Origin of the sequence: Mesorhizobium sp. LSJC285A00, from assembly GCF_000503155.1 — a bacterium.
In the GTDB taxonomy this organism is placed as follows: Bacteria; Pseudomonadota; Alphaproteobacteria; order Rhizobiales; family Rhizobiaceae; genus Mesorhizobium.
This window is the reverse complement of record NZ_AYVK01000034.1, coordinates 1-54,803: the sequence shown is the minus strand read 5'-3', so window position 1 is coordinate 54,803 and position 54,803 is coordinate 1. Positions and strand designations below refer to the sequence as shown.

58 protein-coding genes, 1 tRNA gene and 3 pseudogenes (1 of these 62 running past the window's edge) are annotated in these 54,803 nt (G+C 63.8%); 22 read left to right on the top strand and 40 right to left on the bottom strand.

The window, feature by feature from the left end; all coding sequences use genetic code 11:
- Both X726_RS145145 and X726_RS145150 read right to left on the bottom strand, forming a co-directional pair.
- Positions 1-1,239: the 5' portion of a polyhydroxyalkanoate depolymerase gene (locus tag X726_RS145145; protein ID WP_023672097.1), read on the bottom strand. 39 nt of this gene lie to the left of the window's left edge; 1,239 of the gene's 1,278 nt are visible here — the first part of the coding sequence; the start codon lies at positions 1,237-1,239; its stop codon lies beyond the left edge, outside the window.
- 252 nt (positions 1,240-1,491) lie between these two features.
- Entirely contained in the window at positions 1,492-1,851 is a 360-nt protein-coding gene (locus X726_RS145150) for a septal ring lytic transglycosylase RlpA family protein (protein WP_023672096.1), read from the bottom strand.
- Positions 1,852-2,161: 310 nt separating this feature from the next.
- On the opposite strand from X726_RS145150, the gene X726_RS1000000171255 reads away from it, so the two are divergent.
- Positions 2,162-2,347 carry a hypothetical protein gene (locus X726_RS1000000171255; RefSeq protein ID WP_023672095.1) on the top strand — a complete coding sequence of 62 codons (186 nt, stop codon included), beginning with the start codon at positions 2,162-2,164 and terminating at the stop codon, positions 2,345-2,347.
- Positions 2,348-2,748: 401 nt separating this feature from the next.
- Here X726_RS1000000171255 and X726_RS145160 read toward each other — a convergent pair whose 3' ends face one another.
- The 4 genes from X726_RS145160 to X726_RS145175 form a co-directional block, all read right to left on the bottom strand.
- Positions 2,749-3,552 (bottom strand): ATP-binding cassette domain-containing protein, encoded by an 804-nt coding sequence (locus X726_RS145160; RefSeq protein ID WP_023672094.1) that lies wholly within the window; start codon positions 3,550-3,552, stop codon positions 2,749-2,751.
- A gap of 7 nt (positions 3,553-3,559) precedes the next feature.
- Entirely contained in the window at positions 3,560-4,336 is a 777-nt protein-coding gene (locus X726_RS145165; RefSeq protein WP_023672093.1) for an ABC transporter permease subunit, read from the bottom strand.
- Entirely contained in the window at positions 4,333-5,502 is a 1,170-nt protein-coding gene (gene ssuD, locus X726_RS145170) for an FMNH2-dependent alkanesulfonate monooxygenase (RefSeq protein WP_023672092.1), read from the bottom strand. The genes X726_RS145165 and ssuD overlap by 4 nt, the downstream gene beginning before the upstream one ends.
- 69 nt (positions 5,503-5,571) lie before the next feature.
- Positions 5,572-6,525 (bottom strand): sulfonate ABC transporter substrate-binding protein, encoded by a 954-nt coding sequence (locus tag X726_RS145175; protein ID WP_023672091.1) that lies wholly within the window; start codon positions 6,523-6,525, stop codon positions 5,572-5,574.
- 275 nt (positions 6,526-6,800) lie between these two features.
- On the opposite strand from X726_RS145175, the gene X726_RS145180 reads away from it, so the two are divergent.
- A complete protein-coding gene (locus X726_RS145180; RefSeq protein WP_023672090.1) occupies positions 6,801-7,088 on the top strand; it encodes a GIY-YIG nuclease family protein in 288 nt (95 codons plus the stop codon).
- 136 nt (positions 7,089-7,224) lie between these two features.
- On the opposite strand, the gene X726_RS145185 is transcribed toward X726_RS145180, so the two are convergent.
- From X726_RS145185 to tauA, 4 genes are all read right to left on the bottom strand, one after another.
- Positions 7,225-7,407, bottom strand: a complete 183-nt coding sequence (locus X726_RS145185) for a hypothetical protein (protein ID WP_023672089.1) — start codon at positions 7,405-7,407, stop codon at positions 7,225-7,227.
- Between the two features lie 80 nt (positions 7,408-7,487).
- On the bottom strand, positions 7,488-8,348 hold the full coding sequence (locus X726_RS145190; RefSeq protein ID WP_023672088.1) for an ABC transporter permease subunit: 861 nt from the start codon (positions 8,346-8,348) through the stop codon (positions 7,488-7,490).
- Positions 8,345-9,136 (bottom strand): taurine ABC transporter ATP-binding protein, encoded by a 792-nt coding sequence (locus X726_RS145195; protein ID WP_023672087.1) that lies wholly within the window; start codon positions 9,134-9,136, stop codon positions 8,345-8,347. The genes X726_RS145190 and X726_RS145195 overlap by 4 nt, the downstream gene beginning before the upstream one ends.
- 161 nt (positions 9,137-9,297) lie before the next feature.
- Positions 9,298-10,311, bottom strand: coding sequence for a taurine ABC transporter substrate-binding protein (tauA, locus tag X726_RS145200; RefSeq protein ID WP_023672086.1), 1,014 nt, complete (start codon positions 10,309-10,311; stop codon positions 9,298-9,300).
- A 230-nt stretch (positions 10,312-10,541) separates the two neighbouring features.
- Between tauA and X726_RS1000000170710 the strand changes: the two genes are divergently transcribed.
- The 6 genes from X726_RS1000000170710 (at position 10,542) to X726_RS1000000169580 (ending at position 16,142) form a co-directional block, all read left to right on the top strand.
- Positions 10,542-10,703 (top strand): hypothetical protein, encoded by a 162-nt coding sequence (locus tag X726_RS1000000170710; RefSeq protein ID WP_023681206.1) that lies wholly within the window; start codon positions 10,542-10,544, stop codon positions 10,701-10,703.
- A 415-nt stretch (positions 10,704-11,118) separates the two neighbouring features.
- Positions 11,119-11,595: an Rrf2 family transcriptional regulator gene (locus X726_RS145205; protein ID WP_023672084.1), complete on the top strand. Its 477-nt coding sequence runs from the start codon at positions 11,119-11,121 to the stop codon at positions 11,593-11,595.
- 16 nt (positions 11,596-11,611) lie between these two features.
- Positions 11,612-12,979 (top strand): FAD/NAD(P)-binding protein, encoded by a 1,368-nt coding sequence (locus tag X726_RS145210; protein ID WP_023672083.1) that lies wholly within the window; start codon positions 11,612-11,614, stop codon positions 12,977-12,979.
- 227 nt (positions 12,980-13,206) lie between these two features.
- On the top strand, positions 13,207-14,640 hold the full coding sequence (locus X726_RS145215; protein WP_023672082.1) for a pyridoxal-phosphate dependent enzyme: 1,434 nt from the start codon (positions 13,207-13,209) through the stop codon (positions 14,638-14,640).
- Positions 14,637-15,818, top strand: a complete 1,182-nt coding sequence (locus X726_RS145220) for a PLP-dependent aspartate aminotransferase family protein (protein ID WP_023672081.1) — start codon at positions 14,637-14,639, stop codon at positions 15,816-15,818. The genes X726_RS145215 and X726_RS145220 overlap by 4 nt, the downstream gene beginning before the upstream one ends.
- A gap of 132 nt (positions 15,819-15,950) precedes the next feature.
- The gene (locus X726_RS1000000169580) at positions 15,951-16,142 is read left to right on the top strand and encodes a hypothetical protein (RefSeq protein WP_196814107.1); all 192 of its coding nucleotides are present in this window, start codon (positions 15,951-15,953) and stop codon (positions 16,140-16,142) included.
- A gap of 29 nt (positions 16,143-16,171) precedes the next feature.
- Here the strand turns inward: X726_RS1000000169580 and X726_RS145225 are convergent, their stop codons facing one another.
- The 5 genes from X726_RS145225 to X726_RS145245 all read right to left on the bottom strand — a co-directional run bounded on the left by X726_RS145225 (position 16,172) and on the right by X726_RS145245 (position 23,033).
- Positions 16,172-16,477, bottom strand: a complete 306-nt coding sequence (locus X726_RS145225; protein WP_023672079.1) for a UBP-type zinc finger domain-containing protein — start codon at positions 16,475-16,477, stop codon at positions 16,172-16,174.
- On the bottom strand, positions 16,477-18,144 hold the full coding sequence (locus X726_RS145230; RefSeq protein ID WP_023672078.1) for an FAD-dependent oxidoreductase: 1,668 nt from the start codon (positions 18,142-18,144) through the stop codon (positions 16,477-16,479). The genes X726_RS145225 and X726_RS145230 overlap by 1 nt, the downstream gene beginning before the upstream one ends.
- A 234-nt stretch (positions 18,145-18,378) precedes the next feature.
- On the bottom strand, positions 18,379-21,570 hold the full coding sequence (locus X726_RS1000000171250) for an amino acid permease (RefSeq protein WP_084567135.1): 3,192 nt from the start codon (positions 21,568-21,570) through the stop codon (positions 18,379-18,381).
- A gap of 882 nt (positions 21,571-22,452) precedes the next feature.
- Entirely contained in the window at positions 22,453-22,659 is a 207-nt protein-coding gene (locus tag X726_RS145240) for a hypothetical protein (RefSeq protein WP_023672074.1), read from the bottom strand.
- Between the two features lie 74 nt (positions 22,660-22,733).
- Positions 22,734-23,033, bottom strand: coding sequence for a DUF1236 domain-containing protein (locus X726_RS145245; RefSeq protein WP_023672073.1), 300 nt, complete (start codon positions 23,031-23,033; stop codon positions 22,734-22,736).
- 176 nt (positions 23,034-23,209) lie between these two features.
- On the opposite strand from X726_RS145245, the gene X726_RS1000000169570 reads away from it, so the two are divergent.
- From X726_RS1000000169570 to X726_RS145255, 3 genes are all read left to right on the top strand, one after another.
- A complete protein-coding gene (locus X726_RS1000000169570; protein WP_245272152.1) occupies positions 23,210-23,470 on the top strand; it encodes a hypothetical protein in 261 nt (86 codons plus the stop codon).
- 47 nt (positions 23,471-23,517) lie between these two features.
- Positions 23,518-23,826, top strand: a complete 309-nt coding sequence (locus tag X726_RS145250) for a DUF1236 domain-containing protein (protein WP_023672071.1) — start codon at positions 23,518-23,520, stop codon at positions 23,824-23,826.
- A 330-nt stretch (positions 23,827-24,156) separates the two neighbouring features.
- Entirely contained in the window at positions 24,157-24,501 is a 345-nt protein-coding gene (locus X726_RS145255) for a low affinity iron permease family protein (RefSeq protein WP_023672069.1), read from the top strand.
- Between the two features lie 101 nt (positions 24,502-24,602).
- Here the strand turns inward: X726_RS145255 and X726_RS145260 are convergent.
- From X726_RS145260 to X726_RS145290, 9 genes are all read right to left on the bottom strand, one after another.
- Positions 24,603-24,687, bottom strand: a tRNA-Leu gene (locus X726_RS145260).
- 299 nt (positions 24,688-24,986) lie between these two features.
- Entirely contained in the window at positions 24,987-25,607 is a 621-nt protein-coding gene (locus X726_RS145265; protein WP_023672068.1) for a 2,3-bisphosphoglycerate-dependent phosphoglycerate mutase, read from the bottom strand.
- Between the two features lie 27 nt (positions 25,608-25,634).
- Positions 25,635-26,456 carry a 4-hydroxy-tetrahydrodipicolinate reductase gene (gene dapB / locus X726_RS145270; protein WP_023672119.1) on the bottom strand — a complete coding sequence of 274 codons (822 nt, stop codon included), beginning with the start codon at positions 26,454-26,456 and terminating at the stop codon, positions 25,635-25,637.
- A gap of 30 nt (positions 26,457-26,486) precedes the next feature.
- Entirely contained in the window at positions 26,487-28,307 is a 1,821-nt protein-coding gene (locus tag X726_RS0136035) for an ABC transporter ATP-binding protein (RefSeq protein ID WP_050588571.1), read from the bottom strand.
- 280 nt (positions 28,308-28,587) lie between these two features.
- Positions 28,588-29,607, bottom strand: coding sequence for a glucokinase (locus X726_RS145275; RefSeq protein ID WP_023672067.1), 1,020 nt, complete (start codon positions 29,605-29,607; stop codon positions 28,588-28,590).
- Between the two features lie 152 nt (positions 29,608-29,759).
- Positions 29,760-30,854, bottom strand: a complete 1,095-nt coding sequence (gene mepA, locus X726_RS145280; protein WP_023672066.1) for a penicillin-insensitive murein endopeptidase — start codon at positions 30,852-30,854, stop codon at positions 29,760-29,762.
- Positions 30,855-30,888: 34 nt separating this feature from the next.
- The gene (locus tag X726_RS0136030; RefSeq protein ID WP_023672065.1) at positions 30,889-31,989 is read right to left on the bottom strand and encodes an SDR family oxidoreductase; all 1,101 of its coding nucleotides are present in this window, start codon (positions 31,987-31,989) and stop codon (positions 30,889-30,891) included.
- The gene (gene queG / locus X726_RS145285) at positions 31,986-33,140 is read right to left on the bottom strand and encodes a tRNA epoxyqueuosine(34) reductase QueG (RefSeq protein WP_023672064.1); all 1,155 of its coding nucleotides are present in this window, start codon (positions 33,138-33,140) and stop codon (positions 31,986-31,988) included. Before queG ends, X726_RS0136030 begins: the two co-directional genes overlap by 4 nt.
- The gene (locus X726_RS145290) at positions 33,121-33,813 is read right to left on the bottom strand and encodes a glutathione S-transferase family protein (protein WP_023672063.1); all 693 of its coding nucleotides are present in this window, start codon (positions 33,811-33,813) and stop codon (positions 33,121-33,123) included. The genes queG and X726_RS145290 overlap by 20 nt, the downstream gene beginning before the upstream one ends.
- Before the next feature lie 171 nt (positions 33,814-33,984).
- Between X726_RS145290 and X726_RS145295 the strand changes: the two genes are divergently transcribed.
- The gene (locus X726_RS145295; protein ID WP_023672062.1) at positions 33,985-34,791 is read left to right on the top strand and encodes an undecaprenyl-diphosphate phosphatase; all 807 of its coding nucleotides are present in this window, start codon (positions 33,985-33,987) and stop codon (positions 34,789-34,791) included.
- A 175-nt stretch (positions 34,792-34,966) separates the two neighbouring features.
- On the opposite strand, the gene X726_RS145300 is transcribed toward X726_RS145295, so the two are convergent.
- On the bottom strand, positions 34,967-35,344 hold the full coding sequence (locus X726_RS145300; protein ID WP_023672061.1) for a YraN family protein: 378 nt from the start codon (positions 35,342-35,344) through the stop codon (positions 34,967-34,969).
- Entirely contained in the window at positions 35,337-36,245 is a 909-nt protein-coding gene (rsmI, locus tag X726_RS145305) for a 16S rRNA (cytidine(1402)-2'-O)-methyltransferase (protein WP_023672060.1), read from the bottom strand. Before rsmI ends, X726_RS145300 begins: the two co-directional genes overlap by 8 nt.
- 172 nt (positions 36,246-36,417) lie before the next feature.
- On the opposite strand from rsmI, the gene X726_RS145310 reads away from it, so the two are divergent.
- Both X726_RS145310 and X726_RS145315 read left to right on the top strand, forming a co-directional pair.
- Positions 36,418-36,603: a hypothetical protein gene (locus X726_RS145310; RefSeq protein WP_023672059.1), complete on the top strand. Its 186-nt coding sequence runs from the start codon at positions 36,418-36,420 to the stop codon at positions 36,601-36,603.
- A gap of 7 nt (positions 36,604-36,610) precedes the next feature.
- Positions 36,611-36,799 (top strand): hypothetical protein, encoded by a 189-nt coding sequence (locus X726_RS145315; protein ID WP_023672058.1) that lies wholly within the window; start codon positions 36,611-36,613, stop codon positions 36,797-36,799.
- A gap of 113 nt (positions 36,800-36,912) precedes the next feature.
- On the opposite strand, the pseudogene X726_RS01000000167345 reads toward X726_RS145315, so the two are convergent.
- From X726_RS01000000167345 to rph, 6 genes and pseudogenes are all read right to left on the bottom strand, one after another.
- Positions 36,913-37,223, bottom strand: a pseudogene (locus X726_RS01000000167345) (low molecular weight protein tyrosine phosphatase family protein).
- 15 nt (positions 37,224-37,238) lie between these two features.
- Positions 37,239-37,610, bottom strand: coding sequence for a hypothetical protein (locus X726_RS145320; RefSeq protein ID WP_023672057.1), 372 nt, complete (start codon positions 37,608-37,610; stop codon positions 37,239-37,241).
- A gap of 68 nt (positions 37,611-37,678) precedes the next feature.
- Complete coding sequence (hemW, locus tag X726_RS145325) at positions 37,679-38,836, bottom strand: radical SAM family heme chaperone HemW (protein ID WP_023672056.1); 1,158 nt, start codon at positions 38,834-38,836, stop codon at positions 37,679-37,681.
- Positions 38,836-39,483: an RdgB/HAM1 family non-canonical purine NTP pyrophosphatase gene (gene rdgB / locus X726_RS145330; protein ID WP_023672055.1), complete on the bottom strand. Its 648-nt coding sequence runs from the start codon at positions 39,481-39,483 to the stop codon at positions 38,836-38,838. The genes hemW and rdgB overlap by 1 nt, the downstream gene beginning before the upstream one ends.
- The gene (locus X726_RS145335) at positions 39,483-39,893 is read right to left on the bottom strand and encodes a VOC family protein (RefSeq protein ID WP_023672054.1); all 411 of its coding nucleotides are present in this window, start codon (positions 39,891-39,893) and stop codon (positions 39,483-39,485) included. The genes rdgB and X726_RS145335 overlap by 1 nt, the downstream gene beginning before the upstream one ends.
- Before the next feature lie 190 nt (positions 39,894-40,083).
- Entirely contained in the window at positions 40,084-40,800 is a 717-nt protein-coding gene (gene rph / locus X726_RS145340) for a ribonuclease PH (RefSeq protein WP_023672052.1), read from the bottom strand.
- 155 nt (positions 40,801-40,955) lie between these two features.
- On the opposite strand from rph, the gene hrcA reads away from it, so the two are divergent.
- From hrcA to X726_RS145355, 3 genes are all read left to right on the top strand, one after another.
- Entirely contained in the window at positions 40,956-42,041 is a 1,086-nt protein-coding gene (hrcA, locus tag X726_RS145345; protein ID WP_023672051.1) for a heat-inducible transcriptional repressor HrcA, read from the top strand.
- A gap of 36 nt (positions 42,042-42,077) precedes the next feature.
- A complete protein-coding gene (locus X726_RS145350) occupies positions 42,078-42,278 on the top strand; it encodes a hypothetical protein (protein WP_023672050.1) in 201 nt (66 codons plus the stop codon).
- 109 nt (positions 42,279-42,387) lie between these two features.
- On the top strand, positions 42,388-43,737 hold the full coding sequence (locus tag X726_RS145355) for a sorbosone dehydrogenase family protein (RefSeq protein ID WP_023672049.1): 1,350 nt from the start codon (positions 42,388-42,390) through the stop codon (positions 43,735-43,737).
- 65 nt (positions 43,738-43,802) lie between these two features.
- Here X726_RS145355 and X726_RS145360 read toward each other — a convergent pair whose 3' ends face one another.
- Both X726_RS145360 and X726_RS145365 read right to left on the bottom strand, forming a co-directional pair.
- Positions 43,803-44,060, bottom strand: coding sequence for a hypothetical protein (locus tag X726_RS145360; RefSeq protein WP_023672048.1), 258 nt, complete (start codon positions 44,058-44,060; stop codon positions 43,803-43,805).
- Positions 44,057-44,656 (bottom strand): hypothetical protein, encoded by a 600-nt coding sequence (locus tag X726_RS145365; protein WP_023672047.1) that lies wholly within the window; start codon positions 44,654-44,656, stop codon positions 44,057-44,059. The genes X726_RS145360 and X726_RS145365 overlap by 4 nt, the downstream gene beginning before the upstream one ends.
- 178 nt (positions 44,657-44,834) lie before the next feature.
- Between X726_RS145365 and X726_RS145370 the strand changes: the two genes are divergently transcribed.
- The 3 genes from X726_RS145370 to X726_RS145380 all read left to right on the top strand — a co-directional run bounded on the left by X726_RS145370 (position 44,835) and on the right by X726_RS145380 (position 47,433).
- On the top strand, positions 44,835-45,452 hold the full coding sequence (locus tag X726_RS145370; RefSeq protein ID WP_023672046.1) for a LysE family translocator: 618 nt from the start codon (positions 44,835-44,837) through the stop codon (positions 45,450-45,452).
- Between the two features lie 179 nt (positions 45,453-45,631).
- Positions 45,632-46,606 carry a cysteine synthase A gene (gene cysK / locus X726_RS145375; RefSeq protein ID WP_023672045.1) on the top strand — a complete coding sequence of 325 codons (975 nt, stop codon included), beginning with the start codon at positions 45,632-45,634 and terminating at the stop codon, positions 46,604-46,606.
- Between the two features lie 200 nt (positions 46,607-46,806).
- On the top strand, positions 46,807-47,433 hold the full coding sequence (locus X726_RS145380) for a glutathione S-transferase family protein (RefSeq protein ID WP_023672044.1): 627 nt from the start codon (positions 46,807-46,809) through the stop codon (positions 47,431-47,433).
- Between the two features lie 9 nt (positions 47,434-47,442).
- Here X726_RS145380 and X726_RS145385 read toward each other — a convergent pair whose 3' ends face one another.
- The 5 genes and pseudogenes from X726_RS145385 to X726_RS1000000169560 form a co-directional block, all read right to left on the bottom strand.
- A complete protein-coding gene (locus tag X726_RS145385) occupies positions 47,443-48,651 on the bottom strand; it encodes a DUF6596 domain-containing protein (protein ID WP_023672043.1) in 1,209 nt (402 codons plus the stop codon).
- Between the two features lie 7 nt (positions 48,652-48,658).
- Positions 48,659-49,027: a YciI family protein gene (locus X726_RS145390; protein ID WP_023672042.1), complete on the bottom strand. Its 369-nt coding sequence runs from the start codon at positions 49,025-49,027 to the stop codon at positions 48,659-48,661.
- 211 nt (positions 49,028-49,238) lie between these two features.
- Positions 49,239-49,931, bottom strand: a complete 693-nt coding sequence (locus X726_RS1000000171245) for a hypothetical protein (protein ID WP_198037375.1) — start codon at positions 49,929-49,931, stop codon at positions 49,239-49,241.
- Between the two features lie 71 nt (positions 49,932-50,002).
- A pseudogene (locus tag X726_RS01000000167335) lies at positions 50,003-50,331 on the bottom strand (DUF393 domain-containing protein).
- 269 nt (positions 50,332-50,600) lie between these two features.
- Positions 50,601-50,750, bottom strand: a complete 150-nt coding sequence (locus X726_RS1000000169560) for a hypothetical protein (protein ID WP_196813601.1) — start codon at positions 50,748-50,750, stop codon at positions 50,601-50,603.
- A gap of 345 nt (positions 50,751-51,095) precedes the next feature.
- On the opposite strand from X726_RS1000000169560, the gene X726_RS145395 reads away from it, so the two are divergent.
- Together X726_RS145395 and ligD are read left to right on the top strand one after the other, a co-directional pair.
- The gene (locus X726_RS145395; RefSeq protein ID WP_023672038.1) at positions 51,096-51,962 is read left to right on the top strand and encodes a Ku protein; all 867 of its coding nucleotides are present in this window, start codon (positions 51,096-51,098) and stop codon (positions 51,960-51,962) included.
- A gap of 11 nt (positions 51,963-51,973) precedes the next feature.
- A complete protein-coding gene (ligD, locus tag X726_RS145400; protein WP_023672037.1) occupies positions 51,974-54,484 on the top strand; it encodes a DNA ligase D in 2,511 nt (836 codons plus the stop codon).
- A gap of 111 nt (positions 54,485-54,595) precedes the next feature.
- Here ligD and X726_RS0136010 read toward each other — a convergent pair.
- Positions 54,596-54,803 (bottom strand): annotated as a pseudogene (locus tag X726_RS0136010) (transcriptional regulator); the annotation flags it as partial.

Sequence of the window (54,803 nt, the reverse complement as noted above, 5' to 3'; positions counted from 1 at the left end):
AACCCGGTTCTGGCGGCCGTAGCTGGTGATGAAATCGACGATGCGCGGCACGATTTCCGAGCGGAATCGCGACCCGTTGAAGACGCCGTAGTGGCCGACGGCCGGCTGCATGTAATGCGCATGCCGGTCAGCCGGGATGTTGGGGCAGAGATCGTGGGCGGCCTGGGTCTGGCCGAGACCGGAAATGTCGTCGTTCTCGCCTTCGACCGTGAACAGCGCGACATTGCGGATCGCCTTGGTGTCGACCACCTCGCCGCGATGCGTCATCTCGCCCTTGGGCAGCGCATGGCGCACGAACACCGTGTCGACGGTCTGCAGATAGAATTCCGCCGTCAGGTCCATCACCGCCAGATATTCGTCGTAGAAATCGCGGTGCTTCTCGGCATTGTCGCCGTCATGCTTGACCAGATGCATGAAGAAGTCCTTGTGGGCGGTGATGTGGCGGTCGAGGTTCATGCTCATGAAGCCCGACAGCTGCAGGAAGCCCGGATAGACTTCGCGGCCGAAGCCCGGCACCGGCCAGGGCGCGTGCATGATGACGTTGTCGCGGAACCAGTCGATGCCCTTTTCCTTGGCCAGCAGATTGACCGCGGTCGGATTGCGGCGGGTGTCGATCGGCCCGCCCATCAAGGTCATGGTCGAGGGCACGAAGGGATCGCCGCGCTTTTCCATCAGCGCCACCGCCGCCAGCACCGGCACCGAAGGCTGGCACACCGCCATCACATGGGTGTCCGGCCCCAGCGCATGCAGCATGTCGATGATGTAGTCGATATAATCGTCGAGGTCGAAATGGCCGTCGGTCACCGGCACCATGCGGGCATCGACCCAGTCGGTGATGTGCACGTCGGCATAGGGCAGCATCGCCTCGACCGTGCCGCGCAGCAGCGTCGCATAATGGCCCGACATCGGCGCCACAATGAGAAGCTTGGGGTCGGCCTTGCGCCCGGCGGGCACCGACCGCTCGAAGCGGGTGAGATTGCAGAACGGCCGCGACCACACGGTTTTTTCGCTGACCTCGACGCTCTTCCAGTCGACCACGGTCTTGCTCAGGCCGAAATGCGGCTTGCTGTAGCGGCGCGTTGTGCGCTCGAACAGTTCGGCCGTGGCGGCGACCGAGCGGCCCCACGGCGTATGCGAAAACGGATTGAGCGGGTTGGTGTAGAACAGCCGCACTGCATCGGCATAAAGCCGCGCGGGCTGCAGGGCGGCATGGTTCATTTCGTAGAGCTGGTAGAACATCAGGTACTCCGCAGCTGCCGTGACCGAAGGGACGACGGACAGCGCCGAGCCTTGAATGTCTCGCGCGGAGGTTAACAAGATATTGCTGCGATGCAATACGTCACGTGGCGTGACATATGCCAATCTTTCGTCCAAGGCCTTGAGAAACCGCGTTGGGCGGGTGCAGCCGGCTCAATGTGCACTGCAAAATGCAAGGCTGTTGGACAACGGGGCAGGATGTGTCCGGCCCGATCGGGCCGGACTTGGACAGATCTAGACGCGCGCCATGCACACCGAGGTATGGCCGGAGCCGATGAAGCCGAGTTGGCCGGCGGCGCCCTTGGACAGATCGAGCACGCGCCCTTTGATGAACGGGCCGCGGTCGTTGATGCGCACGATGACGCTGCGGCCATTATTCTGGTTGGTCACTTTCAACTTGGTGCCGAAAGGCAGGCTGCGGTGCGCGGCGGTCAGCGCCGACGGGTTCATGCGTTCGCCATTGGCGGTCCTGGAATGCAGTGCGTACCAGGAGGCGCGGCCGCACTGGCCAGCGGCGGAGGAGGCGGATGCACCGACCATTAGGCCAGCCGCGATCGTTACCGCGACAAGCGCGGTCTGGTTTGTTTTCTTCATGTTGGGGGGATTGGCTCCGTTTTCGACAGACCCCAGCCGTTAAGTGTCGAATAAGGCAGGAAATGCGGCAAGCATCGGGCAGTTCCGTGGCACCGGCACACGTTTGGAGTCGCTGGGAAACAGTTTGTCAGGCATCTTTCGTGTGGCGCGGCCGTATCGCCGGCGATATTGCGAGCTGTTTCACAGATTCCGTGAGCAAGGCAGGACGTTATATTACAAGTAGAAGAGAGCGCGATTGGGCGCCGTCCTTTCGCTCTGTCATCACGGTCATGGCGCAGTTGACCATCGACTTTGAAAAGGGATTCCAACGATGAGACTGCTCAAATATCTGCTGGCTCTGATCGTACTGGCCATCGGCGCGCTGTGGTCGCTGCAAGGCATTGGCGTGGTCGGCGGCAGCTTCATGACCGGCCAGTCGCAATGGCTCTATATCGGCATCGTGACCATGCTGGTCGGTTTCGCCGGGCTGGTATGGGCGAGCCGTTCGCCGGGGTGAGTTGCGACGAAAGTCGACCGCCACAGATCGACCCCCACTCCGTCGAGCTTCGCTCGACACCTCTCCCCCGATCGACGGGGGAGAGGAAAGNTGATTGGTGTGCCAGGTCGACCCCCACTCCGTCGAGCTTCGCTCGACACCTCTCCCCCGATCGACGGGGGAGAGGAAAGGCGCGAGCCTTGCAGGGGCGCGAACTTATGCGGCCTGGCTCCCTTCCCCTCCCTCCGGAGGGGGGAGAGGTGGCGCCGCGAAGCGGTGACGGAGTGGGGGAAGGCGCTGGTCAAACCCGCAGTCGCAAACAGGGCCAACCCGGCGAGCAAGAAAACAGCCACCCCATATTGCCGGTCCATTCTGTTACCTATCTATCCGGTTCGGATAGAATGCCCTGCCCGCGATAGGCTCTACCCGAACAGCTGATCCAGAATCCTGCCCTCCAGCCTGGCAAGCTCGACCGAACCACGCCGGCGCGGCCGCGCCACCGACACGTCGAGATCGAGCGCGATGCGGCCCTCGTCGATCACCACCACCCGGTCGGCGAGCGCAACCGCCTCGGCGACGTCATGCGTCACCAGCACGGCGGTGAATTTTTGCTCCAGCCAGATACGTTCCAGAAGCTGCTGCATTTCGATGCGGGTCAGCGCATCGAGCGCGCCGAGCGGCTCGTCGAGCGCCAGGATCCGAGGCTGTCCGATCAGTGCACGCGCCAGCGCCACGCGCTGCTTCTGGCCGCCCGACAGCACCGAGGGCCATTCGTCGGCGCGGTCGGCGAGGCCGACTTCACCCAGGATGGCGAGCGCGCGCCGCCTGGCTTCCGCACCGGTGGCAAGCCCGGTCAGCCCGACCTCGACGTTTTTCACCACGCTGGCCCAGGGCAACAGCCGCGGCTCCTGGAACATGAAGCGGCTCTCTTCGCCAGCGCCGGCCTTGGCTTCCGGCCCGAATGTCAGCGATCCTGCCGTCGGCCGGTCGAGCCCGGCCAGCAGCCGCAAAAGCGTGCTCTTGCCGCAGCCGCTCTTGCCGATGACGGCAACGAACTGCCCGACCGGCACGTCGAGATCGATGCAGTCGAGCACGACCTTGTCGCCAAAGCGCTTTTCCATGCCCTTGAAGGCAAAGGCGCGCTGCCTTTCGACGGCCTCCTCCGGCCGTGACGGTTCCGGCGCGGCGACGAAGGAACGGATGGCGGTCAGGCTGGCGGTTGGCATCGAACCCTCAGGCGTTCTGGAAGGCGGGATGCCAGCCGAGCGACAGCCGCTCGAGCAGGCGGGCGAAGCTGTCGGCAAGCTTGCCGAGCAGCGCATAGATCAGGATCGACAGCACGACCACATCGATCAGCAGGAATTCGCGTGCCTGCATGGCCATGTAGCCGAGGCCGGAACTGGCCGAGATGGTTTCGGCAACGATCAGCGTCAGCCACATGATGCCCAGCGCATAGCGCAGGCCGACGAAGATCGCCGGCAGCGCGCCGGGCAGGATCACCTGAAAAAACAACGCGCGGCGGTCCATGCCGTAGACCCGGCCCATCTCGACCAGCTGCGGGTCGACGCTCTGGATGCCGAGCAGCGTGTTGACGTAGATCGGGAAGAACACGCCGAGCGCCACCAGGAACAGTTTTGCTTCCTCGTCGATGCCGAACCACAGGATGACCAGCGGGATCAGCGCCAGATGCGGGATGTTGCGGATCATCTGCAGCGTCGTGTCGGTCAGGCCGCGGCTGAGCGCCGACAGCCCGTTGGCAAGGCCGAGTGCAAAGCCGATCGAGCCGCCGATGGCAAAGCCGGCCAGCGCACGCAGCGTGCTGACGCCGATGTTTTCGATCAGCTCGCCCGACAGCGTCAGCCGCCAGAAGGCCTCGGCCACCGCGCTCGGCGCCGGCAGCACATTGGCCGGCATCACACCGGCGCGGCTGGCGGCTTCCCAGCCAATTATGACCAGCGCCGGCAGCAGCCAGCCGATGCCGTTCTGTTTGACGCGCCGGGCAAAACTCACGACGAGGCCTGCAGGCGGTTGGCGCCGTGGAAGCCGACGGCGAATTCATTGGCGATGTTCTCATGCGCCCGTGCCCGCCTGGTGCCCAGGCCGAGACGCGGGAACAGAAGCTCGGCGACACGGTAGGCTTCCTCGAGATGCGGGTACCCAGAGCCGATGATGGTGTCGATGCCGATCGCCTGATACTCGCGGATGCGCTCGACGATCTGCTCCGGCGAGCCGACCAGCGCGGTGCCGGCGCCGCCGCGCACCAGGCCGACGCCGGCCCACAGATTGGGTGACACCACCAGCCGGTCGCGGCGGCCGCCATGCAGTTCGGCCATGCGCCGCTGTCCCACAGAGTCCATCTCCTTGGTGAAGCGGGCCTGGGCATTTTCGATCTGGGCATCGGTGACGTGGCTGATCAGCCGGTCGGCGGCGCGCCAGGCCTCTTCCTCGGTCTCGCGCACGATGAAATGCAGCCTGATGCCGAAACGCAGTTTGCGGCCGCGCCGTTCAGCCTTGTTGCGCGCCGCGCTGAGTTTTTCCGCCACCTGCGCCGGCGGCTCGCCCCAGGTCAGGTACATGTCGACGAGATCGGCGGCGAGCTCCTGGCCGGCATCGGACGAGCCGCCGAAATAGAGCGGCGGCCGCTCCTGTTGCGGCAGAAGATCAAGACGGCCATTGTCGACGCGGTAATATTTGCCGTTGAAGTTGACGCTCTCGCCCGACACCAGCGCGCGCCAGATGGTCAGAAACTCTTGCGCCTGCGCATAGCGCTCGTCATGCGGCAGGAACACGCCATCGCCGGCAAGCTCGGTCGGGTTGCCGCCGACCACGACATTGAGCAGCAGGCGGCCATTGCTCAGCCGGTCGAGCGCCGCCGTCTGGCGCGCCGCGAAGGTGGGCAACGTCACGCCGGGCCGTAGCGCCACCAGGAATTTGAGCTTTTCCGTCAGCGCTGCAAGGCCGGAGGCGGTGATCCACGAATCCTCGCAATTCTGCCCGGTCGGCAAAAGCACGCCGGGAAAGCCGAGCCGGTCGACGGCCTGTGCGATCTCCTTGAAGTAAGCGAACTCCGGCGGCCGCTGCTGCTGTTCGGAGCCGAGATAGGAGCCGTCGCCATGCGTCGGGATGAACCAGAAGAAATCGAGCGGGCCGGCTTGCGGGCTTGATGAAGCGGTCATGGCGAAATCCCTGAGGCTTGAAACGGCAAAGGCGCCGGGCGTTTTCCGCCCGGCGCCACACAAGAAAGTTCAATTGCCCGGTGCGGTCCACACGGCGTCGGAGATGCGCACCGCGTTCGGGATCAGCTTGAGCTTGTAGAAGCGATCGGCTGTCGCCTGCTGGCCGGCGATGATCTCGTCGGTGATCGGGAAGATGCCGAATTTGGTGCGGTTGGCCGCGATCGTCTGTGCATCGAGCGGCACGCCGGTCACCTCATGCAGCGCCGCGGCAACCTTGTCGCGGTTCGCGTCCGCCCATTTCGCCGCCACGCCGAGCGCCGCTATCGTCGTGGTGATCGTCTCCGGATGCGCCTTGGCGAAATCCTTGTTGGCGAGGAAATAGGTGTTCACCTTGAGCACCTCGCTGGAGCGCGCCAGCACGCGCGGCTGGTAGCGTGTCTCGGCGATGGCGTAGAACGGATCCCAGACCGCCCAGGCATCGATCTGGTCGCTGGCGAAAGCCGCCGCGGCATCGGCCGGGCTGAGATAGACCGGGGTGATCTGGTCGAAGGGGATGTTTGCTTTTTCGAGTGCCGCGACCAGCAGATTGTGCGCGCTGGTGCCTTTGCCGACGCCGATGCGCTTTCCCTTGAGGCCGGCGAGCGACTGGATCGGCGATGCCGGCTTGACGAAGATCGCTTCGCCGTCGCCATTGGCCGGCAGTGCCGCCGCATAGACGATGTTGGCGCCGGCCGACTGGCCGAAGATTGGCGGTGCGTCGCCGGTCCAGCCGACATCGATGGCGCCGACATTGAGCGCCTCGACCAACGGCGGGCCGGCGGTGAATTCGACCCATTTCACCGCGACACCCTTGTCGCTCAGCGCCTTCTCGATCACCTGCTGCTGCCGGGCGATGACCGGCAGGCCGGTCTTCTGATAGCCGATGTTGAGCTGCTTCAACTCTTGCGCCGAGGCACTGAGCGAGGCAGCAATGCCCGCCGCCAAAAGGCCAAGGCCGAAAACGCGTCTGGTCAGGCTGAACATGATCCCTCTTCCTTCGCTGCGAACCGGCGCCGGGAAGGGCTCCCTGCCGTGGATGAGAGACAAGGCTAGGTAGGCTTAGTAGAGAAACGATTTTGCGAGTTGGCTGCTTGACGTGGAAATATTTTCTTCAGAACCCAGCACTCGTCATCCTAGGGCGAAGCAAGGAGCGAAGCGACGCGGCGCAGACCCTAGGATCCATGCCGTGACGTTTGCCGTAGAGTGGAACGGATCAGAATGTCGCTTGTGCGCGAACCGAGGCTCGATACCCTGAAACCATGACCGGCGACGTCTACATGACTGCAAGCCAAAAACGCGGCACGATCTACATCGGCGTCACCAACGATCTCTCCCGCCGCATGCCTGAACACAAATCCGGCCAGGGCGCAGGCTTCACCAGCCGCTATGGTGTTCAACGGCTGGTCTGGTATGAGGAATTCTTCGACATCACCGATGCCATTCAACGCGAGAAGTCGCTGAAGCGATGGCCGAGACAGTGGAAGATCGAACTGATAGAGAAGGCCAATCCGGAGTGGTTTGAGCTGTTTCGCGGAACCGGGTGGTAGGCGCCCGGTTTGTTGCTCCCCTGGAGCGTAGCATCAGCGTCTCGGCATGGATCCTAGGGTCTGCGCCGCGTCGCTTCGCTCCTTGCTTCGCCCTAGGATGACGAAATCGCGAAGGCTGGCGCTAATCTCCATCACCTCACTGCGACCAATACTGCCAGGCCCAGTAAAATCCCTCGTCGCGCGGCGGCAGGCGGTCGCGTTCGGCGTCGAGTTGCACGGGGGCCGGCGATTTCGGCTGCGGCTGCGACGACGAGTTCTCCCGCCAGGCGAGCAGCCAGTTGCCGAGATGGGCGAACAGCACCGCGGTGGACTGGGTCATGACATCACTCCTTCTGTTCCGGGGTCGGCGGTCGCCGTGCTGCGAAGGGAAGCAGCCGGTCAAACCGGCAGAACTTGTTGTCATTCCTTTCCCGCCCACGGAACCAGCTGACGCTCGATTCGGCGGATGATGAATTCCAGCACGAAGGCTATTGTCGCGATCACCACTATTCCCATCACCACGACATCGGTGACCAGGAACTGGGCGGCCGACTGGATCATGAAGCCGAGGCCGCGCGTTGCCGCCACCAGCTCGGCTGCAACCAGCGTCGACCAGCCGGCGCCGAGCGCGATGCGCAGGCCGGTGAGGATCGACGGCAGCGCGCTGGGCAGGATGACATGGCGCACCACTTGGCGCTGCGTCGCACCAAGCGAACGCGCCGCATCGATGCGCTCCTTTGAGACACCGCGCACGCCCGAGGCCGTCGACAGCGCCACCGGCGCCAGCATGGCAATGGCGATCACCAGGATCTTTGACGGCTCGCCGATGCCGAACCAGATGATGACCAGCGGCAGATAGGCGAGCGGCGGGATCGGCCGCAAAAATTCGAGCAAGGGATCGAAGATGCCGCGCCCGACCGTCGAAATGCCGATAGCCAGCCCAACCGGAACGCCGATGACGATGGCCGCGAGCAGCGCCGCGAACACGCGGCCGAGGCTGGCGACGATATGCTGCAGCAAAGTCGCGTCGACGAAGCCGTCCTTGATCACCACGATGAACTTGGTCCACACGGCGGCGGGCGACGGCAGGAACACCGGCGACACCAGTTGCAGGCGCGCAGACAGCGCCCATGCCGCCAGCACGACCAGGATGGTGACGGCGCTGATCGCCCGCGAGGAAACCCCGCGCCGCTTCCGCACCGGCCGCGACCACGGCACCGAAATGGCATCGGCCTCGCCGGTCCCGGTGGCCGGCCGCTCGCTGTAGGAGGTGACGCTCATGCCACCTCTCCTTCGAAGATCGCATCGGTCAGCTCGCCGCGCGCCGCGGCAAAGGCCGGATCGGCCTTGATGGTGCGGATCGGCTCGCCTGCGGCATAGCGCCGGCTGAAACCGGTCTCGAATGTCCGCACCACGCGGCCCGGTCCGGGCGCCAAAACGACGATGCTTGTGGCCAGCACCAGCGCCTCCTCGATGCCATGCGTGACCATCAGCACGCCGACCCGGCTTGCGGTCCACAGGTCGAGCAGCGTCGTCTGCATGCGCTCGCGCGTCAGCGCATCGAGTGCGCCGAGCGGTTCGTCGAGCAGCAGGAATTCCGGCTCGGCCGCGAGCGCTCGGGCGAGGCCGACGCGCTGGCGCATGCCGCCGGACAATTCCCAGATGCGTTTGTCGCCGACGCCGTCAAGCTTGACCAGCGCCAGCAACTGGTCGGCGCGGCGCGCCCGCTCGGCTTGCGGCACGCCGCGCAGCCTGAGCGCAAAGCCGACGTTTTCACGAGCCGTCAGCCAGGGAAACAGCGCATCGTTCTGGAACACGACCGCCCGGTCGGAGCCTGGGCCGGTGATCGGTCTGCCGCCGATCGTGGCGACCCCGCGCGCGGGTTCGACCAGGCCGGCGGCGACATTGAGCAGCGAGGTCTTGCCGCAGCCGGAGCGGCCGACCAGCACGACGAAATCGCCCTTGGCGACATCGATGGAAACTCGGTCGACCGCCGGCGCTGCTTGGCCGTCATAGTGAACCGAGGCCTTGTCGAGTACGAGATGCGGGTCGAGTACGAGATGCGGCATGAAAAGGGGCTCCGGAAGAAAATCAGCCTGCCCCGGCCCTCGTTAAGCGGATCCGGGACAGGCAGCACGCGGCGTCAGGGAAGAGGAAACCGCGCGTGTTCAGAGCAATTCCAGGAAAAGTGTGAAGCGGTTTTCCGTCCGGAATTGCGTAAAACTGAAGATCAGTTCGAGGCCAGAGCCTCGGTCACGTATTTCGACGACACGTATTTCGAATAGTCGGGCAGCACGGCGTCGATCTTGCCCTGCTCCTTGAGGAAGGCCGAAGCTGCCTCCATCGCCTTGACCGTGCCGCCGCCGAGGAATTTGTCGGAAGCCTGCTCCTCCAATGTCGGGAAGACGTAACCCTTGAGGAGCTGCGGCACCTCTTCCAGTTTGGCGCCGGTGATCTTGGCGATCTTGGCCGCTTCCGGCGACGAAACCGACCATGCCTCGGGCTTGGCCAGGAACTGGGCATAGGATTCGCCGGTCACCTTGACGAAATCGCGCACGGCGTCCGGGTTCTTTTCGGCGAAGTCGGTGCGCACGATCCAGGCGTCGAAGGTCGGCGCGCCCCAGGCGGCAACCTGCGAGGAATCCAGCACCACCTTGCCTGTCGTCTTGATCTGGCCGAGCGCCGGATCCCAGACATAGGCCGCGTCTATGTCGCCGCGGGCGAAGGCGGCGGCTATTTCCGGTGGCCTGAGATTAAGGATTTCGACCGACTTCGGGTCGACGTTTTCGTGCTTCAGCGCGGCAAGCAGGCTGTAATGCGTGGTCGACACGAACGGCACCGCCACCTTCTTGCCGGCGAGGTCGGCGATCTTCTCGATGCCGGATCCATTGCGGGCGACCAGCGCCTCGGACTGGCCGATCAGGCCGACGACAAAGATGGTCTGGATCGGCAGTTCGCGGCTGGCGGCCGCGGCCAGCGGACTCGAGCCGACATAGCCGATATCGACCGAACCGGATGCGACGGCGGCGATGACATCGGCACCGGAATCGAACTTACGCCAGTCGATCGTTGCCTTGGTCGCCTTTTCATAGGCGCCGTCGGCCTGTGCTACTTTCGAAGGTTCGACCACCGTTTGGTAGCCAATGGTGATGTTGAGGTCCTGCGCCTGGGCCGGGCCGAGGAAGGCCGCACCCGCCAAAGCTGCCGACGACAGGAGGACAATGCGTCGCGAAATGCTGGACATGAAAGGCTCCATGAAAAATGAGAAAAACCGGATGCCTGTTCATAGTCAGCTAATTCTATCATTCTTGTAGAGTTAAATCGTTCCAAGGAAAAAGCACTTGTTAGAAAAAACCAACGGCTGATGCGGGCGCGGTGACCGGCCCGTGTCGGACCGTGCACAAACGCAAACGGCGCCCCAAAGGTGCTGAAGAGTTGGTGGTCCTGCCAACCCTCCTACGGAAGAGGCCTGATTTGGTGCTCGGCGCGCCGCTTGCGGCCTGCCGCAGGATCGATGTCGAGCCGTTGAGCCTCACCGACTTCCGCAGCGACGGCCACCGCTGGATGCTGCGGTCAAGCGGCGTGCCGGTGGCCGCCAAGGCCGCCCGGCCTCAGAGCGGCAAGGCGGCGTCCTGATATCGGGCGCAGGGCGGCGCCCGAGTTGTCGGGAGTCATGTTTCGCCGATCCGCGGGCTGCGACCCAAAATTCCCGGCAAAGCCCCAAATGGCGCAAATCCATGCTGTAAAAGACGGTTGATTTGAAAACACGTTCCGCGTGTTCGAGGGTAAGTATAGTAATCTTATCGACATTGGGAGCAGGAGCCGCCGTTCATCGCCGCAATCGCTCGCGGCTGGCTGTGACCGTAACGGCACAAAGCCTTGCTAAAGTGGCCCCTGCGGCGTGAAAACGAAGCAAAATCAAGGTTTCTCGGCTTGTATATCATGTCAGTAGAATTTATGTGTCGAAGCAGCTTGCACGCGGCGGGGAGGCACGTCAGGCGTTTCGCAACCGATGGTTTGGGCCATCGCCTGACAGAGAAACATTCGGTCTATGCTCACCAAAAAAGGCAAGTACGGCCTCAAGGCGCTGGTCCATCTGGCGCATCTGCCGGTGGGACAGCTCGCCTTCGTCGGCGACATCGCCAGCGGCAACAACATCCCGAAGAAATTCCTCGACGCCATTCTGGGCGAATTGCGCAATGCCGGTTTCGTCCAGAGCCGCAAGGGCAAGGATGGCGGCTATCGCTTGGCGCGCCCGGCCGACGAGATCAAGGTCGGCCATGTCGTGCGCGTCCTCGACGGACCGCTGGCGCCCATCCCCTGCGCCAGCCGCACCCAGTATCAGCGCTGTGAAGACTGCAATGAGGCGACATGCCAAGTCCGACATCTGATGCTCGAGGTCCGGCAGGCGATCGCCGAGGTGCTCGACCAGCGCACGCTGGCCGAGATGCGCGACATCGTCCTCGACGACCTTCCGGTCGCGAGGGACATCGACGAGCTTGCGCCGGCGCAAAAGGTCCCCGCCTGATCCTGAGCGTGCTCGCATGAGCGTCGCGCGCGCCAATTCGATCATCCGCAGCTCGATCATCATCGTCGGCGGCGGCGCCAGCGGCGTCGTGCTTGCCGCGCATCTGCTGAAGTCGCCCAACCCGGACCTTCGCGTCACGCTGATCGAAAAGCGTCCGCATTTCGGCCAGGGCATCGCCTATTCGACGCTCTTATCGGCGCACGTGCTGAATGTCAGCGCCGCGGGGATGAGCGCCTATGCCGACGATCCCCTGAATTTCTGGCGCTGGTTGCAGGGGCGCGGCCTGATAAGCCAGGAACAGACGCCGCAGACACCCTTCTATGCACCGCGCAGCGTCTATGCCCGCTACCTCAAGGAAGTGCTCGACGAACTCGAAGCGCGCGAAAAGGAAACCGGCCGTCTCAGGCTGATTCGCGAGGAAAGCCTGTCGATCTCGCCGACATCGTCCGGTGTCGAAGTGGTGCTGGCCAACGGCACCAGCGTCGTCGCGCATCTGGCGGTGCTTGCCACCGGCCACGACGAGCAGCCCGGCGCCGGCCAAGGTCATGCCATCCGCATGGGCACCGAGGCCGACACAGCGCTCGATCCTGAAGCCCGCGTGCTGGTGCTGGGCACCGGGCTCAGCATGGTCGATGCCTTCCTGTCGCTCGAGCAGCGCGGCCATCGCGGCGAGATCGTCGCCGTGTCGCGGCGCGGCCTGCTGCCGTCGCCGCACCGCAAGGGCAACCCGATCAAGCTCGACGTCGCCGACATTCCGCTCGGCACGCAGCTCTCCTATTTCGTCGGCTGGTTCCGCGACCTGATCCGAGAAAACCAGAAGGCCGGCATCGACTGGCGCGACGTCGTCGATGGGCTGCGACCCTTCAACCAGAAGATCTGGCAGAACTGGCCGTCCTCGGCCAAGCGCCGCTTCGTCGAGCACACCAAGGCCTGGTGGGACATCCATCGCCATCGGCTGGCGCCCGAGGTGCATGCCCGCGTCACCGAGGCGGTGCGCACCGGCCGCATCCGCCCGGTCGCCGGCCGTGTCGTCGGCATCGAGGCCGGCGATGGATTCACCGTCGGCATCCAGTCCCGCCACACAAAGGCGCTGGAAACGCTGCAGGTCGCCCGCATCTATGATTGCACCGGCATCGCCCGCGACATCTCGACGACGTCGAACAGCGTCGTGCGCTCGCTGGTCGACCGCGGCCTGGCGCGGCCCGACCCGCTGCGGCTTGGTCTCGATGTCACAGCCAAATGCGAAATCATCGCCGGCGACGGCACCGCATCGGCCAAGATCCTCGCCGTCGGGCCGCTGACCCGCGGCACCTTCTTCGAGATCGACGCCATCCCCGACATCCGCGTGCAATGCGCTAGGCTGAGCAAGCAGCTGCTGGGGTAAAGCTGTTGACGTCGGCGGGATAGCACGCCCCTCAGAGGGGGGTGGGAAGGATCGCTACGGAGGGTGTTGGGCTTGAGTCCAAAGCCGGCCTAAAACTGGAATTCCATTCCCCCTCTCGCCGGTTGATTGGCACGATCTACCTTCTTTCCGACTGCAAACGGCCGGAAAAGAAGCTACGCTGCCGCTCTGCCCCCGAGGCGGTCGCTTGTTCAAGGGAGCACATCGATATGAGCGAGCACGGAAAAGCTGCGCCAGGCAGTTCGGACGGCGCGTTATCCCGCCTGCGTCCGCCCTACGCCTCGGTGCTCGACCTCATCGGCCAGACGCCGGTGGTCGAACTGACCAAATTCGACACCGGCAAGTGCCGGCTGTTCATCAAGCTCGAAAGCCAGAATCCAGGCGGCTCGATCAAGGACCGCATTGCGCTGTCTATGATTTCCGCGGCCGAGAAGGAAGGCAAGCTCAAGCGCGGCGGCACCATCGTCGAGGCGACCGCCGGGAATACCGGCCTCGGCCTCGCCCAGGTCGGCATCCCCAAGGGCTACCGCATCATCCTCGTCGTGCCCGACAAGATGTCGCGCGAAAAGATCCAGCATCTGCGCGCGCTCGGCGCCGAAGTGCGCATGACGCGCTCCGATGTCGGCAAGGGCCATGCCGAATATTACCAGGACATGGCCGAGAAGATCGCATCGGAAACGCCCGGCGCCTTCTACGCCAACCAGTTCGCCAACCCGGCCAACCCCGAGGCGCATGAGACCACCACCGGACCGGAAATCCTTGCCCAGCTCGATGGCGACCTCGACGCCGTGGTCGTCGGCGTCGGCTCCGGCGGTACGCTGACCGGGCTTGGCCGCTACTTCGCCAGAACATCGCCGAAGACCGAAATGGTGCTGGCCGATCCCGTCGGATCGGTGCTGGCGCCGCTGATCAAGACCGGCAAGATGGAAGAGGCCGGCAGCTGGACCGTCGAAGGCATCGGCGAGGATTTTGTGCCGCCCAATGCCGATCTGTCGCTGGTCAGGAAAGCCTATTCCATCCCAGACAAGCAGAGCATGCTGGCCGTGCGGGACCTGCTTTCGAAGGAAGGCATTCTCGCCGGCTCGTCTTCCGGCACGCTGCTGTCGGCCGCGCTTCGCTATTGCCGCGAGCAGACGACAGCAAAACGCGTCGTCACCTTCGTCTGCGACAGCGGCAACAAATACCTGTCCAAGGTGTTCGACGATTTCTGGCTGGCCGAGCAGGGGCTGGCCGAACAGGAACAGCATGGCGATCTGCGCGACCTTGTCGTGCGCTCGCACCGCACCGGCGACACCGTCTATGTCGGCCCCGACGAAAGCCTGCTCAACGCCTATGGCCGCATGCGCCGCTCCGATGTCTCGCAGCTGCCGGTGCTGGACAACGGCAAGCTGGTCGGCATTATCGATGAGGGCGATATATTGGCCAAGGTCGACGGCCCCTATGACGGCCGCTGGGACCGCTTCAACGCTCCGGTGTGCACCGCCATGACCTCCAATCTGCACACGCTGCAGGCCAGCCAGACGCTGGATGCGCTGCTGCCGGTGTTCGACCGCAACGAGGTCGCCATCATCTTCGATGGCGACGAGTTCGTCGGCCTGATAACCCGTATCGACCTGATCAACCATTTGAGGCGCGCACGATGACTGCTGAAACACCCCCATCGGGCAAGAACCGCCTGGCTTTTTCCACGCGCACCATCCATGGCGGCCAGAGCCATGACCCGCTGACCGGCGCGGTGATGGTGCCGATCTACGCGACCTCGACCTATGGCCAGCAGTCGCCCGGCGTGCACAAGGGGTTTGAGTACGCCCGCAGCCAGAACCCGACCCGCTTCGCCTTCGAGCGCGCGGTGGCCGATCTCGAAAGCGGCTCGGCCGCCTTTGCATTCGCTTCCGGCCTGGCGGCGATCTCGACCGTGCTCGAGCTGCTCGACAGCGGCGCCCATATCGTTGCAACCGACGACATCTATGGCGGCTCGTTCCGGCTGATGGAGCGGGTGCGCAAGCGCTCGGCCAATCTGCAGGTGAGTTTTGTGGACTTCACTGATCTGGCGGCGGTGGAAGCAGCGATCCGTCCGGAGACAAAACTGCTCTGGGTTGAAACCCCGACCAATCCGCTCCTGCGCATCGTCGACCTCGAAGGGGTTGCGGCACTCGCCAGGCGCAAAGGGGTTTTGACGGTCGCCGACAACACGTTCTGCAGCCCCTACATCCAGCGGCCGCTTGAACTCGGCATCGACATCGTCGTCCACTCGACGACGAAATATCTCAACGGCCATTCCGACATGGTCGGCGGCGTCGCCATCGTCGGCGACAACAAGGATTTGGCGGCCCAGCTGAAATTCCTGCAGAACGCCATCGGCGCCATCTCCGGTCCCTTCGACAGTTTTCTCGCGCTGCGCGGCATCAAGACGCTGGCACTCAGGATGGAGCGCCATTCCACCAACGGCCTGAAGATCGCGCAGTGGCTGGAAGCGCGAAAAGATGTACGCCGCGTCGTCTATCCCGGCCTCGCGAGCCACCCGCAGCACGCCATCGCCGTCCAGCAGATGCACGCTTTCGGTGGGATGATCTCGGTCGACCTCGACCGCGACCTCGCCGGCACCAAGCGCTTCCTCGAACGCACGCAGTTGTTCACCCTGGCCGAAAGCCTCGGCGGCGTCGAGAGTCTGATCGAGCACCCGGCGCTGATGACGCATGGGTCGATCCCGGCGGAAAAGCGCGCCGCGATCGGCATTTCGGATTCGCTGGTGCGGTTGTCGGCGGGGATCGAGGATGGCGATGATTTGATCGCGGACCTGGAGCAGGCGTTGAGGGGGTAGGCGTACCGGATGCGTACCGATGACAATGAGGGGCGGCGCTGACCGTCGAGATTAAATCCCAATCCGCCGCGCGTTAACACATTCAGCAGCTTTTGCTTAACTCTTCGCCGCTATGTCCCGCCCCGGGGAGGCATGGCGAGAGTGAGTGTGATGGACAACAACCCGGAAAAGCGCAGCGAATGGCGCGCCATTTTTTATGTGCAGGCCCGCGTGGCCATCCTGTTTGTCCCGGTCGTCGCCAGCCTTCTGATCATTGCCGCTCTTGCCGGCAACGACCACAATCCCAATGCCATAGACCGCACGGTTACTGGCTCGGTGAAATAGGCGCAGCGGTCGGCCGACAGTCGGCCGCCTCAGAAAAACTTCGGGATCGGGCCGTTCTGAGGCGTCACGTCGCCTTCCAGGTCGATGAACGCCTCGTCGACAAAGCACCAGGCCCAGCCTTCCGGCGGGTCGTAGCCTTCGATGATCGGGTGCTTTGTGGCGTGGAAATGCTTGGTGGCGTGGCGGTTGGGCGAGTCGTCGCAGCAGCCGACATGGCCGCAGGTGCGGCACAGCCTGAGATGCACCCACATGGAGCCGCTCTTCAGGCACTCCTCGCAGCCGAGCGCGCTCGGCGTCACCGTCTTGATGTCGCGCGTGTGTTTGCATTCATCCATTATGCTCTCCTGGCCAGTTCGGGCGCTGCTGCGTTGGGTCGCGCGAGATAGGCGTGCAAGGCAGCCACCACCTGGGCGCCTTCGCCGACGGCGGCGGCGACCCGCTTGACCGAGCCGGAGCGCACGTCGCCGATGGCGAACACGCCGCTGCGGCTGGTCTCCATCTGGCCCGCCCCTATGTCGGCGCCGGTGCGCACGAAGCCCCTGGCGTCGAGCGCGATATCGCACCCAGCCAGCCAATCGGTGTTGGGGTCGGCGCCGATGAACAGGAAGAGATGCTGGATCGGGCGCGTCTCGACGCCGCCGGGGTTGCGCCAGCGCAACTGGGTGAGATTGCCGCCTTCGCCTTCCAGCGCCTCGATCTCTGTCTCGCCAAGCACCTCGATGTTGGGTTGCGCCTCGATACGCTCGACCAGATAGCGCGACATGGTTTCCCTGAGGCCGCCGCGGCGCGCCAGCATCGTCACCTTGCGGACCTGGCTGGCGAGATAGACCGCCGCCTGCCCCGCCGAATTGCCGGCGCCGACCAGCGCCACTTCTTGCCCTGTGCATAGCCGCGCCTCGATCGGCGAGGCCCAGTAATGCACCGACGTGCCCTCGAACTCGGCCAGCTTGGCGACGTCGAGGCGGCGGTAGCGCGCGCCGCTGGCGATCACCACCGTGCGTGCGCGCAGGCTTTCACCGTCGCCGACGGTAAGCGTGTAGCCCTCGCCTGCTGCACCGAGCAGCTTGGCCTCGTCGGGGATGACTATTTCGACGCCGAATTTCTGCGCCTGGTTGTAGGCGCGCGCCATCAGCGCCATGCCGGAAATGCCGGTGGGGAAACCCAGATAGTTCTCTATGCGCGCGGAGGCGCCGGCCTGGCCGCCGAAGGCGCGGCAATCGAGCACGATGGTCGACAGCCCTTCGGATGCCGCATAGACCGCGGCCGCCAGCCCCGCCGGTCCGGCGCCGACAATGGCGACGTCATAGACCATGTCGGGATCGATCGGCCGCAGCAGGCCGATGCAGCGGGCAAGTTCGGTTTCGCCGGGATTGTGCATCAGCTTGCCGTTGGGGCAGAGCACGATCGGCAGATGGTGCGGGTCAACATGAAAATGCTCAATCAGCGTCTTGGCGCACGGGTCGCTGTCGGAATCGAGCGCGCGGTGCGGCTGGCCGCTGCGGCGCAGAAATCCCTGCAGCCGCAGCGTGTCGCCATTGCCGGCCGGGCCGATGACGACCGGCCCGCTCGAGCCGCTTTCCAGAAGCCCGACGCGGCGCAGGATCAGCGCCCGCATGATCCGCTCGCCAAGGCTTGCCTCCTGCACCATCAGGTCGCGCAGCCGCTGCGAGGGGATGACGAAGGCCTCGACCGGCTCGGCCGCCTCCGCATTGACCAGCGACGGCCGGCTGGAAAGCTGCGCCAGCTCGCCGATGAAATTGCCGGGACCATGAGTGACGATGGTCTCGCGCCGGCCGGGCCTGACATCCTGGGTGATATCGACCGTGCCCGACAGGATGACGATCAGCCCCGGCGCCACGGTGCCGGCGGTGACGATATGCTCGCCGGCGGCATAGGAACTCGCCTCGCCGAACCGGCGCGTGCGCTCGATATCGGCGTCGCCCAGGATAGGAAACATCTGGTCGCGGCGGGTGACGGTGATCGGCTGGGTGGGTGGGGCCATAGATAGAACGTAGCGCCGAGACGGCCGGGTTTGAAGTGGTTTGTTGGAGGACTGGCCGGAAGGGGAGGTGGCTCCCGCGCCATCTGGTTCGGATGCTTCGCATGGCCCCGCGCTGCAAGGCAAACAGCGCGCCGACCAGTGCGACCTTTGTAAGGGCGAGCCCGAGCAGTACCGTCGGCAGTCCTCGCTCACCGGTGTGTTGCAGGAGCAGCGCGCCGACGAACGGCGCCGCGGCTATCGCGTTACGCCAAGCGCCTGGGGTGCGGTGGTATCCTCGGGCTCCCCGAAGGCAGATCCCGGCGAAAGCCCATTCGTCACATCTTTGTAGAGCGCTATCGGATGCGGGCGCCCCACCAGATATCCTTGGATTTCGGGACATCCTTCCCTCATCAGGAAGGCACGCTCGTCCTCTGTTTCGACACCCTCCGCGATGACAGGCAAGGCCAGCGCATTCCCCAGGCTGAGTATCGTGCGCACGATGGCGGCCGATTGGACATTCGAACCGACACCCGAAACAAAACTGCGATCGATCTTGATCTTGTCGAATGGAAACGCCTGCAGCGAGGACAGCGAGGCATACCCGGTGCCAAAATCATCCATCGAGACCCTGACGCCCAACGCCTTCAACCTCCGCAAAACCGACAAGGCGGTTGCCCGGTCGCGGATGAGAACCCCTTCCGTGATTTCCAGTTCCAGCCGCCCCGGAGCAAGGCCGGTCTCGTAGAGGATAGAATGAACGAGGCCTACCAGGTCCCCGAAACGGAACTGCACGGGAGAGAGGTTGACGGCGATCTGCAGCGGTGAGGGCCAGGAGGCCGCGTCTCTGCACGCCTGCCTGAGCGTCCATTCACCTATCTCAACGATCGTGCCATCCTGTTCGGCAAGCGAGACAAACGCGTTTGGGGAGATGAGCCCATGTTTTGGATGGTGCCATCGGGCGAGTGCCTCGAAACCGAAGATTTCGCCGTCTATCCTGGCTTGCGGCTGGTAATGAAGCACAAGTTCGCCATGGCCGACCGCAGAGCGCAAATCTCGCTGCAAGGCGTAGCGCTCTCTTAGCCGCTTATCCATCTCAGGATCGAAGAATTGCACCATTCGACGGCCGTCCGCCTTGGCCCGGTAGAGCGCTGCGTCGGCATTTGCCATCAGCGCCGCTGCATTCTCTCCGTCTTTCGGATAGATCGCCGCCCCGATGCTCACCCCGATCGAAATGTGCTGGCCCCGGATCTCGAATTTGCCTGCCGCCGATTCGAACAGACGGTCCGCAACGTCCTTGGCACTCGCGGACCGGTCATCCATGGCCAGGACAACCGTGAATTCGTCGCCGCCCATGCGCGCGATAAAGGCCTCAGGCGCCGCAGTTTGGAGACGCCGGGAGATGGTGCAAAGCAGATCGTCGCCGGCGGCGTGCCCGAAAACGTCGTTCGCCTCTTTAAAATGGTCAAGGTCGATGCTGAAGACGGCAAAGCTGGCGTGCGTTGCTTTTGCACGCTCGAGCGTCGTGGCCAGGTGTGCTGCAAGCGCGGCTCGGTTCGCCAGGCCGGTAAGCGGATCGTGGTGCGCGAGATGCGCGATTTCCTCGTGCCGTGCCATCAGTTCGCTGCGCGCTACGTTCATGTTCTCGCGCGCGTCGTCCAGGCCGTGGGCGGCTTCCCTCACCTTGTCCTGGAGCAGGTTGAAGCTTTCGGCCATCTCTCCAAGTTCGTCACGAGAGTTTACCGTAACCGGCATGATATTCACGGAGGCATGCGCCGCAGCGAGGTCTCCCCGCCCCAGGGCGACCATGGCGAGAGAGAAATCCTTCAGCGTTCCGGATGTCAGACGCTTTGCCGCGTTGCTCACCTCGGTCGCCGAATGGGTGATCATTCCCGGCAAGATCAGGCCAACGCTGATGGTCAGCAGCGCGACAACGACAAAAATGTCCTCCAGCGCGGCGACCAATGAAGTGTCGCCTTGGGGAACGCTGCCGATCGCCAGGAAATAGCCGGCACCGTCAAGCACGAGCACAAAAAGCATGGCTCCGGTAAGCTTCAGGTGAAGCGTATGTGGCAGCAAGGGTAGACCGAGTGCGTATCGATCCTCCATCGTGCGCCAGGCGTAGAGCGCAGCACCCGAATATGCCAAAGCCAGACCGAACAGGACGGTAGGAAGGCCAAATTGCTGAAATCCCAGTATGGCGGTCAACAGCCATATTGCAGCCGCGCCTACGCCAAGGATGATCGTTCCCCTGGGAGCCCGGAAGGGTCGCTCGGCTTCGGGACTATCACGGCGCAAGAGCCAGACTGCGATGTTTGGCATGCAGATGCTGATCAGGTACGTAAAATTGGCCGCGGCGATCATCCAGAGCGGATACCCGCACAGCATGAAGCCGATTGCCGCGGCAGCTGTGAGCAGCGTTGCCGCCCAGGGACAATCTGTTGAGGTGCGCCTGGCCAGGAAGCTCGGCAGCAGGCCGTCTTCGCTCAGCTGCGCAAGGGTCCGCGCGGCGCCTGCCAATGGCTGCAACGTTCCATGGAACATGTTCAGCATGATGAGCCAGATGGCGGCCGCCTTGCCGAAACTCCCCAACAAGGGCGCAAAGGTGGGCCCGAGAGCTATGGCGAGGTCGGTACCGAGCGGCTCCGGCCCGAGCACACCCAGCCAGACAACCGGCAGGACCAGGAAATAGACGCCGGCCATTGCGGCGCTGGCCCACATCGCCAGAGGAATGTTGCGGTTGGGATCGATGGTTTCGCCAACATGGCAGGCTGCAGCCTCAAATGCCGGTGCGGCAAACCCGATCAGGTACAGTCCCGCCATCACCGACGTGATGTCGCCGAACAGGCCGGTAAACGGGCTGGTCAGGGCAAAATCCGTCGCCTGCCGCCAGTCGACCGAGCCACTGATGACCGGGACGAGGGATGAGAGAAACGCAAGCGTCGCGGAGGCAGTGGCGATCGGGATCGCCAGTTGGACCACCCACTTGATTCCACACAGGTTGACCGCCGTAAAGAATGCGATAAGCCCGCAGGCGACCGCCTCCACGGGGAGGCCCGGCAGGTACCATTGCTGGATTGCAGACGCTGAAAGAACCGCTGTCAGTCCGCAGGTCGGCACCCAACCCCACCAATAGCAGGTGCCCGTCAGAGCCGAGAGAACGGGACTGTAAGGTCGGAAGGCTTCGGCGCACGCTGCAGAGATACCGCCGACGCGGTTTGGCCACATGAGAACCAATTCGGTCCACGCAGGCGCGGCGGCCCAGCTTAGAAGCAGACCAACAACCAGCAAAGGAACCGCAGCGCTTCCTTGACCGGGAATATTCCCCTGGCCGACAAAAAGGGCGGCAATCAGAAACAGGCTTTGATTGCTGCCACCCATGGCGAGCGCTGTCGTGCCCATCCATCCCAAGGTTCTCGGGTGCGGTCGTGAAGGCGTGAGGCCCGGCATTCAGAGACATCCATTCGAGTGCGGAGCGCTGTCTGACTGGCGAATGTAACCTGCGGAGATATGTCTGTCGAACGTCGCGCTCCCGAAGTCAAAGTTGGACCTTAGGTGAGACGTATTAAGACTTCGTACCAAACCAGATCCGCCCGATGATCGCTGTCAACTTGCGGTGGCTGCGGTTCAATCATGCTGATGCCGGCCCGAATGGATCGATCTCCTCAAATCTGGGATATCATATCAATTTTATCTAATCGCCCACTATGAGGGATAGTCGCGAATACAGCCTAACATCGATTATTATCGACAAATCTCGTGATTGCGGCGCTATCATCCGAAGGCGGCTGAAGTCGACTGTAGATCGCTAATCACATTGACCGCTTTTGACTTCGTACCTCGCCATCGTGGGGGCAAGCACCGAGACTTCACGCCGTGCCTCAAGCTGGAGCTAACTTGTGCGAGCACGCCGCATAGCCCCGCGTTGCAGGGCAAACAGCGCGCCGACCACGCTGGGCGCGGCGGTCGGCCTCGGCGCGCTGGTGGGTCCTTCCCAGGCCGGCGCCCGTACGGTCGATATGGCGATCGCCCGCTACCATCATCCGATCTGCACCAAACTGGCCTCGGTGACATTTCTGACCATAGGCGTGGCGACGCTCTGGACCGGCCTGCCCGGTTCTGCCGGCCGCGGTGATTTTCTATGGCGCCCGCATCGGCTAGCATGGCCGAGTATCGTCACATGCGGCGACATGGAGTTCTGGACGATGCTTGAGCGCGACGCGACCTCGCCAGCGGGCACGCCTTCGACGCCGGCCCGCAGCAGGAATGTGTTCAGCACCAGAACACTTGGGATCAGCGTTGCGGGAGCCTGCAGACGTGAGTACTTCCCCCTTACAAGCCTTCCGGCTGGTCCTCTAGGACGAACGAAGCTGCAATCAGGTCATCGCCGCTGATGCGGCCACTGCCGCCAACCATGATGGATGTGACTTTCTGAAAGGTCTTCATGTCGGCCTCTGTTATGCGCGCATCGCGCATTCTCGCCCTGAGAGAACCCAGGCGGGTATCGAGGGCTGGCGATGTCTCGACGTCATCGATCATCTTCGATCATCCTGGAGCGCAACGTGAAATCCGCTGCCCGCCGCCATGGCCGGCGGCGGGCGGCAGCTATTCGATCAGTCGTAGACCTTCACAATTTTCCGGGTGCCGGGGTCGACCAGGACGGTGCGGTTGTCGACCACGACGTAGCGGTATTTGACGTTGGGAACTTCGTGCAGCTCGACCGTATCAGGCAAGGCACTGCCGACGTTCAGCTCCACGCCCGGGATCTTCACCGAAGCCAGCGGCTGCTTTTTTACGTATTCGCGGACGACCGTATCCTGCTCCGGTGTGATGACGACATCCTGAGCTGCGGCGGCGCCGACCCCAGCCAAAAGCAACAAGCCTGCAGCGGCACTTGCAAAGTGGATTTTCATGGTTTTCTCCTCGCGTAATCCGGCGACGGCACCACGCCTGTTCGCCGAGGGACCGAACTTGAGATCAGCCAGATTGTTCCTGTGACTTCAGTCCGCGGCGAACCAGACCAAAGTCGGATATCAGCTAAGACCCAAGTCCCGAGGCGGAACGTTCAAGCGGGGCAGGCGTTTCCCAAATGCAACTAAATAAAACAGGAGAGGAACACATGGCCGACGGCCCAACTGTTGTTAATTCTGGTGGTGGGGGCGGCACTGCAATTGCTGTTGTTCTTGCACTTATTGCAGTCGTAGTATTGCTTATTTTTACCGGCGTCATCAATATCCGCGGCGACGGCGGCAAGGATATCGACGTCAAGGTTGAAGCGCCAAAGGTGGAAGCTCCGGCTGCACCTGCAAAGCCTGCGGCACCTGCCCCAGCCCCTGCGAGTGGCGGCTGATCTGCTCGTATCCACGCTTCCGAACTGACCTATGAAAGGAAATTCCCATGACCAGATATTTCGTCAGCGCCGCCGGCGCCCTCGTCCTTATGGCGGGCATCGGCACCTCGTTTGCCGAGGATGTTATTGTTCTCAAGCCCGAACAACAGACGGTCGTTCGCGAATATATCCATAAGCAGAAGCTGGCCTCAGTCAGTTTGCTCGGCGTCGAACTCAACGTCGGCACGGCACTTCCCGACACTGTCGAGCTCCACGCAATCGACGTTCCGGATGTCCGCTACAAGTATACGGTTGTCGGAGATCATGCGGTTCTCGTCGATCCCGACACGCGCAAGGTCGTGCAGATCATCGAGTAACGCGCGAGCCCGCCGCTCCGATCAGGAGCGGCGGGCTTTGGCTGCGCTGTGAAGGCTCTACGGGCAGCCGTTTTCTGAACGGGAGGATGTCTGATGTTTAGCGACAAGGAAACTTGGGTCCTGGAAGCTGCCTTACTCGCGGCAATTCCAATTTGCGTAGCCGTCACCGCACTCGTGGCATTTTTGACCGCGGCCTGGATATGAAAGATCGGAAGAGCGTNAGTTCAGACGTGTGCTCTTCCGATCTGTCCTGGAAGCTGCCTTACTCGCGGCAATTCCAATTTGCGTAGCCGTCACCGCACTCGTGGCATTTTTGACCGCGGCCTGGATATGAATCGCTTCCTGTTTGTGATGGGCGACTTTCTATCCCGGCCACCGGGCTTCTACGTCCTTCTTGTAGCCATGCTGCTCTGTACTGCATTGGTGCCATTCGGCCTGACGAATGTGGTCACCTACGCATTGTCGGTAGCGGCCATCGTGATCACCGGCGTTGTGCTGATCCAGGGTTACCGCGACACGGCCGCCATTCACGCCAAGCTTGATGAGATTATCGTTTCGCTGAATGAGACCAGAAACGATGTCGTCGGCCTGGAGCATGCCGAGCCGGAGGAGATTCGGGAGAAGCTCCAGACACTCGAAGAAGAAGCAATGAAAGCGGTTCGCCCGCCGCATTGACCCTCCGCTGGACTATCTGTCATCCATCAGCAAAAAAGCCCGGGAACCGGGCTTTTTTGCTTCGCGTCTAAATCATTTCGGACTTATCCGAAACGGGAATTTGGTGCCCAGAAGAGGACTCGAACCTCCACTCCTTGCGGAACACGGACCTGAACCGTGCGCGTCTACCAATTCCGCCATCTGGGCTGGTGCGGGCTCATGTAAGCGGGCAAACGATATGTGTCAACGCGCTTTTTCGAGGGCCGCTGCCTGCCGGCTTAGTTTCCCGGGGGTCAGCGCCGCCCCTCACCTGCCTGCCGGCATCCTCTCCCCGTACAGTGACGGGGAGAGGGGCGCTCTCATCGATGATTTTCGCCGGTCACCTGCGTCACAAGAAGAGCGCCGAGGCTGCGGCCAGCCCTTTCTCCCCGTCACTATACCGGGAGAACTGCCCGGCAGGGCAATGAGGGGCAGCGCCGACTTGGCGAATGCGCTGGCCGAAAACCTCACCCCTCCAGCACGTCCTTCGACGCCACAGTGGAATCGGCGTTGAGCTTGTAGATCACCGGCACGCCGGTGCCGAGCTCGAGCTTGACGATCTCCTCGCCGCTCTTGCCGTCCAGCGCCATGATCAGTGCGCGCAGCGAATTGCCATGCGCGGCGACCAGCACGGTGCCGCCTTTCAGCACATGCGACTGCATGTCGTGAAGATAATAGGGCCAGACGCGGGCGCCGGTGTCCTTCAGGCTTTCGCCGCCGGGCGGCGGCACGTCGTAGGAGCGGCGCCAGATGTGCACCTGCTCTTCGCCCCACTTCTGACGCGCGTCATCCTTGTTGAGACCGGAGAGGTCGCCGTAGTCGCGCTCGTTCAGCGCCTGGTCGCGGATCGTCTTCAAATCGCTCTGGCCGACCGCGTCGAGAATGTGCTGGCAGGTTTTCTGCGCCCGGATCAGCGCCGAGGTGAAGGCAATGTCGAATTTCAAGCCGCGTGCCTTGAGCTTCTGGCCGGCTTCCTTGGCCTCCTTGTGGCCCTGCTCGGTAAGGTCGACATCGCGCCAGCCGGTGAACAGGTTCTTCAGGTTCCATTCGCTCTGGCCGTGGCGCACGAGCACGAGAGTTCCCGACATGTTTGCTCCTTCAAAATTATGGATAGTTTAGCTCAAGCCGAGCACGTCCCGCATGGAATAAAGTCCGGGCTTTTTACCGCGCGCCCAGAGCGCGGCCTTGACCGCGCCGCGGGCAAAGATGGCGCGGTCCTCGGCATGGTGCGACAGCATGATGCGCTCGGCGGTTCCGGCCAGGATGACGCTGTGGTCGCCGACCACCGAGCCACCGCGCAAGCTGGCAAAGCCGATCGTTCCTGGCTTGCGCACGCCGGTATGGCCGTCGCGTGACCGCACATCGTTGCCGGCAAGGGAAATGCCGCGTCCCGCCGCCGCCGCTTCGCCGAGCAGCAAGGCGGTGCCCGACGGCGCGTCGACCTTGTGCTTGTGATGCATTTCGAGGATCTCGATGTCGAAATCCTCTGGACCGAGCGCGCGCGCGGCCTGCTCGACTAGCACCGCCAGAAGATTGACGCCGAGGCTCATATTGCCGGATTTGACGATCGTCGCGTGGCGGGCCGCGGCCTCGATCCTGGCGTCGTCTTCCGCCGAGCAGCCGGTGGTGCCGATGACATGGGCAATGCGTGCCTGCGCGGCATAGCCTGCGAATTCGACGGTGGCTGCCGGCATGGTGAAATCGAGCACGCCGTCGGCCTTGGCGAACACCGGCAGCGGATCGTCGCCGATCGTCACATTGATGATGCCGATGCCGGCAAGCTCGCCCGCATCCCTGCCGAGATAGGGCGATCCGGTTCGTTCGACCGCGCCGACGACGCGGGCGCCGGGGATCGAATGGATGGCGCGGATCAGCGTCTGGCCCATGCGGCCGGCCGCCCCCACCACCACCAAGCCCATTTCGCCGGATTCGCTCATGCTGTTCTCCCGATCGCCTTGCTGGCGCGGCTATGCCGGAGTTTGGATTGGCTGGGCGTCGTCGACAAGCCCCAACCCGCTCTTGCCCTGCACGCGGTGGAAGCGGGCATAGACGCTGTGCGGATCGGCCATCAGCCTGGCATGGTTGCCTTCCTCGACCAAGCGGCCCTCTTCAAGTACGATGATGTGGTCGGCGTTGACGACCGTCGACAGGCGGTGCGCGATGACGATGGTGGTGCGCCCTTCCATCACATGGGTCAGCGCTTCCTGGACGCGGGCTTCGGCCTCGTTGTCCAGCGCCGAGGTCGCCTCGTCGAGCAAAAGGATCGGCGCATTGCGCACGATCGCCCGCGCAATCGAGACGCGCTGGCGCTGGCCGCCGGAAAGGGTCGAGCCGCCCTCGCCGACGGGCGTGTCGTAGCCCTGCGGCTGCTGACGGATGAACTCGTCGGCCGCCGCCAGCACCGCCGCCCGCTCGATCTCGGCGTCGGTCGCCGAAAGTCGGCCAAAACGGATGTTGTCGCGTATGCTGCCTTCGAACAGATAGGGCGCCTGCGAGACATAGGCGATCGAGCCGCGCAGCGAGTGCTTGGTGACTTTGGAAATGTCCTGGCCATCGATCTCGATCGAACCCTTGTCGACATCGTAGAAGCGCTGCAGCAGCGCCACGAGCGTCGTCTTGCCGGCACCCGAGGCCCCGACCACCGCCGTAACCTTGCCGGCCGCGGCGGTGAAACTCAGGTTCCTGATCACCGGCATGTCGGCGCTGTAGCCGAACGTCACATTGTCGAAGCGAACCTCGCCGGTGGTGATCCTGGCTTCGACCGCGTCGGGCGCATCGCCCTGTTTAGGCTCCAGGTCGAGCAGCTCGTAAATCATCCGGGCGTTGACCAGGGCACGTTCCATACCGACCTGCGTACGAGCCAGGCGCCGTGCCGGATCGTAGGCCATGATCAGCGCGGTGATGAAGGAAAACACAGCGCCTGGTGGTTGTCCGAGCACCAGCGCCCGGTAGCCGGAATAGGCAAGGACGGAGGTAATGGCGAAACCGCCCAAAATCTCGGAAATCGGCGACAGCCGCTCCGCGACCCGGGCGATCTTGTTGTTACGCTGCTCGGCCGTATCGGCCATGATGCCGATCCGGCGCGCCAGCTCGGCTTCCAGGGTGAAGGCCTTGACGATGGCGATGCCTTGCGTGGCCTCCTGTACGGACCCGTTCAGCCGCGAGTTGATCAGCACCGATTCCCGGTTGATGCGCCGCAATCGGCGGGTGATGTAGACGACGGCCCAGATCAGCGGCGGCCCGATCAGCAGCGAGCTGAGCGACAACACCGGATCCTGGTAGATCATGACGCCAACGAGGGCGATCAGCGAGACCGCGTCGCGGCTGATGGAGGTCAGCGTCAGCGACAGCAGATCGCGAACGCCGCCGACATTCTCGTTGACCTGTGCCGCCAGCCGACCGGAACGCGTATCGTTGAAGAAGTCGACGCCGAGCTTCATCAGATGGTCGAAGCTGCGCTTCTGGTAGCGGGCGACCAGATTGTTGCCGATCTTGGCCAACGCGACCGCCTGGCCGTAACCGGCGAAGCCGCGCAGCACGGAGGCGGCCATGAACCCGGCGCAGATCCAGACGATCATGTCGCCGCGTCGTTCGTAGAAGATCTCGTTGATCATCGGGGCCATGATCCACGCCGTGAAGGCGGTGGTGGCGGAAACAATCAGCAGGCAGCCGACGGCAACGACATAGGTCCAGCGATATTCACTACCGTTTTCGGCCAGGATGCGGCGCAGCACCGCAGTGACCTCAGCTGGCTGGACTTTCAGTTTGAGTGGACTTTGAGCGGTCAAATCGCGGGCGCTTCGTGGTTTGCTAGAGCATGATGCCGAAAAGTGTGAAGCGGTTTTCGGACGACATCATGCTCTATCTCTTTGATTTAGAGCCGGATTCAGATTTCAGGTCGATTCGATCTGAAATCATCCGGCCCTAGGGATGCCAGGCTGGAATTCGGCCCCCTCTTAGCGCCCCGGCTACGGCTTGCCTATGGCGAAACTTCGTCGCGGCCCGAGGTTGGGGTCACGAAAGCGGCAGCCATTTCCAGGAAAATACCCGTTTTCGGGACGAAATGGATCATGCCCGCCAGCGCCGCCCCGCGGTCTGGACGCCGAACAGCGAAGGGTTGCGGGCATAGGCGGCAAGGCCCAGAAGTGCTGCCAGCGGGTGGGTGATGACATAGACCGGCATTGAGGCCATCAGCGCGCTGTGCGGCGCTTTGTCCTCGAAGGCGGCACGGAAATTGCCTTCCTTCAGTGCCGGAACGATCTTTTGCGCGATGCCGCCGGTCAAAAACACGCCGCCGCGGCTCATGAACACCAGCGCGAGGTCGCCGGCGGTGCGGCCGAGGCAGGTGACGAACAGCGCCAGCGCTTCCTCGGCAACCGGGTCGGTCTTGGCCAGCGCCGCCCCGGTGATTTCGGCCGGCGTGGTGAACGGCGCCGGCTTGCCGTCGGCCTTGGCGACCGCCCGGTAGACATTGACCAGACCGCGCCCGCACAGGATCTGCTCGCCCGAAATGCGGCCGTCCAGCTTTTCGATATGCGGGAACACCTCGAAATCGCGCGGCGTCCGCGGACCGATATCCATATGGCCGCCTTCGCCAGGCACCGGGATCCAGTGGTGGAGGGCATGAACCAACCCGGCGACGCCGAGGCCGGTGCCGGGGCCGAGCACGACACGCCCGGCATTCTCCTCCGGCGCGCCGCCGCCGATCTTTTCCATATGCTCTTCGCCGAGCGCCACGACGGCCAGCGCCTGCGCCTCGAAATCGTTGAGCACGACGATGTCGCCCAGGCCCAGATTGGCAAACATCTGCTTCGGCTTCACCACCCAGGGACAGTTGGTAAGCGGGATCTCGTCGCCATCGACTGGTCCGGCGATCGCCAGCACTGCCGAATTCGGCCGGATGGACGACCGGTCGAGCACCGCCGCCTGGATCGCCTCGTCTATGGTGGCGAAATTGGCGGTTTGCACGATATGCGGCTCACCGGCTTCCGAATTTGCGTCGAGCACGATCGAAAAGCGCGCATTGGTGCCGCCGATGTCGCCGATCAGCACTGGAAACCGCAACGCGGTGTCGTCGTCGCCTGACATGCTCTTGCTCGTCCCCTTTGCGGCGCCGTTGCGACCGTTTCAATCGCCCGGTTTTTCAATCGCCCGGTGTTCAATCGCCCGGTGTTCAATCGCCCGGTGTTCAATCGATTGACTAGCGCATGGCCCCGGAAAGGGAAAGCGTCAGTTCGCCATCACTGTCCGACGTTTGCCGGCGGCCGTCGCCTTGGCAGGGGAATGCCGATCTCCGGCGTGGCGGTGAATGCGTTGGCTGCGTTTGGCAACCCGCCCGCATTGCCCGCAATAGGCGGAGGCGCGTCGGGTTCCGGCGCCCTGGCGGCGATCGGCACGCCGCCGCCGCGATAGGTGACGGCTTCGGCCGAGTCGGCATCGGGCTGGTCGAGCACGAACTGGCATTGTTTCGGCAGGTTCGCCATCGTCATCAGGTCGCGCGCCTTGGGCGCGTCCGGGTTCTTGTTGGGCCGCCACGGCTCCTCGGTAAACCACCAGGCCAGCGGCTTGCCGCAGCCGTCATCGTCGGGCGTCGCTTCCTGTCCCTTGCAGTTGGGCGAACCCGGCTGGCAGCCGATGCGGATGTGGAAATGATAGTCATGGCCCCAGAACGGCCGGATTTTTCTCAGCCAGGTACGGTCGCCGGTGACGGTGTCGCACAGCTTCTTCTTGATGCCTGGATTGACCAGGATGCGCTCGACTTCCGGATAGCTCGCGGCGCGCTTCAACAGCTTGGTATGTATCGGCTTCCACAGCCTGTCCTTCACCAGATGCGTCTTGTCGTCGACCATCAGCGTGGCGCTGATGTTTTCGCGCTCCTGGGTCGTAAGCTTGCGGTCGGGCATCGGCGTCAGCCAGATGTCGGCGTCGAGGCCGATCTGGTGCGAGGCGTGCCCGGTCAGCATCGGGCCGCCGCGCGGCTGCGAAATGTCGCCGATCAGAAGCCCCGGCCAGCCGTCGGCGGCGGCATCGCGCGACAGTTTCTCGATCAGCGCGATCATCGTTGGATGACCCCAGCGCCGGTTGCGCGAGGGACGCATCACCTCCCAGTTCTGGCCGTCCATCGGAATGGCGACGCCGCCGGTGAAGCAGCCCTTTGAATAGAAGCCGAAGGATTGCGCCGCAGCCACCGCCGGCAGCTTCTTGGCGCCGAACAGGTCTTTTGCCCGTGGCTCGGCCGTGATTGCGCCCGCCACCAGCCCGGCCAGCGCCACGACCGCCAGCGCCGCCGTCAGGAACGGCCGTCTGCCGGTCAAGGATCGCATCGAAATCGTCATGAACCCCACTGCAAAAGTCCGCAACACAATCGAATCATATCACCCTCGGGCTCGCGTTTCGATTATCTACCTTCATCGGGCTGCGCGGCTCGCCGTCGCGCCAGCTGCCGTCGGCCCACATCCGATCGAACGCCTGGCGGTAGTCCGGATAGCGGAACCGGTAGCCCGCTGCCTTGATCGCGGCGTTGGCGACGCGCTTGTTCTCGCCATAGAAGGACCGCGCCATGGGCGAAAGTTGGGCGGTCTCGAAAGGAATCTCCGGCGGCGGCTCGACGCCCATCAGCGAAGCGGCATAGGTGACGACATCCTGCGGCGGCGCCGGCTCGTCATCGGTGATGTTGAAAATGCCGCCTCTATTGCCACCGATGAGGTGCCAGAGCGCGCCGGCGATGTCGTCGCAATGGATGCGGTTGAACACCTGGTCGGGCTTGACCAGCCGCCTGGCCGTGCCGTTTTCCAGATTGACCAGCGCGTTGCGACCCGGCCCGTAAATGCCGGAAAGCCGCAGGATGGCCACCGGCTTGCCGGTCTCGAGTCCAAGCTGCAGCCAGCCCCGCTCGGCCGCCACTCGCATCGACGAGCGTTTCGACACCGGCCGGCATTCGGCCGTTTCATCGACCCAGGCACCGTCATAATTGCCATAGACGCCGACGGTCGAGAGATAGCCGATCCAGCGAAGCGCCGGCATCGCCTCGATCGCCTTGCGCGCGGCGAGAAGCACAGGGTCGCCGGCCTCCTCCGGTGCCACCGAGACGACGAGATGGGTGGTCTTTTCCAGCGCATCGCCGATTTCAGGGGTCAGGGCGCCGTCGAACAGCAGCGGCGCGATGCCGACCTGCCGCAGCGCGTCGAATTTTTCCAATGAGCGCGTGGTGCCAAAAATGAGATTCTTGTGAAGAGGGGCGCCCACACTACCCCTCCCCACAAGGGGGAGGGAACGTTGCCGCGCGCTCTTACCGATCCCAGTCGCTGGGTCTGCGAAGGTAGGCGCTTCCGCGAGTTCCCCTCCCCCTTGTGGGGAGGGGTTAGGGGTGGGGGTATTCGTAGTGCGCAAACCGTGCCAGCCCGCATTGGCCCGTGCAAAGGCTTTGCCCGAATAGCCGGCGCCAAAGATAAAAACCTGTTTTTCGCTCATGCGTGCGCCTCAATTGGCAATACGGACAGCCATTCGCCCCGCACTGTCGTGTCGGTTTCAGTGTTCGAGTAGATCGCCGCCTGCCTGTTGAATTCGGCGGCCGGCACCAGCCGCGCCAGCGCCCAGATCGCCGCGCCGCGCACCAGCGGCGAGGCGTCGCCAAGGAGGGCGCGCACCGGGCCGGCCAGCGAAACATCGCCGGAATTGCCGGCGGCGGTCAGCACGTTGCGGACAAAGCGGTCGCGGCCGATGCGTTTGATCGGCGAGCCCGAGAAGAAAGACCGGAACGCCGTGTCGTCCAGCTGCAACAGCTCGCCCAGCGGCGGCTCGCGCAGTTCGTCGCGGGCAGCAAGCTTGGCTTCCGAAGCGGCGCGGGCAAACTTGTTCCACGGGCAGGCGGCGAGACAATCGTCGCAGCCATAGATGCGGTTGCCGATCTTTTCGCGGAATTCTTGCGGGATCGGCCCCTTGTTCTCGATGGTCAGGTAGGAGATGCAGCGCCTGGCATCGAGCCGATAGGGCGCCGGAAAGGCATCGGTCGGGCAGGCGTCGAGACAGGCGCGGCAGGAACCGCAATGGTCTACCTCGGTCGCATCGGGCGTGAGCTCAGCCGTGGTGAAGATGGTGCCGAGAAACAGCCAGGAGCCGTGCTCGCGGCTGACCAGATTGGTATGCTTGCCTTGCCAGCCGAGCCCGGCGGCCTCAGCCAGCGGCTTTTCCATCACGGGCGCCGTATCGACGAAAACCTTCACGTCGCCGCCGGCCCGCGCGACGATCTTGCCGGCGATCTCCTTCAGCCGGCCCTTCATCACCTCGTGATAGTCGCGGTTTTGCGCATAGACCGAGATCGCGCCGCGATCGCGCCTTGCCTGCAGCGCACGCGGATCGTGGTCGGGGCCGTAATTCATTGCCAGCACGATGATCGAGCGCACCTCGGGCCACAGCGTCGAAGGCTCGCTACGGCGTTGAAGCGTCTCCGCAATCCACGCCATCGAACCGTGAAAACCATCGGCGACGAATTCGGCCAATCTGGCTGGCGCCAGCGGGATCGCATCGGGCGTGGTGACGGCAACCGCATCGAAGCCGGCGCGCCGCGCCTCGGCGTCGACTAGCGCGCGCAGGGTTTGGCTTCTAGAAGTCGAGGTCCGCATAATGCGACACCGGCGACAGGCCGCGCACCCGGTCGGAGAGCAGCGGCCGGAACGACGGCCGCGATTTCACCCGCGTGTACCATTCGCGCGCCGCGGCATGCTCGCGCCAATCGATCTCGCCGAGATAATCCAGCACCGACAGCGTCGCCGCTGCCGCCAGGTCGGCATAGGTGACCTTGCTGCCGGCCAGCCAATGACGGGTGCCGGCCAGCCAGTTGGTGTACTTCATGTGCTGGCGAATGTTGGCGCGCGCTGCGCGGATCGCCGCCGAATCGGGGGAACCGCCGCCCGCCGTTTCCGGCATCACCGGCTTCAGCACGCGCTCGCGCACCAGATGCCGGGTCACTTCGCTCTCGGCCTTGTTGAGATACCAGTCGGTCAGGCGGCGGATTTCGGCGCGCTGCATCGGGTCTTCCGCAAACAGGCGCTTGTCGCGCTTCAGGACACCACGTGTTTCGTCGAGATATTCAGCGATCACCATGGCGCCGACGATCGGCACGTCGCCTTCGGCCAGCAGGATAGGCAAGGTGCCGGCCGGGTTCAGCGCCAAAAACTCCTTGCGCCGCGTCCACGGTTTTTCCTCGATCAGCGCCAGCTCCTCGCCATATTCGCCGAAGGCGAGGCGCACGAAGCGGCAGGTGGCGAACATCGGGTGATGGAAAAGCGTCAGCATGATTCCGCGATATTAAGGCGCACTGGCGAATCGCCGTCCGCACCGGTAAGTCTTGGCGGCCCGTCATGCGGCCGTCACGGTGCTGCGACCTATAGGGGGACTTCCGCGCCGTGACAAGCAAGCCCTTTTGCCAGCCGTTTCCTTCCGTCCCTTGAATGCCGAGGTTGCCATATGGATAGCCATACCATTGTCGAAGCCCTGCTGCTCGGCCTGCTGGAGGGGCTGACCGAGTTCATCCCGGTCTCCTCGACCGGCCATATCCTGCTCGCCGGCCATTTCCTCGGCTTCCATTCCACCGGCAAGGCCTTTGAGATCCTGATCCAGCTGGGCGCCATCCTGGCGATCCTCAGCGTCTATTTCCGCCGCCTGTGGCAGATGCTGCTCGACCTGCCGCATGATCGGCTGACGCGGCATTTCGTCATCGGCATCCTGATTGCCTTCCTGCCGGCCGCCATCATCGGCGCGCTGGCGCATGATTTCATCAAGACGGTGCTGTTCGAATCGCCAAGGCTGATCTGCATCATGCTGATCGTCGGCGGCGTCGTGCTGTTGGTCGTCGACCGCATGAAGCTGCAGCCGGTCTACCGCGACGTCGAGCGCTTCCCGACAAGGCTTTACCTGCAGATCGGCCTGTTCCAGTGCCTGTCGCTGATCCCCGGGACGTCGCGCTCCGGTTCGACCATCGTCGGCGCGCTGCTGCTGGGCGTCGACAAGCGCGCGGCGGCGGAATTCTCCTTCTTCCTCGCCATCCCGACCATGGTCGGCGCCTTCGCCTTCGATCTGTTCAAGAACCGCAACGTGCTGAGCAGCGCCGACCTGCCGATCATCGCTATCGGCTTCATCGCCGCCTTCCTTACCGCGCTGATCGTCGTGCGCTTCCTGCTCGATTACGTCTCGCGCAACGGCTATTCGCTGTTCGGCTGGTGGCGCCTGGTGGTGGGCACTGTGGGGTTGGTGGCGCTGATGACCTGGGGGTGAGCTTTACCCTCCCCCCTGTGGGGGTCCGAAGGACGGGCGAGACAGGCGGCTCGCCCCGGTCAGTCGATCCGCAAAGCGGATCGGGGTGGGGGTCGGCGCCACACCCCCGCCCCGTTTCGCCAACGACGCGTCGCTTGCTCACCGACCCTCCCTACAAGGGGGAGGGTAAAGGCCGCTAACTCCTCCCATAAAACGCGTTCTCGACATGCACAGGCCAGCGCCAGGGCAGCACCGCGATCATGTCGAAGCGCATCGACAATCTGCCGTAGTCCGGCTGCCGCGACAGCCAGATGTCGGCGGCGCCCTCGATGCGGCGCTCCGATTCGTGGCCGATCGCCTCCATCGCTTCCATCAGCGTGCGCCGCGCCTTGACTTCGACGAACAGCACCAGGTCGCCGCGCCTGGCGATCAGGTCGATCTCGCCGAAGCTGGTGCGATGCCGGCGGGCGAGGATGCGATAACCGTTCAGCATCAGCGCCGCTGCCGCCAGCCACTCGCCGCGATGGCCGCGCCGATAGGCTTTTTGGCGGCTGGCGGCCGGGCGCTCAGCCACCTTCGCCTTCTCCAACCGCATCCCTGAGTTCCAGCAGCCGCCGGTAAAGCGCCTGCTTCTGCCCGCCAGTCATCTTCGCCGCCTCCGCCGCCGCCTTGGACGCCGGCATTTCGGCGGCCAGCGACAGCAGCAGCCTGTCGATGTCGGCGGGTTGGTCGGGCTTGATCTCGGCGGGCCCGACGCAGATGACGATCTCGCCCTTCGGCGTGTCAGCCGCCGCATAGTGGTCGGCCAGCGCCTGCAGCGTTCCCGTCCGCATCTCTTCAAAAGTCTTGGTCAGCTCGCGGCCGATGGCGGCCTTGCGCGCGCCGCCCAACGCCTCGACCATGGCGACCAGCGTTTCGGCCAGCCGACGCGGCGACTCGAAGAAGATCAGCGTTGCCGGCACCGCCCTGAACGTTTCGAGCTTTGTCAGCCGCTGCCCAGATTTCACCGGCAGAAACCCGGCAAACAGGAAGGCGTCGGACGGCAGGCCCGACGCCGTCAGCGCCGCCAGCGGCGCCGATGGGCCGGGGATCGGCACCACGCGCAGGCCGCGCTCCAGCGCTTCGCCGACCAGCCGGTAGCCTGGGTCGGAGATCAGCGGCGTGCCGGCATCCGAAATTAGCGCCACGCTCTGCCCGGCCTCGAGTGCCGCGATCAGCTTCGGTCCGGCCTCGCCGGCATTGTGTTCATGATAGGCCGTGGTGCGGCGGCGGATGCCGTAGCGGTCGAGCAGCACGCGCGAGACGCGGGTGTCCTCGCAGGCGACGACGTCGGCGGCCGCCAGCGTTTCCAGCGCGCGCAGCGTGATGTCGGAGAGATTGCCGATCGGCGTCGCCACCAGATACAGCGCCGGCGCCAGCGGCCGGACTGCGATCTCGGTCTGCCCGATCACATAGCTGCGTTTCTCGCCGGTCACCGGGTCTCTCCATTTCGCCCTGTTTGGCATGGCGCGCGCCGGGTTGCAAAACTCCCGAACGTCGGGCCAAACCTGACGCCGATGTAACCCGGCGGCCATGTCTTTGCCACAGTGGGGAACGAAAGCGTGGCTGGCGGATTGAATACCTGAGTCTCTTGAGGAGGAGGACAGGATGGACAGCCTGGAATTGCAGGACGTTTTCGAGCCCTATTATGCCGAGCGCAAGCGCTTCACTGCGCGAAAGGGCAAGCGTGCGCTCGCCGAAAGCGACACCGGCCTGGCCAGTCGGACGGCCACCGCCTTGCCGACGAATGTCAGGCTTTCGGACAACAAACCGGACAGCACGACGGAGCACTGACCGTACGATGCCCAATCGTTTCGATATCTTCATCACCCGTCTTGAAACGAAGAGCGCCCGCGAAGGCGCGCCGCCGCATCCGATGAACGACCAGAACAGCGTCCGCCGGGACAAGAGCGACGCCAAGCCGGCCCGGACCGGAGAGGCGCATGCCGAGAAACACCGCGGCAAGCGCCGCTTCAAGCACGACGCTTGACCTTCGCGATTGGCGAGGACCACCCTCACTTCGTCATCACGGGCGAGCAAGGAGCGAAGCGACGCGGCGCAGACTCGAGGATGACGAACGCGTGGTTGCGAAGCCCCCATAGTTCAATCGAGATATCGCGAAGCCCGTGCCTTCAGAAGGTCGATCAACTCCGGATCCATGGATCCGTAGTCATCCGGGATGTCGAGGCAGATGACGCGGGCCTTCTTCAGGCTCTCCTTGAATTCTTCTGCAGCTTGGTGCGGTGCGCTTTTTCCATCACGAAGACGATGTCGGCCCAGGCGACCAGTTCATGCGTCAGCGGCGTGTCTGCATCGTGATTGGTGCCGGCCGACTCGACCTCGATATCCCTACGTTTGGAGAACACCTGCTCGGCGGTCGGGCTGCGCAAGCGGTTCTGGCTGCAGACGAACAGGACGTTCTTCGCCGACTACTCATCCCAGATCTTACGCAGATTTTTGCTGAGAGGGATGTACTGATCAAATGTGAGTCCATTCAGATCAAACTCGAGCAACTCATCCTTGGCGATTCCGCGAAGCTTATTTCCAATATATGTTATGAAACTGAGGACAACGCTGAATTCGCTCAAGTGGGTCAATTTTAGTTTCGATGTGACCGTTGCGTTCCTGATGAAAATCGCCTGAGCCTCAAAGAGGTCGTCTTGCTCTGGAGATCTCAAGATTTCGGTCAATCCAAACTCGAACACATCATCCGTGTTCAATGTCATCAAGGTCTCGTGGATCAGGAACGTCATCGCAGGAGTCACCTCGGATGCGGCGCTGGCACGCCAGCGGTTCAACAAGTCGACTTTCTAACATCCTTGCTCAAGCCGATAAATCGTCCAACAGCCCGGCCATTTGCCCTGTGGGCTCACCGCGCCAAATCCGCCACCACGGCATCGAGCACGATCATTCCGGCTGGCGTGGCGCGTAGCCTGGCATTGCCGATCGGCGCCACCAGCCCCTCATCCTGCAGCACGGTCAGCCGGGCGCTCGACAGGCCGCGCCCGGAAAACGCCTCGTAGCGGGAAAGGTCGATGCCTTCGGCCAACCTCAGCCCCATCAGCAGGAACTCGTCGGCTTCTTCGGAGCGCGTCAGGATCTCGCCGCCGGTGACGCCATGGCCCCTGGCCTCCACCAGATTGGCCCAGGTCTCCGGCATCCGCTCGGCGATCGTCACAACACGGTGGCCGTTCTCGATAAAGCGGCCATGCGCGCCCGGTCCGACGCCGACATATTCGCCATAGCGCCAATAGGTCAGATTGTGCCGGCTCTCGGCGCCCGGCCTGGCGTGGTTGGAAATCTCATAGGCCGGCAGGCCATGCGCCGCGGTGACCTCCTGAGTCAGCGCATAGAGATCGGCGGCCCGGTCATTATCGGGGATGATGAATTTCTTCGCCGCATGAAGGGCATGGAACGGCGTGCCTTCCTCGATGGTCAGCTGGTAGAGCGACAGATGGTCGGCGGCATGGCCGATCGCCTGTTCGAGCTCCGCCTGCCAGTCGTCCAGCGTCTGGCCGGGGCGGGCGTAGATCAGGTCGAAGGAAAGTCTTGGGAATATGTCCCGTGCCAGGCCAATTGCATGCAGCGCCTCGTCGACATTGTGCAGCCGGCCGAGGAAGCGCAGATCCTTGTCGTTCAGCGCCTGCACGCCGAGCGACACACGGTTGACGCCGGCGGCGCGGTAGCCGCGAAAGCGCTCGGCCTCGACCGAGGACGGATTGGCTTCCAGCGTCACCTCGATGCCGTCGGGCACCGTCCAGTTCTTCGCCACGGCGTCCAGCACCGCCGCCACCGTTTGCGGCTGCATCAGCGACGGCGTGCCGCCGCCGAGAAAGATGCTGGTCACTTCGCGCGGCCCGGTCCGCTCGCTCATGGTCTTCAGCTCGGTCTCGAAGGCGCGGGCAAAGCGCTCCTGGTCGACCGGCTGGTGACGGACATGGCTGTTGAAGTCGCAATATGGGCATTTGGCCGCGCAGAACGGCCAATGGATGTAGACGCCGAAACCCGGGCTGCGGTCCAGCGACATCAGGCTGAGCCTAACCTGGCGCGGGCGAATTTCTGGAAGGCGCGGGCGCGGTGCGACAGCGCCGTCGGCTGCCCGGGCTTCCAGCCATGTTTTTCCTCAGCGCTCACCTCGCCGAACGTCTTGTCGAAACCGTCCGGCAAAAACACCGGGTCGTAGCCGAAGCCCAGTTCGCCGCGCGGCGGCCAGACCAGCGTTCCCTCAGCCTCGCCGCGATAATATTCAGCCTCGCCATTGGGGAAGGCCAGGCAGATGACGGCGACGAACCGCCCCTTGCGCTGCGCTGGCTTGGCGGCGCCGACCTCCTGCAAGGCCACTTCGGTGCGCTGCATGGCCATGCTGAAGTCGCGGCTGCCATCGGGAGCTTCGGCCCAATTGGCGGTGTAGACGCCGGGGGCGCCGTCGAGCGCGTCGACGCACAGGCCCGAATCGTCCGACAGCGCCGGCAAGCCGGTCGCCTTAGCCGCGGCGAAGGCCTTGATGTAGGCGTTTTCCTCGAAGGTGGTGCCGGTCTCCTCCGGTTCCGGCAGGCCGTAGTCCTTGGCCGACTTCGCCTCGAAGCCGAACGGACCCATCAAATCGGCGAATTCGCGCAGCTTGCCCTCATTGTGACTGGCAACGACGATCTTCTTTCCATCGAGAGAATGCATCAAAGGCCCCAGATCCTTGGCTCGGCGAATTCGATCGAATTGCCCGAGGGGTCGCGTATGTAGATCGAACGCCCGCCCTGCGGCCATTCGAATTCGCTTTCGATGGCGATGTTTTTCGCCTCAAGTTGCGCCTTCCTCTGTGCGAGTTCATCCGCACTTGCGGCAAAGCAGAGATGGCCCTCGCCGACCGTGCCATGCGGCGGCACTTTCAGCCGCGCATCCGGTGCCGGCGGGATTTTGGTGGCTTCGGCGTTGAAGATGAGCAGTACGCCCGGGCCGCAGCGGAAGAAGAGATGGCGGCCGTCGACCTTGCCGAGGAGAGGGAGGCCGAGGACGTTGGAGTAGAAGGCTTCGGCAGCGGCGAGATCCGTGACGTAAAGCGCTGACTCAAGAATAGCGGAGGGTTGCATCAGGCGCCCCCCTCTGCCCTGCCGGGCATCTCCCCCGCAAGGGGGGAGATTGGCAGTTCCGCTGGCGGCGTCTCAACGTTGATGGTTGGCGAAAACGGTAGCGACCTCTGATCTCCCCCCTTGCGGGGGAGATGGCCGGCAGGCCAGAGGGGGGTGTGAAGGATCGCCGACGTCATCACGTTAAATTCAATCAGGCCACAGCCATCTGCTGCAAGCTCACCAGCCGCTGAATGCCCTTCTTTGCCAGGCCCATCAGCTCCGCGAACTGCCCTTCCGAGAACGGCTCGCCCTCGGCGGTGCCCTGGATCTCGACGATGCCGCCCTTGCCGGTCATGACGAAATTGGCGTCGGTGCCGGCAGATGAATCCTCGATGTAGTCGAGGTCGATGACCGGCTGGCCGTCATGGATGCCGCAGGAAATTGCCGCGACATGGTCTTTCAGCACCTTGGCAACGCTGGCCATCTGCCGCGCTTCCATCCAGCGCAGGCAATCGTAAAGCGCCACCCAGCCGCCGGTGATCGAGGCCGTGCGGGTGCCGCCATCGGCCTGGATGACGTCGCAGTCGACGGTGATCTGCTGTTCGCCCAGCGCCTGCAGGTCGACAACGGCGCGCAAGGAGCGGCCGATCAGCCGCTGGATTTCCAGCGTGCGGCCGCCTTGCTTGCCGGCCGAGGCTTCACGGCGCATGCGCTCGCCGGTCGAACGCGGCAGCATGCCGTATTCGGCCGTCACCCAGCCCTTGCCGGAATTGCGCATCCAGCCCGGCACCTTTTCCTCCAGGCTCGCCGTGCACAACACATGCGTGTCGCCGAATTTCACCAGGCACGAGCCTTCCGCGTGTTTGGAGACGCCGCGCTCGAAGGAGATGGCGCGCATTTCGTCGGCTTGGCGTTTGGAAGGGCGCATCGAGGCCTCTTTCTGTTCTTTTACGGTTGCGTCGGCGGCTTGTAGACGCATGCAGCCCATGGCGCAAAGGAAAAGGCCGGGCGATCTGGCACAGACGCCGGGTTGCGCGGGGGCGATGGAAGTCTATATCCTTGAGCCGGAGGTTTTTGGCTCGAATGACCAAGGCAGTCACCGAACCCAGTCTGCTGGCGCCCGCGCTGCAATCGCTCGACATGCGTTCGCGCGACATTTTCCGGCGCATCGTCGAATCCTATCTGAAGGACGGTGAGCCTGTGGGATCGCGCAGCCTGTCGCGCATCCTGCCGTCGTCGCTGTCGCCGGCGACCATCCGCAACGTGATGAGCGACCTCGAGCATCTCGGCCTGATCTATGCCCCGCACATCTCGGCCGGGCGCCTGCCGACCCAGACCGGCCTGCGCTTCTTCGTCGATGCCTTCATGGAGTTTGGCGATCTCTCCGACGAGGAACGCCGGGTCATCGAGGCGCAGGTGCGCGCCTCCGGCTCGGGCGCGACGCTGGAACACATGCTGACCGAGGCCAGCCAGATGCTGTCGGGCATGTCGCGCGGCGCCGGCCTGGTGCTCGCCACCAAGAACGAGGTGGCGCTGAAGCACATCGAGTTCATCCAGCTCGAGCCGACCAAGGCGCTGGCGGTGATGGTGTCGCAGAATGGCGATGTCGAGAACCGCGTCGTCGACCTGCCGGCCGGCATCACCGTCTCGCAGCTGCACGAGGCCTCCAACTTCCTCAACGCCCATATCAGGGGCCGCACGCTCGCCGAGGCGCGCATCGAGATCGCCCGCATCAAGGACGAGACCAGGGCAGCGCTGGACACGCTGTCGCAGGATCTGGTCGAGAAAGGCCTGGCGGTGTGGGCCGGCGCCGATAGCGGCCTGCCGGCGCGCCTTATCGTGCGAGGCCGCGCCAATTTGCTCGAAAACGTCACCGCCCAGGCCGATATCGAATTGCTGCGCCACCTGTTCGAGGATCTGGAGACGCAGGACGGGCTGATCCAGCTGCTCGACCTCGCCGAGGACGGCCCCGGCGTGCGGATCTTCATCGGCTCGGAAAACAAGCTGTTCTCGCTCTCCGGCTCGTCGCTGGTCGTGGCGCCTTACCGCGACAAGGACGCCCGCGTCGTCGGCGCGCTCGGCGTCATCGGCCCGACCAGGCTGAATTATGCCCGCATCGTGCCGATGGTCGACTACACGGCCCAATTGATTACCCGGATGTTAAGATAATTCCGAAGCCGGGATCACCGTAAAGGAGGGCGCAGAATGGCGCTTGAATCGTTCAAGGCCCAGATCAGCATGCTGCTCGAAGAAATGGTCAACCAGCCGGAGGACGAGCACGAAATCCAGGAGCAGCTGCGCGAAAAACTGCGCGAAATGCGCGCCATGGGCTTGCCGCTGCCGGAAGATCTCGTCGCATTGGAAAAGCGTCTCGACGACGATCTGGACGTCGAAGAGGAAAGTTGAGCGGTTCTCTCGTCGAATCTGCGCGCGCGCACGCTTCTCTTTTGCGGCGGCTGCACAATATCTCCCTTGTGCATGACGCGCCGACCGGCGCGAGTTCGAGGAGAACAGCATGATCCGGATTGCCGGCTTGGCAGGCCTTGCCCTGCTTCTGGCCACCAGCACCTTCGCCCAGGAGGCCGATCAACCGCTGCTGACCGGCAAGGACGCTTTCGGCGACTGGAAGGCCGACAAGCCAGGTGTGCGCCGGCTGATCAAGCCGGATGATCTGCAAAAGCCCAACATGACCGAATCCGCCTCCAACAGCGCCGGCCTTGGCGATCGGCCCGAGGGCGCGAAGCCCGTCCTGCTGCCTGGGTTTTCGGCCGAACTGGTTGCTTCCGGCATTTCCAATCCGCGGGTCGTGCGCGTGGCGCCGAACGGCGACCTGTTCGTCGCCGACAGCGACGCCAACCAGATCCGCGTCTATCGGCTGGCCAAGGGTAGCGCGAAGCCGGCCGAAGAGGGCATTTTTGCCGACAATCTCAACCAGCCCTATGGCATCGCCTTCTACCCGCCTGGCGACAAGCCGCAATGGGTCTACGTCGCCAACAACGACAGCGTGGTCCGCTACGCCTATCGCGACGGCGACCTTAAAGCCTCTGGCGAACCGGAGACGATTGTCTCCGACATCCCTACCGGCGGCCACTGGACCCGCGATATCTCCTTCTCGCCGGACGGGAAGACGCTGTATCTCTCGGTCGGCTCCGGTTCTAACGTCGCGGAGGGCATGGGGAAGGCACCGAATAGCGGCCTTGACGCCTGGGCAAAATCACAGCCACTCGGCGCCACCTGGGGTTCCGAGGATGGCCGTGCCGACGTGCTGGCCTTCGGCCCCGACGGCAAGAATGGCCGCATCCTCGCTACCGGCCTGCGCAATTGTTCGGGCATGACCGTGCAACCGGCCACCGGCGCGCTGTGGTGTGTCGTCAACGAGCGCGACGGTCTCGGCGACGATGTGCCGTTCGAATATGCCACCTCAGTCAAGGACGGCGCCTTCTATGGCTGGCCCTGGTATTATATCGGCGCCAACGAGGACCCGCGTCACGAGGGCGCGCGCCCAGACCTCGCCGGCTCGGTCGCCGTGCCCGACGTGCTGATGCAGGCGCATTCGGCGCCGCTCAACATCGCCTTCTATGACGGCGACAATTTTCCGGCCGAGTACAAGGGCGATGCTTTCGTCGCCCTGCACGGCTCCTGGAACCGTGGTATGAGGACCGGCTACAAGGTGGTGCGGCTGAGATTCAGCGACGGCAAGCCGACCGGCGAGTACCAGGATTTCATCACCGGCTTCGTCCTCTCCGACGACGCCGTCTGGGGCCGGCCGGTCGGCGTCGCGGTGGCCAAGGACGGCGCGCTTATCGTAACCGAGGATGGCAACGGCACCATCTGGCGCATCACCCATGTCGATGGCCCATCCTGAGCCGGCGAACAGCGCAATCCGGCCCTAATGCACGTCCCGATGGATCACCTTGGGATAGGTATGGATCACCTCGGCCGATGAGCGCGGTCATCGAAACCGGTATCCCTGAGATTGAAGAGGCCGACCGAGGCGAAGGACTTCTTCGCCCCTTGCGCGAAGCGGCCGCCGCTGAAATCGTGTTCGTAAAGCGTCACCGTGACGTGGCCGGCATTGAGCTTCGGCACGTAAACACTGCTGATGGTGTCGTTGGCGACGCCAAGCTGGTTGACGTTGAAGCGATAGAGGTCCTGCACCATGCGCCGGGCCGCATTGCCATTGATCATCCAGTATTCGCGGCGCGATGCGCGATGAGTTTGAGCGGCGCCTTGCGGCCAAGCCCGAGCCAGTGCTCGAACACCATCACATTGGCGCCCCACGGATAGGGATAGTTGGACTTGTCGATGATGCGTGGCGGGCCATCCTCGGCAACCTCGGCGGTATCGACATAGTCCAGCCATTGCAGCTGGAACGACGCTTCCACGTTGAGGTCGGTACTGCGCGGATCGGCAGCGATGATGCGCCAGTCGGAGACCGGCGGATATTTGGTGTGGAGGTCGATGTAGAATTCGCCTTTGGCGGTGTCGTCGGGGTCCATCTTTTGCGGTCCGTCACGCTCCATCGCCACCAGCCGCACCTTGAAGCGGTTGTTGACGACCAGCGGATAGATCATCGGACGAACGGGGTAGGCGCCAGGGTTCCGGCTGTCGGTAAAATATCCAGTCTGCGGAACGACATCGCTATCGCCCTTGTCGAACAGGCTGAAAGCCTGACGCCCCTCGAACCACAGATACCATTCCAGCTCGTGGACGTGACCGCGTGCTTCGGAATAGTTGTTGGGCATCCACTTCATGAGCTGGATGTGAAGTCTTTTGGCTAACATGGGTGCTCCTGCCGTTCGGAGCCATGCGAGATAGCCGACCGCCTTCGGGGCGTAAGTGAACCATCTCTCGCTTTCAGGCGAGGATGACCGGCTTTCATGCCCTGCTTGGCGCAATCGAATCCGTTTTGCCGTTGCAGGCTTTCATGGCATCAGAGTCGTTTCACGAGGTGCGACCGTCATGACCCTCACCGGCTTCCTTGCCTATAGTGCTGCGCTGGGCATCGCCGCCGCCATTCCCGGGCCCGGCGTCACCGCGCTTGTGGCGCGGGCGCTCGGATCCGGCTTCCGCTCATCGCTGGCGATGTCGTTCGGCCTGATGCTCGGCGACCTCATTTATCTCACCGCGGTGGTGCTCGGCCTTGCCTTTGTCGCGCAAAGCTTCGGCATGGTGTTTCTCGCCATCAAATGGCTGGGCGTCTCCTATCTCGCCTTCCTCGGCTGGCGTTTCTGGACGGCCGGGATCACGCCCGAGACTGTCGAGGCCAGGAAAGGCAAGGGCGGCCTGGTATCGAGCTTCCTTGCCGGCCTCACCGTCACGCTGGGCAACCCGAAAACGATGATCTTCTACCTCGCCATCACGCCGACCATCGTCGACCTGAAGACCATCACGCTCGCCGACTACGGCATCCTGGTCGCGCTCACCGTTATCGTGCTCTTCGTGGTGCTGGTGCCCTATCTGGCGCTGGCCGCCAAGGCGCGCTGGTTCCTGAAATCGCCACGCGCGCTAAAGGCGCTGAACCGCACCGCCGCCGGCTTCATGGTGGGCGCGGCCGCTGCCATTGCCGCACGTCAGTAGATCGGTTCAGGCCCATCCATTCCGCCGATCGGTCCATCCGGAAAATGCGGCTTGAGGGGACAAGCGTTTTCAGCAAGCGGCCCACTCGATATTTTCGGCCGGCAGCCTATCTTGCGCGGGCGAAAGCCCTATTCTGTCCGCCGACGCCAATTGCCTGATCTGATTTGGGAGCGAAACCAATGAACAAGCCTTCCGCGCGCGTGCCCGGCCGCGGCCGTGTCTACAACTCGATCACCGAGACGATCGGCGACACGCCGCTGGTGCGGCTCGACAAGTTCGCCAAGGAGAAGGGCGTCGTTGCCAACCTTCTTGCCAAGCTCGAATTCTTCAATCCGATCGCCTCGGTCAAGGACCGCATCGGCGTTTCCATGATCGAGGCGCTGGAAGCGTCGGGCCGGATCAAACCCGGCAAGACGACGCTGATCGAGCCGACCTCGGGGAATACCGGCATCGCGCTCGCCTTCGCCGCCGCCGCCAAGGGCTACAAGCTGATCCTGACCATGCCCGAAACCATGTCGGTGGAGCGCCGCAAGATGCTGGCGCTGCTCGGCGCCGAACTGGTGCTGACGGAAGGGCCGAAAGGCATGAAGGGCGCCATCGCCAAGGCGGACGAGCTGGCCGCCACCTTGCCCGACGCCGTCATCCCGCAGCAGTTCGAAAACCCGGCCAACCCGGAGATCCACCGCCGCACCACCGCTGAGGAGATCTGGAACGACACCGATGGCGGGGTCGACATCTTCGTCGCCGGCATCGGTACCGGCGGCACGATCACCGGCGTCGGCCAGGTGCTGAAGCAACGCAAGCCCTCGGTGCATGTCGTCGCCGTCGAGCCGGAGGCCTCGCCGGTGCTGTCGGGCGGCCAGCCCGGCCCGCACAAGATCCAGGGCATCGGCGCCGGCTTTGCGCCCAAGATCCTCGACACCTCGATCTATGACGAGATCGTCAAGGTCTCCAACGAGGATTCGGTCGCCAACGCCCGCCTCGTCGCCCGCCTTGAAGGCGTGCCGGTCGGCATCTCGTCGGGCGCTGCCCTGCAGGCCGCCATCGCCGTCGGGTCGCGGCCGGAGAACAAGGGCAAGAACCTAGTGGTGATCATCCCGTCCTTCGCCGAGCGCTATCTGTCGACGATCCTGTTCGACGGGCTGGGGGCTTAACGTCTTAACTGGATAGGCGGCGATCCTTCGCACCCCCCTCTGCCCTGCCGGGCATCGGGGGGTGCTGTCCCTCCGACATCGGAAGTCTCATGGCTGGACCGCAGAAAACCCGGCCGTGGCGTCCGCCACCGGCTTGAGCGGGAGGCGGCTTCAGGGTCAAATCGCCCCGGCCTGCTTCGCGCGGGCAGGGGGAGAATCACATGTACAAGCTTTACACGCGCCCAGGCAGCGGCGGTTTTGTCGTCGAGGCCGCATTGGCGCTGGCAAACGCGCAATTCGACCAGATCGATGTGCCCAAGAAGGATCCGCCGGACCCGGCTTTCCTCGACATCAGCCCGTTGAACCAGGTTCCGGTGCTGACCTTGCCCAACGGTCAATCGATAACCGAATCGGCGGCGATCTGCATCCTGCTTGCCGAGCGCCATCCGGAGGCGGGTCTGGCGCCGGCCGCCGGATCGCCGGATCGCGCCGGTTTCCTGCGCTGGATGGCGTTCATGTCATCGGTGCTCTACCCCGCCATCCTGCGCCTCTACTATGCCCATCGCTACACCGCCGATGCCGACGGCAAGAAAGCCGTCAAGCAGGCAGCCATTGCCGAGATGGACCGCGGCTTCGCCATTGTCGATGCAGCCCTCGAGGGGCGCGGCTGGCTGGTCGGCGACGCGATGTCGCTGGCCGACATCTACCTCGTCATGCTGGTGGCCTGGCACCCCGATATGGACAACGCGCGAGCCGACTGGCCGAACATCGAACGCTTATGGTCGGCGCTGCGCGCGCATCCGCTGATGAAACGGCTCAACACCACGCATGAGATGTGGCCGGCCTGAACGGACGCTTCAATTTCGCAGGATCGCCCGTTTCGCCTGCAGGAAGCGGCGCACGGCGGGGTCGCGTTCAAGGCCGATCGCCCGGTCATAGGCTTCGACCGCTTGCGCCGCATTGCCGAGCCTGGCCAGCAGGCCGGCGCGAGCGGCCCAATAGGGCTGATAGTCGTTGAGCCGCTTGTCGTCGCCCAGCACGTAGAGCGCCGCCAGTCCTGCCGCCGCCCCTTCGGCCTCGGCAATCGCCACGGCGCGGTTGATCGAAATCACCGGCGAGCCTGATATCGCCGACAGCGCATCGTAGAAGTTACGGATCGCCGCCCAATCGGTTTGGCCGGTCCGTCGCCGCGTCGCATGCACCGATTGTACCGCCGCTTCGAGCTGGTAGCGGCCGATGACGCCAATGGTGGCGGCGTGGCCCAGCAGCGACTCGGCTTCGTCGATCAGCGCGTGATCCCAAAGACGGCAATCCTGTTCGGCGAGCGGCACATAATCTCCAGCCGCATCGCGCCGCGCCGGGCGGCGCGCCTCGGCAAACAGCATCAGCGCCAGCAGGCCGAGCGCTTCCGGTTCGTCCGGCATCAGCGATGCCACCAGCCGCCCGAGCCAGATGCCTTCGGTCGCCAGATTGCGCGCTCTCGTCTCGGTCCCTGCCGGGTCGGTCCAGCCTTCGGCGAAAGCCGCGTAGATCGCTTCCAGCACCGTTCCCAGCCGCTCGCCGAGTTCGGCGCGATCCGGCACGCGGAACGGAATGCCGATCTCGCGGATGCGGCTCTTGGCGCGCACCAGACGCTGGCCCATCGTCGCCGGCGAAACCAGGAAGGCCGAGGCGATCGTCGCCGCGTCGAAACCCAGAACCGTCTGCAGGATCAGCGGCGCCCGCACGCTGGCTTCGATCGCCGGATGCGCACAGGCAAACATCAGCCTGAGACGTTCGTCGGGAAGGTCTTCGTCTTCCATGCTCGCCTCCATCTCCTCGGCCATCAGCTTGAGATGAGATCGGAAGAGCACACGTCNCGCCACGGCCAGCAGCCATGCTTCCGGCTTCTCGGGCACGCCGGTCTGTGGCCAGCGCTCAAGGGCCGCGGCAAAGGCCTCGGCCAGCGCGTCCTCGGTGCCGGCTACGTCGCGGGTGCGCGCAGCAAGGTAGGCGACCAGCTTGCCGTAACTCTGCCGGGCGGCCGCTTCGGCCGCCGCCCGCGCGACGTTCGGGCGATTGTCCATCACGGTGTCATTTCTTGGGCATGTAGTCGGCCATTTCCCAGATCGGCCGCAACTCGACCGTGCCGGCGCTCGCCGCCGGACAGCGCGCCGCCCAGTCGATGGCGGTATCGATATCGGCCGCCTCGATCATGTAGAAGCCGGCAAGCTGCTCCTTGGTGTCGGCATAGGGGCCGTCGATCACGTTGGTCTTGCCGTCTGTGATCCGCACCGAGGTGGTCGCCTGGGTCGGGCGCAACCGTTCGCCGGCGAGCCATGCGCCGGATTTCTTCAACGCTTCGGTATAGGCGGCATATGCTGCGCTCATCTGCCGAGCCTTCTCGATTGGCGTGTTCGCCTGCGCGGCTTCGTCGCTGTTGATCAAAAGCATGTATCGCATGGGTCTTCTCCCGTGGTTTCGAAGGCCGCATCCTATTGGGGCCAGACGTATGTCGCGCGGCGGCGGCCGATTTCGACAGGCTTCAGAAAAAACTTTCGCCTCCGCCAGGAGATTTCGCAAGGACCAGATGTTCCTCCGTCTGCTGGCGGATGACCGGCAGCGGACTGGCCGTGGCTCCGCACAGCACTATCCTCTGTCGTTGGCGGGCACGTCACACGAGGCATGGGAGAAGAGAATGGAACTCATGACCCACAAGAAATTCAAGAACGGCCGGTTGATGCCATGCGGCAAAGGCACGGTCGTCAGCGGTGCGAAAGGCACCGTCTATCTCTGCGGCAACACCGCGACATCGGCTGCCTACGATCCGGCCGGCAAGAAGGGTGGCGGCTTCGCCGGCGATGCCGCGGCGCAGTGGCGGGAAGTTCTCGGCAACATCAAATCGGATCTGGAAGAACTTGGCAGCGGGCTCGATCATCTCATCAGGCTGACCTTTTTCGTCAAAGGGCCCATTTCCCGACGGCGGCGTCCTCAGCTCGCCTAATTTTCGTCTCGACGTGCTGGACGCGTTTTTCGCCGAGCATTGTCCGAAGCATTGTAGCGACAACAATCCGCCGCCTTCGGAGGCAATCGGCGTCGCAGCGCTTGCCCAGGCAGACATCGTCATCGAGATCGTCGCCGTCGCGGCGCTGCCGGACTGAGGCGCGAACGAACAGGCCGGCCTTGCGCGACGTCGCCATTGCGATCGAAGCGCGTCGGCCGCCGCGCCGGTGCGGGTTTTGCACCAGGCCTCGGCCATGCCCAGTGAGCGCCCGGCGACGAGCAGGATCAGGCGTGGCTCGCTCTCCAGCAATTGCACGATGCGGCCGCCGAAAATGCCATAGCCGCCAACGACCAGAAGCCTCATCGCGCCGCTCTTTTTGCGTATGTCGTTTTCCCAGAACGGAGGTCATTTTTGGGTGACATGCGATTAGCCGATCACGCGCGCACGTATCGCGGCGGACAGGATCTCGCAACTGTCCTTGCGGCCGAACATGCGTAGCGGTTTTTGGCGATGCGTTCGTAGAGCCAGTCACGCAAGGGGCGCGGGATGAGCAGCAGGGCCTTCGCCGCCGGCCACGGCCAGCCGAGTTCGGCGGCCATCACCGCGATGAAACTGTCCAGCCGCATGAAGGGAGCGCCGCCGACAAGGACCAGATTGGTCTCGTAGCTGTCGGTGCGCAGCCCGTATCTCTGGAACAGCCCTCGCCGAAGGGCGACTGCGCCGTGGCGAAGCGGAAGCGGTTTTTGCGGTCGAGCCCGACCACCGTGCGTACGAAGCCCGAGCACAGCACGCAGACGCCGTCGAAAACGATCAATGGCTGGTTGGCATCGAAGGGTTCAGGAGAAGAAGTCACGGGACATCCGGCAACTTGTGTCTTCAGACACTAAGCCCGCCGGCAGCGGGATCAAAGCCGCGGCGTTGTCGCACGGCTTCTCGCGGCCAGCGCGGGGCGCTCGGCGCGATAGGTGGTTGCGCGGGGATCGGCCTCCGGTCTGCAGATCCGGCTGTCGTGACGCGTTTCGAACGTCATGATCAGTGCGCGCCGAGCGAGCTGCCGCGACGGGCGCAGGCCGGACCCGGGCCGCGCATGTAGTAGCGCTCCGGCCGATAGGTCGGCGCGATGAACTCGCGGATGGCGGCGGCATAGCCGGCGATGTGGCCCCAGAATTTCATTTTACTCAAGTCCCTGTCCCGATTTTCGGATGTCCCGTCCGATTGCGGGGATCATAGTGTCGAGGCGTGAATAGTCGGTGAACACGATGTTAATCTTTGGTCGAAAACCCCATGCTTCGTGGCCGGAATGCGGCTGTTTGGGGGTCTTTCGGTGTAGTTCGTCGCCATTTCCGGCATTGTGACTTTTGCATCACATATGTTTCGTCTGGATGTCGCTTGGGCGCGGTTCTGTTTCAGATTTGGCGAGCCTCTCGAAATTTCCATGCTCGCTGCCGAAATGCCCCTGGTTGCGCGCCCGGAACCGGAACGGGCCTTGCCCGTTCTCGCTTGAACCGCATCGCGCAGGAGTTCGCCATGGCACCTCGCCCCGCCTGGAAGGGCTATCTGAAACTGTCGCTGGTCACCTGCGCTGTCGAACTGACCAACGTCGTCACCCACGCCGAAAAAGTTTCGTTCCGGGTGCTCAACCGCAAGACCGGCAACACGGTCAAGCGCATCTATGTCGATTCTGAAACCGGCAAGCCGCTGGGCGATGGCGACGAGATCAGGGGCTATGAGGTGAGCCCCGGTGAGTTCGTCTATGTCGAGGACGAAGAGATCGAAGCGGTGCAGATCGAGTCCTCGCACACGATGGCGCTGGACGGCTTCGTCGACAAAGCCTCGATAGAGCAGATCTATCTCGACACGCCCTATTATGTCACGCCCGCCGACAAGGTGTCGGAGGAGGCCTTTGCCGTCATTCGCGATGCCATGGCGGACAAGAAGATGGCCGGGCTGGCGCGCGTCGTGCTCTATAGCCGCGAGCGGCCCGTGGTCATCGAGCCGCGCGGCAAAGGCATGGTGCTGACCACCTTGCGCTACGGCAACACGGTGCGGGAGCCGGAGAGCATCTTCGGCGACATCAAGGCGGTGAAGACCGACCAGGAGATGACCGATATGGCCGAACGCATCATCGACAAGAAGAAGGGGAAGTTCGATCCGTCGACATTCGAGGACAAGTATGAGGACGCGCTGCTCGAACTGATCCGCGCCAAGAAGGCCGGAAAGAAGGCTCCGAAAGCGCAGGCCGCGCCCAAGCCGTCCAATGTCGTCAATCTGTTCGACGCGCTGAAGAAGAGCCTGTCCGATGGCGGCCAGGCGGAAGGCCCGGCGAAGAAGGCCAAGCCGGCGGCAAAAAGCGGCAAGGCGAAAGCTTCTGCGCCCAAGCGCAAGTCGGCTTGAGGGTCGGCGCCGTGGCCAGCCTCGAACAATATCAGTCCAAACGCGATTTCAAGAAGACGGCCGAGCCGGCGGGCAAGGTCGCGCGCGGCAAGCAGCCCGGCGGCATCTTCGTCGTCCAGAAGCACGACGCGACCAGGCTGCACTATGATTTCCGCCTCGAGCATGAGGGCGTGTTGTGGAGCTGGGCGGTGACGCGGGGCCCGAGCCTCGACCCGCACGAGAAGCGGCTGGCCGTGCATGTCGAGGACCACCCGATCGACTATGCCGGCTTCGAGGGCACCATTCCCAAGGGCGAGTATGGCGGCGGCACCGTCATCGTCTGGGACGAAGGCACATGGACGCCGGAGATCGACCCGGCCAAGGCGATGAAGAAGGGCCATATCGACTTCGAACTCAACGGCCAGAAGCTGAATGGGCGGTGGCATCTGGTCAGGTTAAGACCCCGCCCGGGCGAAAAGCGCGACAACTGGCTGCTGATCAAATCCGACGATGCCGCCGCCCGCCCCGGCGAGGATATCCTGAAGGACGCACCGAAATCGGTGAAGTCCGGCCTGACCATCGAAGAGGTCGCGGAAGGCAAGACCGCCGACGGCAAGAAGCCGAAGGTCTGGCACTCCAACAAGCCCGCGGCATCCAGCAAGGCGAAAGCCGGCAAGCGCCTCGACTTCGTCGAGCCGCAGCTGGCGACGCTGGAGCGCGAGGCGCCACCCGGCGAGGACTGGCTGCATGAGGTCAAATTCGATGGTTACCGCATGCAGGCGCAGATCGCCGGCACGGAGGTACGGCTGCTGACCCGCACCGGCCTCGACTGGACGGAGAAATTCGGCCCCGAGATCGTCGCGGAACTGGCCCAGCTGAAATGCAGCGACGCCATCATCGACGGCGAGATCGTCGTGCTCGCCGACAGCGGCGTTTCGTCTTTCTCGCTGCTGCAGCAGGATCTCTCCGCCAATCGAACCGACCGCTTCACCTACTATGTGTTCGACCTGATGCGGCTTGACGGCAAGGATTTGCGCCGCGAGCCGCTGGTCGAGCGCAAGCAGGCGCTGCAGGAGCTGCTCGGCGAGACGGCCGAAAATGCCGCTGTTCGCTTCAGCGACCATTTCGCCGAGCCCGGCAAGATCATGCTGCAGCACGCCTGCCGCATGGGCCTCGAAGGCATCGTCTCCAAGCGCGCCGATGCGCCCTACCGCAGCGGCCGTGGCCCAGGCTGGGTGAAATCGAAATGCACGGCCCGCCAGGAATTCGTCATCGGCGGGTATCTGCCCTCGGACAAGACCGGCCGCGGCCTGCGTTCGCTGCTGGTCGGCTACCACGAGGGCGGCAAGCTCCACTACGCCGGCCGCGTCGGCACGGGCTTCACAGCCAGGAGCGCCACCGATTTGAAGAAAAAACTCGATGCGCTGAAGGCAGACGCCTCGCCCTTTGCCGCCGCGGTGCCAAAGGGCAAGGGTTTGGTCTGGGTCAGGCCCGAACTTGTCGGCGAAGTGGAGTTCCGCAGCTGGACCTCGGACCGTATAATACGCCACGCGTCGTTCCAGGGACTGCGCGAGGACAAGCCGGCGGAGGAAGTCGTGCAGGAAAAGCCATCGAAGGCGGCGAACAAGGCAAAGCCGGCGGCAAGCAGCGCCGGCAAGGCCGCCGGGGCTAAGGCGCCCGCGACGATCACGACCAGCGTAAAACTATCCCATCCCGACAAGCTGCTGTGGCCCGAGGAAAAAATATCCAAGCAGGACTTGCTCGAACACTACGCGCTGGTCTGGCCGCGCATGGAGCAGTTCATCGTCAACCGGCCGCTCAGCCTGGTCAGGGCGCCGGATGGCATCGGCGGCCCGCGCTTCTTCCAGAAACATGCTTCGGCCGGCATGAGCGACAAGATCGCCCGGATGAAGGATCCGACCGATGGCGAGGAAATCCTGTTCATCCGCGATTTCGACGGCCTTGCCGCTCTGGTCCAGTACGGCGTGGTCGAGGTCCACATCTGGGGCTGCAAGATCGAGGAGCTGGAAAGGCCGGATCAGATCATCTTCGATCTCGATCCCGATGAAGGCGTCGACGTAAAGGCACTGCGCGAGGCCGCACTCGACATCAGAGGCAAGCTTGACGATCTGTCGCTGCCGAACTTCGTCAAGCCGTCAGGCGGCAAAGGCTATCACGTGCTGGTGCCGCTGAAACCCTCGGCGGATTGGGAGGAAGTCAAAACCTTCTCGCATGATTTCGCCAAGGCGCTGGAGCAGGCCGCGCCCGACCGCTACACGGCGACGCTGTCGAAAAAGGCGCGCACCGGAAAAATCTTCGTCGACTATCTCCGCAACGGCAGGGGCTCGACCACCGTCGCGCCCTACTCCTCGCGCGCGAAGAAGGGCGCGACGGTGTCGGTGCCGGTGACGTGGGCGGAGGTTGAGAAGGGGCTAGCGCCGAATTCCTTCCCGATCGGCGACAAGACGACGCTGAAGGAACTAGCGCAGGCCGATCCGTGGGCGGATTTCTTCAAGGAGGGGAAGGTGTTGAAGCGGGGGTGAGCGTCGCGCGCCTCACCTGCTACGCAAGCGTTCCGTCACACCCCCCTCTGGCCGGCAGGCCAGAGGGGGGTGCTGTCCCGCCAGCGTCGCCCAATTAGCGCTGCCGAACCTCTACGCCAAAAACACCCGCTCGAACGCCTGCTTCCCCGGCGGTGAAAACACCACCGCGCGGCTGTCCTTCTCCCGCCTTGCCCATTTCTCCGACAGGATCTTGTCCAGAATAGCCGCGCCGAGCGTTCCCGCGAGGTGCGAGCGGCGCACGCTCCAGTCGAGGCAGGCGCGGCAGACCGGCCGGCGCGGCCTGGCGCCGACATCGATG

Excerpts from the sequence above, each read along its gene's own strand:
- tauA (WP_023672086.1), bottom strand. The coding sequence starts at position 10,311 with ATGTCCAGCATTTCGCGACGCATTGTCCTCCTGTCGTCGGCAGCTTTG.
- X726_RS145220 (WP_023672081.1), top strand. The coding sequence starts at position 14,637 with ATGACTGCTGAAACACCCCCATCGGGCAAGAACCGCCTGGCTTTTTCC.
- X726_RS145365 (WP_023672047.1), bottom strand. The coding sequence starts at position 44,656 with ATGTTAGCCAAAAGACTTCACATCCAGCTCATGAAGTGGATGCCCAAC.
- X726_RS145370 (WP_023672046.1), top strand. The coding sequence starts at position 44,835 with ATGACCCTCACCGGCTTCCTTGCCTATAGTGCTGCGCTGGGCATCGCC.
- hrcA (WP_023672051.1), top strand. The coding sequence starts at position 40,956 with ATGACCAAGGCAGTCACCGAACCCAGTCTGCTGGCGCCCGCGCTGCAA.
- X726_RS145185 (WP_023672089.1), bottom strand. The coding sequence starts at position 7,407 with ATGACCCAGTCCACCGCGGTGCTGTTCGCCCATCTCGGCAACTGGCTG.
- X726_RS145355 (WP_023672049.1), top strand. The coding sequence starts at position 42,388 with ATGATCCGGATTGCCGGCTTGGCAGGCCTTGCCCTGCTTCTGGCCACC.
- queG (WP_023672064.1), bottom strand. The coding sequence starts at position 33,140 with ATGCGGACCTCGACTTCTAGAAGCCAAACCCTGCGCGCGCTAGTCGAC.
- X726_RS145160 (WP_023672094.1), bottom strand. The coding sequence starts at position 3,552 with ATGCCAACCGCCAGCCTGACCGCCATCCGTTCCTTCGTCGCCGCGCCG.
- X726_RS145195 (WP_023672087.1), bottom strand. The coding sequence starts at position 9,136 with ATGCCGCATCTCGTACTCGACCCGCATCTCGTACTCGACAAGGCCTCG.
- X726_RS145245 (WP_023672073.1), bottom strand. The coding sequence starts at position 23,033 with ATGAAAATCCACTTTGCAAGTGCCGCTGCAGGCTTGTTGCTTTTGGCT.
- X726_RS1000000171255 (WP_023672095.1), top strand. The coding sequence starts at position 2,162 with ATGAGACTGCTCAAATATCTGCTGGCTCTGATCGTACTGGCCATCGGC.
- X726_RS145215 (WP_023672082.1), top strand. The coding sequence starts at position 13,207 with ATGAGCGAGCACGGAAAAGCTGCGCCAGGCAGTTCGGACGGCGCGTTA.
- ssuD (WP_023672092.1), bottom strand. The coding sequence starts at position 5,502 with ATGACCGCTTCATCAAGCCCGCAAGCCGGCCCGCTCGATTTCTTCTGG.
- X726_RS145205 (WP_023672084.1), top strand. The coding sequence starts at position 11,119 with ATGCTCACCAAAAAAGGCAAGTACGGCCTCAAGGCGCTGGTCCATCTG.
- X726_RS145290 (WP_023672063.1), bottom strand. The coding sequence starts at position 33,813 with ATGCTGACGCTTTTCCATCACCCGATGTTCGCCACCTGCCGCTTCGTG.
- X726_RS145380 (WP_023672044.1), top strand. The coding sequence starts at position 46,807 with ATGTACAAGCTTTACACGCGCCCAGGCAGCGGCGGTTTTGTCGTCGAG.
- X726_RS145350 (WP_023672050.1), top strand. The coding sequence starts at position 42,078 with ATGGCGCTTGAATCGTTCAAGGCCCAGATCAGCATGCTGCTCGAAGAA.
- X726_RS145210 (WP_023672083.1), top strand. The coding sequence starts at position 11,612 with ATGAGCGTCGCGCGCGCCAATTCGATCATCCGCAGCTCGATCATCATC.
- X726_RS145390 (WP_023672042.1), bottom strand. The coding sequence starts at position 49,027 with ATGCGATACATGCTTTTGATCAACAGCGACGAAGCCGCGCAGGCGAAC.
- X726_RS145230 (WP_023672078.1), bottom strand. The coding sequence starts at position 18,144 with ATGGCCCCACCCACCCAGCCGATCACCGTCACCCGCCGCGACCAGATG.
- dapB (WP_023672119.1), bottom strand. The coding sequence starts at position 26,456 with ATGAGCGAATCCGGCGAAATGGGCTTGGTGGTGGTGGGGGCGGCCGGC.
- X726_RS145255 (WP_023672069.1), top strand. The coding sequence starts at position 24,157 with ATGAATCGCTTCCTGTTTGTGATGGGCGACTTTCTATCCCGGCCACCG.
- X726_RS1000000171245 (WP_198037375.1), bottom strand. The coding sequence starts at position 49,931 with ATGAGGCTTCTGGTCGTTGGCGGCTATGGCATTTTCGGCGGCCGCATC.
- X726_RS145175 (WP_023672091.1), bottom strand. The coding sequence starts at position 6,525 with ATGTTCAGCCTGACCAGACGCGTTTTCGGCCTTGGCCTTTTGGCGGCG.
- X726_RS1000000169580 (WP_196814107.1), top strand. The coding sequence starts at position 15,951 with ATGGCGAGAGTGAGTGTGATGGACAACAACCCGGAAAAGCGCAGCGAA.
- X726_RS145265 (WP_023672068.1), bottom strand. The coding sequence starts at position 25,607 with ATGTCGGGAACTCTCGTGCTCGTGCGCCACGGCCAGAGCGAATGGAAC.
- cysK (WP_023672045.1), top strand. The coding sequence starts at position 45,632 with ATGAACAAGCCTTCCGCGCGCGTGCCCGGCCGCGGCCGTGTCTACAAC.
- X726_RS1000000169570 (WP_245272152.1), top strand. The coding sequence starts at position 23,210 with ATGCAACTAAATAAAACAGGAGAGGAACACATGGCCGACGGCCCAACT.
- X726_RS145315 (WP_023672058.1), top strand. The coding sequence starts at position 36,611 with ATGCCCAATCGTTTCGATATCTTCATCACCCGTCTTGAAACGAAGAGC.
- X726_RS145310 (WP_023672059.1), top strand. The coding sequence starts at position 36,418 with ATGGACAGCCTGGAATTGCAGGACGTTTTCGAGCCCTATTATGCCGAG.
- X726_RS145225 (WP_023672079.1), bottom strand. The coding sequence starts at position 16,477 with ATGGATGAATGCAAACACACGCGCGACATCAAGACGGTGACGCCGAGC.
- rdgB (WP_023672055.1), bottom strand. The coding sequence starts at position 39,483 with ATGCATTCTCTCGATGGAAAGAAGATCGTCGTTGCCAGTCACAATGAG.
- X726_RS145295 (WP_023672062.1), top strand. The coding sequence starts at position 33,985 with ATGGATAGCCATACCATTGTCGAAGCCCTGCTGCTCGGCCTGCTGGAG.
- X726_RS1000000171250 (WP_084567135.1), bottom strand. The coding sequence starts at position 21,570 with ATGCCGGGCCTCACGCCTTCACGACCGCACCCGAGAACCTTGGGATGG.
- X726_RS145190 (WP_023672088.1), bottom strand. The coding sequence starts at position 8,348 with ATGAGCGTCACCTCCTACAGCGAGCGGCCGGCCACCGGGACCGGCGAG.
- mepA (WP_023672066.1), bottom strand. The coding sequence starts at position 30,854 with ATGACGATTTCGATGCGATCCTTGACCGGCAGACGGCCGTTCCTGACG.
- X726_RS145180 (WP_023672090.1), top strand. The coding sequence starts at position 6,801 with ATGACCGGCGACGTCTACATGACTGCAAGCCAAAAACGCGGCACGATC.
- X726_RS145395 (WP_023672038.1), top strand. The coding sequence starts at position 51,096 with ATGGCACCTCGCCCCGCCTGGAAGGGCTATCTGAAACTGTCGCTGGTC.
- rph (WP_023672052.1), bottom strand. The coding sequence starts at position 40,800 with ATGCGCCCTTCCAAACGCCAAGCCGACGAAATGCGCGCCATCTCCTTC.
- X726_RS145360 (WP_023672048.1), bottom strand. The coding sequence starts at position 44,060 with ATGATCAATGGCAATGCGGCCCGGCGCATGGTGCAGGACCTCTATCGC.
- hemW (WP_023672056.1), bottom strand. The coding sequence starts at position 38,836 with ATGTCGCTGGACCGCAGCCCGGGTTTCGGCGTCTACATCCATTGGCCG.
- X726_RS145250 (WP_023672071.1), top strand. The coding sequence starts at position 23,518 with ATGACCAGATATTTCGTCAGCGCCGCCGGCGCCCTCGTCCTTATGGCG.
- X726_RS145335 (WP_023672054.1), bottom strand. The coding sequence starts at position 39,893 with ATGCAACCCTCCGCTATTCTTGAGTCAGCGCTTTACGTCACGGATCTC.
- X726_RS145150 (WP_023672096.1), bottom strand. The coding sequence starts at position 1,851 with ATGAAGAAAACAAACCAGACCGCGCTTGTCGCGGTAACGATCGCGGCT.
- X726_RS0136030 (WP_023672065.1), bottom strand. The coding sequence starts at position 31,989 with ATGAGCGAAAAACAGGTTTTTATCTTTGGCGCCGGCTATTCGGGCAAA.
- X726_RS145240 (WP_023672074.1), bottom strand. The coding sequence starts at position 22,659 with ATGATCGATGACGTCGAGACATCGCCAGCCCTCGATACCCGCCTGGGT.
- X726_RS145275 (WP_023672067.1), bottom strand. The coding sequence starts at position 29,607 with ATGTCAGGCGACGACGACACCGCGTTGCGGTTTCCAGTGCTGATCGGC.